Below are 53,174 nucleotides of genomic sequence, written 5' to 3'. Positions count from 1 at the left end.
CTCGCGTCCGCCGGCATCGTCATAGCCGTCGAGGAACGCGCCCTGTTCGGTCATCACGAGCCTGGTCCCCGCGCCCTCGGGCTTTAATTCCATGGTAGCGAGGGACACCGAAATCTTCCGCTCGTCGAGCTGCATCTCATAGGCATAGACCAGCCGCCGATTCGGAACGACATCGAAATAACTCGCGTCGAAGGTCGCGACCACGCCGCTCGCCCAGCGTCCCTTCACGCGCTCGCGCCCGCCGGGACGCACATCCATGTCGCACTCCAGCACCGTATAGCCGTCGACGCCCGTGAACCAGCGCGCCTTGACCGCCTGGTCCGACAACGCATGAAACACCCGCGCCGGCGAGGCATCGTAGATGCGCTCGATCGAGAAGGTCGCGTGAACCACGCTGCCTTCGGCCTGGATGCGCGCCACTTCCCGCTCCAACTTGTCGAGCGTGGTGCGCCAGCCCTCCGAAGCGCCCTCGACGGCGAACAGGAAGGCCTCATCGAAAATCTCATAGGCTTGATGCACGCTCATGCGGGTTCCGGCGCCGTCATCCTCGAAGGTAACGGTGGTGCGGGTGCTGAATTTCGGCGAGCCGCCGACCGCGACGGTGCCGGAAAACACCAGCCGGTCCGGCGGCGCGATCTCGATATATTCGCCCCTGGACCAGAAATCCTGCCCCTCGGGCGAGCGCATGCAGATGGCGCAGACGCCCCCCGGCCGGAAATCGATCTCGGCCTCAGGAACGGTATAGCATTCCGGGCAGAACCATCGCTTCATGTGCTCGGCACTGCTCCATGCCTTGAACACCAGGGCGCGGGGTGCGGCGAAATTGCGGGTGATCACCAGGGGTTCCGGTTTGATGCCGGTCTTGTCGTCATGTGCCTGAAGCATTGTCGTCTCCATTGTTTTTCAGCTCCTCGAGATAATCGCCCAGCCGGTCGAGCCTGCGTTCCCACGCGGTGCGCCGGGCGTTGATCCAGTCTTCCGCGAGGCTCAGCGCGCGTGGCTCGATCCGGCAGGTCCTGACCCGGCCGATCTTTTCCGAGACCACCAGCCCCGAGCCTTCCAGCAAGGCCAGATGCTGCATCACCGCCGGCAGGGACATGGCGAACGGACGTGCGAGTTCGCTGACCGAAGCCGGGCCGCGCGACAGGCGTTCGACCATCGCCCGCCGGGTCGGGTCGGCGAGCGCATGAAACGCGAAATCAAGCGGCGATAATTGGTTAAGCATATACTTTAGTGTCATGGCCCAAATAGATAAGCAATAGCTTAAGTGATATCGCCCGTCCCCGCCGGCGTGCCGATTGAGAGCTCCCTGCCCGCGCCGCTTGCCTCCGCCGCCATTGCCGGGCAAGAGGCGGCGGAATCGGAGCATCGTCATGCGCGCTGGCATCATCCTGTTTCCCGGCATCAACCGCGAACGCGACATCGCAATCGCGCTTGAGCAAAGCCTCGGCCACAAACCGCGCCTGATCTGGCATCGCGAGACCGAGCTTGCCGGCATCGACCTCGCGGTGATTCCCGGCGGCTTTTCCTATGGCGATTATTTGCGGGCAGGCGCGATGGCCGCGCAATCGCCGGTGATGCGCGCGGTCGCCGACCACGCCGCGCGCGGCGGCTACGTGCTCGGCGTGTGCAACGGATTCCAGATTCTCACCGAAACCGGCCTGCTGCCCGGCGCGCTGCTGCGCAATGCCGGGCTGCGCTTCCTGTCGATGGATTGCCACCTGCGCGTCGAACGCAGCGACACGGTGTTCACCGGCCACTATCAGCGCGGCCAGGTTTTCCGCGCGCCGATGGCCCATGGCGACGGCAACTACTTCGCCGACGCCGCCACGCTGGACCGGCTAGAGGGCGAAAACCTGGTCGCCTTGCGCTACGCCGAGCCGGACGGCGCGATCACCGCCCGCGCCAATCTCAATGGCTCGGCGCGCAACATCGCCGGCATTCTCAGCCCCAATCTGCGCGTGCTCGGACTGATGCCGCACCCGGAAAACCTGGTGGACAAGCTGATGGGCGGCGCCGACGGCAAGCCTTTGTTCGACAGCCTCGCGGATATCGGGAAGGCCGCCTGACATGGATCAAGCCATCGACGCCACCCTTGCACGCAGCTTCGGCCTGTCCCACGAAGAATATGGCCGCGTACTGTCGATCATGGGCCGCACGCCGAGCCTCACCGAACTCGGTATTTTCTCGGTCATGTGGTCCGAGCATTGCTCCTACAAATCCTCTCGTGTCTGGCTGAAAACCCTGCCGACCAAGGCGCCCTGGGTGATCCATGGCCCCGGCGAGAACGCCGGCGTGGTCGATATCGGCGACGGTCTCGCCGCCATTTTCAAAATGGAAAGCCACAACCACCCGAGCTTTATCGAGCCCTACCAGGGGGCGGCGACCGGCGTGGGCGGCATATTGCGCGACGTGTTCACCATGGGCGCGCGGCCGATCGCCAATCTCAACGCGCTGCGCTTCGGCGATCCATCCCTCCCCGTCACCAAACGCGTGGTGGACGGCGTGGTGCGCGGCATTGGCGGCTACGGCAATTGCGTCGGCGTGCCCACGGTGGGCGGCGAAACCAATTTCCACTCTTCTTATAGTGGCAATCCGCTGGTGAATGCCATGACGGTTGGCATTGCAAGACAAGACAAGATTTTCCTCTCCGCGGCCGCCGGTATCGGCAATCCGGTGGTCTATGTCGGCTCGAAAACCGGGCGCGACGGCATCCACGGCGCCACCATGGCCTCCACCGAATTCGCCGCGGATTCCGAGGAAAAACGCCCCACCGTTCAGGTCGGCGATCCGTTCATCGAAAAACTGCTGATCGAAGCCTGCCTCGAACTGATGACAACCGACGCGATCGTCGCGATCCAGGACATGGGCGCCGCCGGCCTCACCTCATCCTCGGTCGAAATGGCCGGCAAGGGCGGCGTCGGCATCGAGCTCGACCTCGATTCGGTGCCCCAGCGCGAGGCGGGCATGTCCGCCTACGAGATGATGCTCTCGGAGTCCCAGGAGCGGATGCTCATGGTGCTCGACCCGGCGCGCGAAGCCATGGCCCGCGCGATTTTCGAGAAATGGGAGCTGGATTTCGCGGTCATCGGCCGCATCACAGATACCGGGCGCATCGTCGTCCGTCATCGGGGCCGCATCGAGGCGGATATCCCGCTCCACCCGCTGGCCGAACAGGCGCCCTTATACGAGCGGCCTTATAGCGAGCCGCTGAAGCCTGCTTCGCTCGGCCCGGTCGAGGACCCTTCCGGCCTCGAAGCCGCCCTCCTCGCTTTGCTCGCCTGCCCCGATCTCGCCTCGAAGCGCTGGATCTGGGACCAGTATGACGCAACGGTCGGCGGCCAGACGGTCAAGCGTCCCGGTCAGGCCGATGCGGCGATCGTCAAAATCGATGGGAGCAGAACCGCCCTCGCCCTGACCACCGACTGCACGCCGCGCTACTGCGCCGCCGACCCCGAGACCGGCGGTGCCCAGGCGGTGGCCGAGGCATGGCGCAACATCACCGCGACCGGCGCCACCCCGCTCGCCGTCACCGACAATCTGAATTTCGGCAATCCGGAAAAACCCGCGATCATGGGACAGATTGTCGCGGCGATTCGCGGCATGGGCAACGCCTGCTCGGCACTCGACTTCCCCGTCGTCTCCGGCAACGTCTCGCTCTACAACGAGACCGAAGGACGCCCGATCCTGCCCACCCCGGCGATCGGCGGGCTCGGCGTCATCGAAGATGCCGCGAAGGCCGTGGGCATCGCCCTCAAACCTGGCCTCGACCTCGTGCTGATCGGCGAAACGCGCGGCGAACTCGGCCAATCGCTCTGGCTGCGCGAGATCCTGCACCGCGAGGACGGCGCGCCGCCGGCAATCGACCTCGACGCCGAGCGCCGCAACGGCGATTTCGTGCGCCGCCTGATCCTGGACGGCAGAATCGCCGCCTGCCACGACATCGCCGATGGCGGGCTGCTCGTCGCCGTCGCGGAAATGGCGCTGGCCGGCAATACCGGCGCGACGCTCCATCCCATCCAATCCGCTCTCGCGCCGCACGCCTTCTGGTTCGGCGAGGATCAGGCCCGCTACGTGCTCGCCGCCGCCGATTCCGCCGCCATTCTGCGCGACGCTCAGGCCCGCTCCATACCGGCGAGGCTGCTCGGCTCTGCGGCCGGCGCCGAATTGACACTGCCCGACGGCACCGCCATATCCTTGACCGACATACGGGCGGCGAACGAGCGGTTCTTCGCCGCCTGGTTTGCCTGACACCGAGGATCAAGCCATGGCCATGTCGGCCGCCGATATCGAAGCCCTGATCAAGACCGCCCTGCCGGACGCCAAGATCACCGTCGAAGACCTCGCCGGCGACGGCGACCACTATGCCGCGACGGTGGTGAGCGAGCGGTTTCGCGGCCTGCCCCGCGTGCGCCAGCACCAGTTGGTCTACAGCGCCCTGCAGGGCCGCATGGGCGGCGCGCTGCACGCGCTCGCCCTGCAAACCTCCGCACCCGAATAGGCCTGACGGCTTTCCCCAGGAGACCTCATGATATGACCACCCAGACCACCGACAATCCCGCGATCGACACCATCAAGGCCAGCGTGGCGGAAAATCCCGTCATGCTGTTCATGAAGGGCACCGCGATGTTTCCGCAATGCGGCTTCTCCGCCCGCGTGGTGCAGATCCTCACCCATATGGGCGTGCCCTTCAAGACCGCGAACGTGCTGGAAGATGCCGAATTGCGCGAAGGGATCAAGCAGTTCTCCAACTGGCCGACCATCCCGCAGCTCTATGTGAAGGGCGAATTCGTCGGCGGCTGCGACATCGTGACCGAAATGTTCCAGTCCGGCGAATTGCAGACGCTGTTCGAAAAGAACGGCATCGCCAAAACCCCTGCGGCCTAGGCCCAGAGCAAGATAGGTTTTGATTGAGCCGTTTCGTTCAATCAAAACCGGCCAGCTTGCTCGCCAAACAATGAGTAGAGTGTGATGAGCTTGAAATCATCACACTCTAAACGTCTCAGTTTCGTCACCGACGAATTGCCGAGACCCGGCGCCGCCGGGCATCTTGCCTACAACCACGCGCTGATCGCCCATCTGGCGGCGCGCGGCCATGCGGTCACCCTGTATCTGACCCGCCCGCGCCTGCCGTGCCCGATCCTGCGCAAGCCCGATTTCGCGCCCGGCGGCACGGTCGCCGGCCCCCGGCTGATCCAGGCGGGCGGCTGGCTGATCGCCGCCGAACCCCGCGCCGCCGCCGCCTCGATGGCGCGGATGGTGCTGCCCGGCAGTACCCTGCACCTGCTGCGCAGCCGGGCCCGGCGCAAAACCCGCGCCGCCGATGTGGTCCTCGGCAACCTCATCGACACGGCGGATGCCGCCTGGATCGCGGCGCACATCGCCTCCGCCTTGCCCGATACGAAGCCGCCGGATGCGATCCTGATCGACACGATTTTCCGTGCGCCCCTGCTGGATCAGCCGCTTCTAGCGGGCATCCCGTCGGTGCTCGTCACCCATGACGTGTTCCATCGCCGTCACGCCGCCCTCAGCCTCGCCGGCTACCGGATCGCACCGCCGGCGCTGAGCCGCGAGGATGAAGCGGCCCTGCTGCGCCGGGCGGCAACGATCGTCGCGATCCAGCCCGACGAAGCCAGGCTGCTGCGGGAACTCTGCCCCGACCGAACCGTGATCGCGGTGCCGATGCCCGCGCCGGCGGCGCCGCGCCCGGCCGCGGTCCGGCGCAACCCGGACCGTCTGGTCTTCGTCGGCAGCGACGCTCTGCCCAATCTCGACGGGCTGCGCTGGTTCTTCGGCGCGATCTGGCCGGGGCTGCGCGGAGCACGGCCGGCGATCCGGCTCGATCTGGTCGGCGATTGCGCGGCAGCCCTCGGCCGCCTGCCGGCCGGCGTGCGGCGCCTCGGCCGGCTGGCCGATCTCGCCCCCGCCCTGCACAACGCCGCCCTGGCGATCGCCCCGCTGCGCACCGGCTCGGGACTCAAGGTCAAGCTGCTCGACTATGCGCGCCACGGTCTATGGACGGTGGCGACGCACGCGGCGCGGACGGGATTGGCCGAGGATGTGCGGCCGCCGGTCTTCGTCGCGGATTCGCCCTCGTCCTTCGGCGCCACGATCCTCGCCGCCCTCGCCCAGCAGCCCGACGATTCCGATGCGATCGCCTATATCGGCCGGCACTACGCCGCCGATCACGTCTTCGCGTCGCTGACCGATCTGCTGGAGACGTGAGAGATCGTCATCGCGAGCCGAAGGCGAAGCGATCCATCCATGTATTGCCCCCTACCGATTGAGCGATGCCATCTGCGCGGCGGCATAGCGGGTGCCGGAGGCCGAGCCGGGCGGCATGGCGCGGTTCAGCTTGCCGAGATCGGCGGCCGAGAGCGGCACCGCGAGCGCCGCGAGATTCTCGTCGAGATGCGCGCGCCGGCTGGTGCCGGGAATCGGCACGATATCGCTGCCCTGGGCGAGCACGAAGGCCAGCGCCAACTGGCCGGGCGTGCATTTCAGCCGCCGCGCCATTTCCTCCAGAATGCCCACCAGGGTCAGATTGCGCGCGAAATTCTCGCCCTGAAACCGGGGCTGGCTGCGCCGCGAATCGCCTTCGGGAATGTCGTCGGGCGATTTGAACGCGCCGGTGAGAAACCCCCGTCCGAGCGGCGAATAGGCCACGAACCCGATGCCGAGTTCGCGCAGGGTCGGCAGCACCGCGGCCTCCACGTCGCGGGTCCAGAGCGAATATTCGCTCTGCACCGCCGCGATCGGATGAACCGCATGGGCGCGCCGGATCGTCGCGGGCGCCGCTTCGGACAGGCCCAGATAGCGAATTTTGCCCTGGCGCACCAATTCCGCCATCGCGCCCACCGTCTCCTCGATCGGAACATCGGGGTCGACCCGCTGCTGGTAATACAAATCGATCGTCCCGACCCCGAGCCGCTTCAGGCTCGCCTCGCAACTGCGCCGCACATAGTCGGGACGGCCGCACACGCCGCGAAACGTGCCGTCGGGGTCGCGCACATTGCCGAACTTGGTCGCGATCGCCACCCGGTCGCGAAACGGCGCCAGGGCGCGGCCGACCAGCTCCTCGTTCGCCCCGATGCCGGAGCTGTCGGCGGTATCGAACAGGGTGATGCCGCGCTCGGCCGCGTGGCGGATCGTCGCTGCCGCCTCGCCGGCGTTTCGCGCCGCATAGAAATCCGACATGCCCATGCAGCCAAGCCCAATGGCCGAAACGACGAGCGACCTGCCCAGCCTGCGTTCGTTCATCGACACTCTCCACCGGAATGGATCGGATCGCCGAGGCGACCCGCCCTTCATGTGGCCGATCAGGCGGCCTTGGCAAGCGACATCGAGCAAAGTTTAGGATACGCTCCCCGCAAGAGGCCGGTTTCACCGCCGATTCCTGCCCGGAAAGCGACGGGCCGATGCCGCCGCCCAAGGTCGCTCCCGTGTCCCCGCAAGGGCCGCCGCCGGACACAGCCACCTTGCCGGAAGAGCCGGACCTGCCGATCATCGACGATATTCTTCCCTTACCGTGAGCGCCATGACCGATCTATCGCCTGACCGCCCAGCGAAGCACTATACGGCCAAGCAATTCACCGCGTGGCGCAATCTGTGATCAGGACAAGACGTCGGGGGTGAGCGCCGCCAGGAAGTTCCGGGCGTCGAAAAGCGCGCCCGGAGCGAAGACGCCGCCCTGAACCCTCGCGTCGTTCAGGATTCTCTCGACGGCTTCGACCACCAGAGGCCCGGTGATCGCATATATGTCTCGTCCGCGGGCCGACGCCCGACGCACCATGCTTCCTTGGCGGACCTCGACCTCAACGAGGAATGTTTGCGCCGAGCGTCCGGACGCGTCAGCCGCGACCGGCGGAGGGGTGGTGGTGTCCCGAAGATCGCGCAGCGGCGCAGTGTTCAAGTAGGTGTGGAGTTCGGACACCTGGAGATGGCGCCCGATCAGGATCGCCTCTGTGAAGGGCAGTTCGACCATCTCCTGCGCGCCGAAGGGTTCCGCGAACGGCCAGACGGCGTTCGGTGCCGGATCGGCCAGCGGCCGCAGCTTCCCCTCGGAGAGCATCAGGCGGCGGGCCGTGTTGCGCCGCCCTGTGACGCGCGTCCCCTCGGTCGGCTTCCAACTGTCCAGAGCGATCCCGATGCGGGCCTCGTCGGCGCGGGTCCAGTCGCCTATGGCGGCCGTCGCCAGCAGGTCGCCCAGTCCGCCGTAGAAGCCCATGGCGGGGATGACCGTGACGCCGGCCTCTTCCGCGGCCGCGGAATATCGCTCGAAAATCCCCTGAGCGCTGGCTTGCTCGGCCGTCACGTCGAAATAATGGATGCCCGCCCGCAACGCCGCCGAGACCAGGGGTTCGGCCGTGTCGAGGAATGGCCCCGCGCAGTTTACGACCGCGTCGGCGCCGGTGAGGGCGCGGGCAACCGAGGCGGGATCATCGAGGGCGGCGACCTCCCGTCTGACGCCGGCCGGGAAGTCGGCCGCCGCCAGGTTCGCCGCGTTGCGGCCGATCGCGATGGCCGTGAAGCCGCGCCGCGACAGCTCTCTGATCACGAAGCGGCCGGTATGTCCGGCCGCTCCGTAGACCGCGACCACTTGCCGGCGACCACCGGCCTTTGAAAGACGTTCGTTCATGACTTTCCTATCGCTACAGACCTGTCTGTTCATGTTTGATACAGACTGGTCTGTAGCGCGTCAAGCGAAAATCTGTTATCGTTCCTCCGGTTCGAGGAGCGCAACCTATGAGCATGGAGCAGGCGGGCGGCCGACGTGGTGAAGAATCAGGCCAAGTGGATGTGCGCGAGCGCATCCTCGAGACCGCCTCCGACCTTTTCTACCGCCGGGGCGTGCGCGCTGTCGGCGTCGATGTCGTCGTTGAGGCGGCGGGCGTCGCGAAGACGAGCCTCTACCGGTACTTTCGAACCAAGGACGACCTCATCGCCGCGTTTCTGCAGCGGGAGGACAAGGATTTCTGGGCCTGCTGGGATCGTGTGGCGGCGCGCCACGCGCAGGACGGCGAAGCCGAACTCGAGGCGCATCTGGCCTGGATCGGCGAGCGGGTCGGGCGGCCCAACTATCGCGGCTGCCCACAACTCAACGTCGCCGCCGAGTTTCCAGAGGAGGATCACCCCGCGCGAGTCGTGGCCCGGTCGCACAAGCAGGAACTGCGCCGCCGGCTGCGGGACATCGCCGTGCGGCTGCGGGTCGACCGGCCCGACGATCTTGCGGCCCAGTTGTCGGTTGTCATCAATGGAGCGTTCGTCAGCTCCCAGGTTCTGGCCGACGACGACGCTACGTCGATCCTCCTCCAGATGACGCGCGCCCTGATCGCGGCGGCTCGGAACGATCATCCGAGGTCGGCGCGGCCATAGCGATCATATTTTGGCGAGCAAGTTGGCCGGTTTTGATCGAACCCTATGGTTCAATCAAAACCTACCTTGCTCCAGCGACGAGATGACGCTGAGCAACGTCCGCTTCCACCATAGCCGACAAGGCGACGCGAAAATCACGAAATACGCGCCGCCTTCGTCCTATAGCGCGGTGCGCATTTTTCCGGCGCGGAACTCCGGTACATGGTCCGGGCATGGTCCATGGGGTATATGACCGGCGGCCAGAGCGTCACGTCTGGCCCTCCGGGGCCGAGGGTGCGAGCGGCGCAAGCCGGGTGACGGTGCCGCGCAGAATCCGCACCGTCTCGCCCGGATGCAACACGGTCGGCGCGGGCTGGATCACCGAAACGATGCGCCCGCCGGCCTCGCGGACGATGAATTCGATCGCCGGAGCCAGGGTTTCGTCCGCATCGCGCGGCGCGCCGAGCGCACCGAGCACGCCGCCTTCGGCACCGGCGACCTGCAGCATGACCGGCCGGGCGGAAACGATCGTTCCGGTCAGCGCCGGCAGCCGGCCATCGGTCACGGCGGCCGGCGGCGGCGTTGCCGCACAGCCGGCGAGACCGGCGATCACCCCCAACACGGCAAGAGCGCGAAACGTCCAGGCTCCGATCATGGTCGCGGTCCTCCGATGCCAGCCATCATACCAGAACCCGTCATCGCGAGCCGAAGGCGAAGCGATCCAGCATGCGGACAGGGGCAACGATTCTGGATAACTTTGCTCGTCATGACGTTCGCCGGGACGGATTTTCATAGGCGGTGATTTGGTCTCAACGCATGACATAACCCGAATCATCCGCCTGTCCATCCATTAGGGTGCGTACCCACATGGCGGTGGTCTGAAGTTCTCACCCCCGCGCGGCTACCACATTAAAATTCCGTCCCTGATAATTCGCACCGCAGGATCACGAATATAGTTGCCTTGGAATCGCCATTAAGTTAGGGGGTTATACGATAAAGTTCATTCGCCGCCCGAGGCTTGCGGCGAAACCCCCTCTGGCACCGTCAACGGCGCCCGGATCGGGAGCACGGGATGCGATTGGGAGACCTGCCAGTGGAAGATGGGCCAGCGATGACACCGGCGCCGCGCGAAACGTCAGCGCGCCGATCCTTGCCCCGAATACCGCACTGGCTCGGAAAAGCATCCGGTATCGCGACACTGGCCCTGCTCTCCGCCTGCGCCTCGCACCAATCGAACCTGCCGCCGAGCCAGCAAGCCGCCTATTACGCGGCCCATTCGCCGGGCAATTATGCTCCGCCCGGCCCGCCGAGCGATCCGTGGGGTCCCTATATCAAGCAGGCCTCGGCCCGGTTCGACGTGCCACAGCGCTGGATTCGCCAGGTCATGCGCGTCGAATCCGGCGGCCAGGAATACATGAACGGGCATCTCACCGTCTCCTATGCCGGGGCGATGGGGCTGATGCAGCTCGAGCCGGAAACCTACCGGGAAATGGCCGCGCGCTACGGGCTCGGGAAGGACCCGTTCAACCCTTATAACAACATCATGGCCGGCACCGCCTATATCCACGAAATGTATGAAATCTACGGCTCGCCCGGTTTTCTCGCCGCCTACAACGCCGGGCCGGGCCGGCTCGACGACTATCTCGACTACAAGGAGCCGCTGCCCAACCAGACCCGCCAGTATGTCGCGATGATCGCGCCCAACATCGCCGGCGTCTATCCGTCCGGCCAATCTGGTGGGGTTCAGTCGGGCGCGGTCCAGGTCGCGATGAACACGCTGCCCGATAATATCGCGCCGGGGCTTCGGCCCGGCTACGACCAGTCCACCACGGAATCGCTGAACAAAGGCCAGCTTGCCGCCGACACGCCGCCCGGATCGCCGGCGCCGCAGCCGGCACCGATTCCCCCTTCCGCGCCGATCCAGATGGCGGCACTCACCCCGCCGCCGGTGGTCGAGCGGCCGCGCTATACCCCGCCGATCACCCGCTCGATGCCGCCGGTCCAACGCAATACCGGCTTCGCCCTGATGCCCACCGCCGAGGCCGCGGCACCGCCGCCCATGCCGCCGGCACCGTCAGCCGAGACGCCGTCCGCCGGGTCGTCAGGCACCGGGTCGCGCTGGGGCATCCAGGTCGGCGCCTATGACAGTCCGGCCCACGCCAAGGCCGCCCTCGGCATCGCCGAGCTTTCGGCGGTCGCGATGCTGATCAAGGGCCAGCCGGTGGTCCAGTCGGTCTCGACCGCGCATGGCCTGTTCTACCGCGCGCGCTTCGTGAACCTGCCGCATGAACAGGCGGTGCAGGCCTGCCAGCGACTCAATCGCGGCCCTACCGGCTGCGCGGTGATTTCCCCCGCGGCCGAATAATCCATTGAGGCTTAACAGCGAAACGCGCTGCACTACGTTTCGCTGTTTTCAGATTCAGCCCCGCCGTGCGGCGGCGGCGATCAGCGTATTCTCCAGCAGGCACGCGATGGTCATCGGCCCCACCCCGCCCGGCACCGGGGTGATCGCGCCGGCCACGCCCAGCGCCGCCTGGTAATCCACATCGCCCACCAGCGCGCCGTCCGCGCCGCGATTGATCCCGACATCGATCACCGTCGCGCCCGGTGCGATCCAGTCGCCCTTCACCATCGCGGGCCGGCCGACGGCGGCGATCAGGATTTCCGCGCGCCGGCATTCGGCGGCAAGATCGCGGGTGCGCGAATGCGCGATCGTCACGGTCGCGTCGCCGGCGAGCAGCAAGGCCGCCATCGGCCGGCCGACGATGTTCGACCGGCCGAGCACCAGCGCCCGCGCGCCGCGCGGCTCGACCCCCGCCGCGCGAAGCAGGAGGAAAATCCCGCGCGGTGTGCAGGGCGCGAGGCGCGGCGCGCCCAGCGCGAGTGCCGCGACGTTTTCGGGGTGAAACCCGTCGACATCCTTCGCCGGATCGATCGCGCGGATGATCGCTCCTGTGCGGATCTGCGCGGGTAATGGCAACTGCACCAGAATCCCGTCCACCGCATCGTCCGCGTTCAGCCCGGCGATGACTGACAGCAGCTCGGCCTCGCCGGTCTCCGCCGGCAGGCGGATGGTGCGCGACTCGAACCCGGCCGCCCGCGCCGCCCGTTCCTTATTGCGGACATAGAGGGTGCTGGCCGCATCCTCGCCGACCAGAACCACCACAAGGCCAGGTCGGTAGGGCAACGCCGCCGCCCGCGCCGCGACCTCGGCGCGCAGTGCGGCGGCGAGGGCTTTGCCGTCGATCGGTCGCGCGGTCATTACAGCCCCGCCATCACCAGATGGGCGAACAGGTCGGGCACCAGGAAATTATGCAAGACCTCCAGAAGCAGAAACGCGATGATGAAACTGATATCGATGCCGCCGAGCATAGGGATGAACCGGCGAAGCGGAGCAAGCACCGGCTCGGTCGCACGGATCAGAAAATCCTCGATCCGGTAGACGATCCGGTTGCGGGTATCCAGCACGCCGAAAGCGAGCAGCCAACTGAACACGGCCGCCGCGATCATGACATAGATATAGAGTTGGATCAGTTCTTCGACGAACCAGAAAATCGCTGCGAGCATCGTCACCTCCAAGGATCGCCTTGGGGTTAGCGAAGCCCGCGCGATCGCGCAATGTCGCCGCCCGGCTTGACTTCTCATCCCGGTTGCGCGATGCGGCGCGTCGGGATGGGGCTGTAGCTCAGTTGGGAGAGCGCCTCGTTCGCAATGAGGAGGTCAGGGGTTCGATTCCCCTCAGCTCCACCATCCCCTTTCGCGGTGATCATGAAACCCCAGACCAGCGACCCGACCCGTGAAGCCGCGTTCGCGCTGCTCAGCGCCGTGTTCGACCGGCACGCCCCGCTCGATACGGCACTCGACAGCCTTCGGGCGATCCCGGCGCGCGACCGCGCCGCCGCCCACCGGATCGCCGCCGCCGTGCTGCGCCGCACCGGCAGTCTCGATGCGGTGCTCGATGCCTATCTGACCAAGGCGCCGCCGATCCCGGTGCGCCACGCGCTGCGGATCGGCACGGCGCAGCTTCTGTTGCTCGGCGCACCCGCCCATGCCGCGGTGAGCACCGCCGTCGGCCTCGCCCATGCGCGCGGCCTCGGCAAATTCGCCGGGCTGGTGAACGCGGTGCTGCGCCGTGTCGCGACCGAAGGGAAGGCGGCGCTCGATGCGCTCGATGCGCCGCGGCTCGACACACCCCAATGGCTCTGGGCCTCGTGGGGTGCCGATGGCCGCGCCATCGCCACCGCGCATCAGAACGAAGCCCCGCTCGATCTGTCGCTCAAACCTGGCGCCAAACCACCTGAAGGCGCCGTTCTGCTGCCGACCGGCTCGGCGCGCCTGCCCGCCGGCACCGATGTCACCACCCTTGCCGGCTTCGCGGATGGCGATTTCTGGGTGCAGGACGCCGCCGCCGCCCTGCCCGCGCGCCTGCTCGGCGACGTTGCCGGCCAGCGCGTGCTCGATCTCTGCGCCGCCCCCGGCGGCAAGACCGCGCAGCTCGCCGCTGCCGGCGCCATCGTCACCGCGCTCGATCGCGACCCGGCGCGGCTGGAGCGGCTGCGCGGCAATCTGGCGCGGCTCGATCTCACCGCCGAAACCATCGCCGCCGACGCGCTGGAGTGGCGGCCCGAGCCAAAATTCGACGCAATCCTGCTCGACGCGCCCTGTTCGGCGACCGGGACGATCCGCCGCCACCCGGAAATTCTTCACCTCCGCCGCAAGCACGACATCGCCGCCTGTGCCGCGATTCAGGACCGCCTGCTCGACGCCGCGGCATCAATGCTCACCCCCGGCGGGCGGCTCGTCTATGCGGTCTGCTCACTGCAAAACGACGAAGGCGCCGAACGCATCGACGCCGCCTGCGCCCGGCTCGGGCTCAGGCGCGACCCGCTCGAACCGGGCGAGGTTCCGGGCCTGACCGAGGCGATCACGGCTTCGGGCGATCTTGCCACCCATCCCGGACTATGGCCCGATCGCGGCGGGATGGACGGATTTTTCGCCGCGCGGCTGATTAGGTCATAGATGCTGTCTTTTGTTTCACGTGAAACAAAGGGCCGTTATTATACCTAACTCATGCTTAAGCAGTCCTGCGGCTCCGCCATAATCTGGCGAAATACCAGGCCAGAAGCAGAAACAGGCCGGCGATAGTGGCAAGGGTGAAATCGTGCATCGTGGCCTGCAGGCGCGGGCTGGTCTGCCAGGCCCGGCCGAGCCGAAACCCGGCATAGGCGAGGGCAAAGCACCAGGGCAGCGAGCCGATGAAGGTGTAGAGCTGGAATTTCCAGAAATTCATCCGCGCGATGCCGGCTGGCAGGGCGATATAGGTGCGGATCACCGGCAGCACCCGGCTGACCAGAACGGTGACGCTGCCGAAGCGCGCGAAGAAGTGATCCACCCGGTCGAGTTCCGCGCGGTCGAGCAGAATGTAGCGGCCCCAGCGCTCGACCAGCGGCCTGCCGCCCGCGTAGCCGACGCCATAGGCGATCGTCGAGCCGATATTGCAGCCGATCGCGCCGACCAGCGCCACCAGCCAGAGGTCGAACCTTCCGGTGGACACCAGATAGCCCGCGAAGGGCAGGATGACTTCGGACGGAATCGGGACGCAGGCGGATTCCAGCGCCATCAGGGCGGCGATTCCGGCGTAGCCGAGAGCCGAAATCGTCGCGATGACGAAATGCGCGAGCGCTGGAATCAATCGGTCAGGCCGGCGAACAGTGGCGTCGAAAGGTAGCGCTCGCCATAGGAGGGGATGATGGCGACGATCATCTTGCCCTCGCTGTCGGGGCGCCTGGCGACCTCGATCGCCGCCCAGAGCGCCGCGCCCGAGGAAATGCCGACCATCAGCCCTTCCTCGCGCGCGGCACGGCGCGCCATCGCGAAGGAATCCTCGTTGGTGACGCGGATCACCTCGTCATAGATCGCGGTGTTCAGAATCTCGGGCACGAAGCCGGCGCCGAGCCCCTGGATCTGGTGCGGGCCTTTGGGGCCGCCCGACAGAACCGGCGAGGAATCGGGTTCGACGGCAATGCAGCGGAACGAGGGCTTGCGCGCCTTGATCACCTCGCCCACCCCGGTGATGGTGCCGCCGGTGCCAACGCCGGAGATCAGGATATCGGCGCGGCCGTCGGTGTCGGCCCAGATTTCCTCGGCGGTGGTGCGCCGGTGCACCGCCGGGTTGGCGACATTCTTGAACTGCTGGGGCATGAAGTAGTTCGGTCCCGAGGCGACGATTTCCTCGGCCTTCTTGATCGAGCCGGCGATGCCCTCCGGCCCCGGCGTGAGCACGAGTTCCGCGCCATAGGCGCGCAGCACGGCGCGGCGCTCGCGGCTCATGGTTTCGGGCATGGTCAGGATGCAGCGATAGCCGCGGGCCGCGCAGACCATGGCGATGGCGATGCCGGTATTGCCCGAAGTGGGTTCGACGATGATGCTGTCCCGATCGATCATCCCCTCGCGCTCGGCGGCCTCGATCATCGCGACACCGATACGGTCCTTCACCGAATTGGCCGGGCTGAAAAACTCCAGTTTCGCGACGATCTCGCCGGGCAGGCCGGCGGCAAGCCGGTTGATCCGCACGAGCGGCGTGTTGCCGACCAGTTCGGTCGCGTCCTTGGCGATTTTCATGGGTTTGCTCCTCCTGGCGTTATGCCCGGACTATCGGTTCAGTTGCGCGCCTTGTCCACCAGGGCGCGTTCCTTGATCCAGGGCATCATGGCGCGGAGCTTTTCGCCGACCTGTTCGATCGGATGAGCCGCATTGGCCCGGCGCATCGCCTTGAAATTGGTCTGGTTGACCCGGTTCTCCAGCATCCAGTCGCGGGTGAAGCGGCCGCGCTGGATATCGTCGAGCACGCGTTTCATTTCCGTTTTGGTTTCGGCGGTCACGATGCGCGGGCCGGTGACGTATTCGCCGTATTCGGCGGTGTTGCTGATCGAGTAGTTCATGTTGGCGATGCCGCCTTCATAGATCAGGTCGACGATCAGCTTCACCTCGTGCAGGCACTCGAAATAGGCCATCTCGGGCGCGTAGCCGGCATCCACCAGGGTCTCGAACCCGGCCTTGATCAGCTCGACCAGGCCGCCGCACAAAACGGTCTGTTCGCCGAACAGATCGGTCTCGCATTCCTCGCGGAAGCTGGTCTCGATGATGCCGGCGCGGCCACCGCCGATCGCCGAGGCGTAGGACAGCGCGATGTCGAGCGCGTTGCCGGACGGGTTCTGCGCCACCGCGACGAGACAGGGCACGCCGCCGCCGCGCTGATATTCGCTGCGCACCGTGTGGCCGGGGCCTTTCGGCGCGATCATGAACACGTCGATATCGGCGCGCGGCTCGATCAGGTTGAAATGGATGTTCAAGCCATGAGCGAAAGCGATCGCCGCGCCCGGCTTGAGATTCGCGGCGAGATGGTCGCGATAGAGATCGCCCTGGCCTTCGTCCGGCGTGAGGATCATCACCACGTCGGCCCAGCGCGCGGCCTCGGACGGGTCCATCACCTTGAGCCCGGCGGCTTCCGCCTTGGCGACGGCCGAGGAACCCTTGCGCAGGGCGACGACCAGTTCCTTGAGGCCGGACTCCTTGAGGTTGAGCGCATGGGCGTGGCCCTGGCTGCCATAGCCGACGACGGCGACCTTCTTGGCCTTGATCAGGTTCACATCGGCATCGCGATCGTAATAGACGCGCATTTCTGGGCTCCCTGGGGTTCGGAACGAATTCTGGGCGGTTCGAATGGGGGAAATTCCGCCGGTTTGCAACCTATGCACGGCAATGACGAGCCATGCGGAGGCCGGGACGCGGAATTTTATGTCGCGATCGGGTCGCGATTATGGTTCCGGCTGATCGCGCTCGCCAGGCTCGATGCCGGGGGCGTCGGAATCGGGGAGGTTGCGCTACCCGATTTCGATTTCGCCATCGATCTCATGCCGAACGTCTATGGCGCTGATCTCAAGCGTCATCTTTGCCCTGAGTTTCTCGTTGCCTTTGAGGCGGCCAGCCTTCACCGCCTCGCGGACGGCGTTGTCGATCTCGCGTTGCGAGGTAACACCGACCACCTTGAGAAATTTGCGGACGTCCATGTTGAACTTGTCTTCGTCCATGTGCGCTCACTCCCATGACCTTGCGGCTGCACGAATTCGCGTGACGCGGGTTCGCAACGACGGATTTGATATCATGTCGCGGCGGGGCTCAGCCAGTCTTCGGAGCGCAAGCCGTCGACGCGGCTGAATTCTCCGAGATTGCCGGTGACGACGATCAGGCCACGGCTGCGGGCATGGCCGGCGATCAGCACATCATAGCCGCCGATCGGAAAACCTCGGCGACCCAGAGTCATCCGAATTTCAGCCGCGTGTGCCGCCGCAGCTTCATCGAAAGCCAGGATTTCGAGGCGTGCGGCGAATCGCTCGACCTCGTGGCGGTTTTCGACAGAGCGAGCGGATTTTTCAGCGCCATAAAGCAATTCGGATAGAATAACCGTCGAGATGCACAATGAAGCGACCTCGGCATTGAACCGCTCGCGCAATCCTTTCGGGCGATCGCGCAGCACCCGGATGCACAGATTGGTATCGAGCATGTAGCGCAGCATGTTAGAACGACTCGCGGGCCTGCGGTTCGGGCTGATCGCGACTGCCGAGATCGATGCCGGGCGCGTCGAAGAAATCGTCCCACACCGAATTCGCCGGCACGATCACCCGGCGCGCGCCGTCCCGCAGGATCACGACTTCGCGGACACCTGGCGGGAAGGCCACATTTTTCGGCAGACGGACGGCTTGCGACCGATTGGTTTGAAACAGGGTGGTTTGGGTCATCGGAGTTCGTACCTTCAGGATATCAGGAATGTATACCCATCGGGGCGGGATATGTCAATCGGATATACGATTAACCCAGGGGCTATGCCCCGCGATGAATTGCTTCACGGGGAGCCGACACGAAAGCATCTTCGCTGTACACCAGACATGAACGCCGCAAGAACGTTTGTCCGTTTTCCCGCCCGAAAACGGCCTTGTCCATGTTCTCATTGGCTGGCGAGGTTCTCGGACATTCTTGAAACCGTCCGATAAATTCTCGATTCCCGGACAAGCGTACGTAAACGATACTTTCGTGTCGGGACCCCGGATAGGAGCGGAGCATGGCAACCCGGTTCACGCAACCGCGCTTCGATCTGAACGGACGCTCGCCATCTGAGCTGATCGAACCGGCGCGTGATCGGGTCGCCACTGCACAAGGCTCCTAAATCACAACCGACCAGCTTTCCACGCCCATCAAGTCGTCACCGCCATGCTGCAGCCCGCTCAACTTGATGGTGCCGTTTCAACAGATTCTGGAACCGACATCGAAATAAAAGATGACAGATAAGCTCCAATGCAGCTAAGATAAGGCCATCAAGCCTTGAAATGGCGACTCTCTTGGCAAAAGAGGATGGCCTTGCGCATTCGAAGTGTTTCGGTCGGCGGGCTGGCAGCATGTCTTATGCTTCCAATTTTGCTCTGCGGTGCTGGACCCGCGAAGTCGCAGCTCCTAACCCACGCTGTGCCGGGAGAGCGGCCCGCAGCCGAAATCATGAAATCGAAGGATTTTGTCGTTTTCGTAAGCGTGCCCAATGTGCCGCCCAGCCAGAAATCCAAAATTGAAGAACATATGCTAGCGATCCAAAAACAAACTAAAAATCAATCCCTAAAATACTACATGATTCAAAATAAACTAATTGCGATAAACGTAAATGAAAACAAAATTTTGAACAAAATCAAAAATATAAGTTCCAGCTTGCTCAGCTCTCTAGATAATATAAACAATGGAGTGAAGGAACCGCACCGTTTTGAATTAAAGCAATTTTCCGTCGAATTGGCAGTCAATGGCTCGGGGAAAGTGGGATTTTTGGGAACTGGCGCCGAGGTGGGCGGTTCGGCCAGCTTCCGGCTGGTTTTTGTAAAGAGAAATACCCGATGAAAAGGCGGTGCGTCGGTCGTCAAATATATGCCTTTGCAGTCTGATTTAATACCAGCCCGATATCGTAAAAAAATCAACTGCAGTCTGGCAAAGCACAACACTTTTCGCAGATCAACAGGAGGATTGGCTATGTTAGAAATACGCGCACATCGTACTCAGGACTATGCTGAACTTCCTCACATCGACAACGCAGGTGTCGGCGATTTTTTGGCAGATGACCAAGGCTGTCTCGATGACATTGGATGTCATCTGTTATCGAAACACGCGCATAACCGATTTGGCGTAATATTGTTGCATAAGCACTTTACCATTGACGCAGATGAGATCTGCGTTGAAACCGCTAATTATTCTACCCGACGCCTCATTTCACGTCCTACCTCTGACGCTCCTGCTGGCCTTGCAGTCACAAGGCTTATGTTCGACTCAGATGGCCCCAGCGCGGTGAACATCGGGGGCATCGGTCTGGAATTTGCAGATAGTGGCTTACTCGCAGGCGTGATTCCAATCGGAGAATCGGACACGGAGACCTTAATGGGCGTCGCCAAAATTCTAGCACACCGAAACAAACTGCGTCGCTTCGGTATCCATCTCCTGCACAACCCGCTTGAGTTGCGAAACGAGATCCTAGTCGAGACGTGCGATCCAAGTGCTCGCGTACTGGTAAGCACTCCTTTGCCAGAAGACAATGCTAGCGAAGCGGGTGCGATAGTAACTGCTTTCCGCTGGCTTGGAACAAGCGTAAAAGATGGGCAGGTTGTTAGCCAAGCGTGCGTTCCAACTCAATACTGCAGCGATGATAATGGAACACATCAAATAGTCCGGTGGCATGCACAGCTAGACGATCCACCCCCGGATAACCCAGATCCATAGCATTTACGTACGTTTGTCCAAAAATCGAGGATTATCGGACCGCTTCGAAAGCGTCCGAGAATCATGCGAGCCGACGAGATCGCGGACAAGCCAGTTTCCGCACCGATGCGGACGGTGGGCCAGTTTTCGGACGGGAAAACGGACAAACGTTCTTGCGGCGTTCATGTCTGGCGTACAGCGAAGATACTTTCGTGTCGGCTCCCCTTCACCCGCTTACGCGGGTTCGCAATGACGGTCCTGGACTTAAGACGGCCTTTGGATCAGCCCAGCAGGTGCGACACCCAGTGGATCAGGCCGATATGGCCGAGATCGTGCCAGGTGACGAAGATGATCAGGGTCGCGAGGATGGCGGCGCCGATCTGGATGGCGAGTTCCTGCGCGCGGCGCGGCAAAGCGCGGCCATACAGCGCCTCGGCGGCGTAGAACAGCAGATGCCCGCCATCGAGGATCGGGATCGGGATCAGGTTGATCAGGCCGAGATTGACCGACAGCAGCGCGATGAACGAGACGAAATCGGCGATGCCGAGTGCGGCGGCCTGGCCGGAGATTTGCGCGATGCGCACCGGCCCCCCAAGGTTTTTCACGCCTTTTTGATAGACCACGAGATTCCACAGCCCGCCGAGCGTGGCGGCGGCGGCGGCATAGGTTTCGCGGGCACCCGCGACAATTGTCGCGACAGGACCAAGACGTCGATAGACGACATCCGCGCCGACGATGCCGAGTTCGCCGACCTGCCGGCCATCGACCATGCGGGATCTGGTGGTGAGGTTGGCGCCGTGGGTCGCGCCGTCATGGGTGAAGGTGATCGCGATCCGGTCGTCCGGTCTGGTCAGGATGATGTTCTGGATGTCGCGGAAGGTCTTGATCGTTCGTCCGTCGATGCTGGCGATGCGGTCGCCCTTGACGATGCCCACAGCAGCGGCCGGTGAGTTGGGTAGCACCGAACTCACCACGGGCCGGACCACCGGGGCGCCGGCGGTCGCGAACACCAGGGTGAACAGCACGAAGGCGAGCACCATGTTGGCGGCCGGGCCGGCGGCGACGACCAGCGCACGGGAGCCGAGCGATTTGGTGCGGAAACTGCCGGGATCGGTCTCGCCCCTGGTCGCTCCGCCGAGTTCGGCCCAGCCCTTCATGCGGACATAGCCGCCGAGCGGGATGGCGGAGAGTTTCCAGACCGTGCCGTGGCGGTCGGTACGGCTCAGCAGCGCCGGGCCGAAGCCGATCGAGAAAGCCTCGACCGCGACGCCGCGCCAGCGCGCGACCAGATAATGGCCAAGCTCGTGCACGGTGACGAGAATGCCGAGCACCACGACGAAGGCGGCGAGCGAGCGGATGAAGTCGATCATGACTTCAGCATATAGCGCGCAATTACGCGGCGCGGGAGGCGCTGGCGATCCGCAATTCCGACTCTGTGATGACACGGGCCTCGGCGTCGAGCGCGAGCACGGCTTCGAGATCGGGTAGAGGCGGCGCGCCGAGCCGCTGCATGGTGCGTTCGACGACGATGGCGATGTCGAGAAAGCCGATGCGCCTTGCGAGGAAGGCGGCCACCGTGACCTCGTTCGCCGCGTTCAGCACGGTCGAGGCGCCCTGCCCGGCGACGAGCGCTTCGCGGGCGAGGCGCAGCGCCGGGAAACGCACGGGATCGGGTGCGAAAAATTCGAGTTTCGCGGCGGCGGCGAGGTCGAGCCGGGGCGAACGGGTTTCCAGGCGCTCCGGCCAGGCCAGGGTATGGGCGATCGGGATGCGCATGTCCGGCGCGCCCATCTGGGCGAGAACGCTGCCGTCGCGATAGCAGACCATGCCGTGGACGATCGATTGCGGATGGACCAGAACCTCGATTTCGTGCGGGGCCAGCGCGAAGATGCGGGCGGCTTCGATCACCTCCAGCCCCTTGTTGAACAAGGTGGCGGAATCGATCGAGATTTTCGCGCCCATCGACCAGACCGGGTGTTTCAGCGCGCGTTCCGGCGTGGCCTCGCGCATGTCGGCGAGGCTCGCCTCGCGGAACGGCCCGCCCGAGGCGGTAAGGATGATTTTTTCGAGCGATCGGCGATTGCCGTCGGCAAGCGCCTGAAAAATCGCGTTGTGCTCGGAATCGACCGGCAGCAGGGTGGCGCCGGCGGCGTCGATCGCGCGGAGAAACACATCGCCGGCGGAGACCAGTGCCTCCTTGTTGGCGAGCGCGATGGCGCCGCCGTTGCGGATCGCCGCCAGGGTGGGTTCCAGCCCGGCGGTGCCGGTGATCGCCGCCATGGTCCAGTCCGCTTTCATACCGGCGGCGCCGATCGCGGCCTGGCGGCCGGCTTCGGCGCGGATGCCGGTTCCCGCGAGGGCATCGCGCAGGGCGGGATAGGCTGATTCTTCCGCAATGACCGCGATTTCGGGGCGGTGCAGGCGCGCCTGTTCGGCGAGGCGCGCCACATTGTTCCCGGCGATCAAGGCGCGCACCCGGAACCGCTCGGGCGACGCCGCGAGAAGGTCGAGCGTCTGGGTACCGACGCTGCCGGTCGAGCCGAGAACCGTGACTGTCTTCACCGCCATAGCGGAACTCCTCCCTGGGCGAGCAACGCGAGACCGGCGGCAATGGGTGCGGCGGCGAGAACCCCGTCCAGCCGGTCGAACAGCCCGCCATGGCCGGGGATGGTCCGGCCGGAATCTTTGACGCCGAGCCGGCGTTTCAAAGCGCTTTCCGCGAGATCGCCAGCCTGGGACACCGCGCTGAGCAATGCGGCGGGCAGGATGCCGGATGGACCGCGCGCAATGATGACGCCGGCAAGAATGCCGATGGCGAGGCCGCCGATCGCCCCGCTGATGGTTTTGCCCGGCGAGACGGCGGGGGCAAGCTTCGCGCCGCCGATCAGCCTTCCGGCGGCATAGGCGCCGATATCGGTCGCCCAGACCACGACGAGAAGGAACAGGATGTCGGCGGGGCCATGGGGCAGGAAGCGCAGCCAGAGCAGCGCGATCGCCGGAAGCCCGGCATAGGCGAGGCCGGCAACGGCGAACGCTTTGCGGTTCGGGGCCGCGACATGCCGGCTCAGCGCGCGCCATTCCCATAACAGCCCGGCGAGGAATGCCAGGATCAGCAGTCTCCAGGCCCAGCCGCCGAGAATCAGGGCGGCGACGGCAAGCGGGATCAGCACGGCGGCGGAGGCGGTGCGGATGCCGAGATCGTGGAACCGATTGGTCGAGCGGGGGGGTGATTCGGCCAATTGCGCGCTCATCGTGACGCTTCGGGCCGGGCGGCGCCGGTATGCGCGGGACGGGCCCCGAAGCGCCGCTCGCGCCTTGTATATTCGGCGATCGCACCAGCCAGATTGGCTGCGCCGAAATCGGGCCAGAGCACATCGTCGAAAATCAGCTCGGCATAGGCGGCCTGCCAGAGCAGGAAATTCGACAGCCGCTGCTCGCCGCTGGTGCGGATGACCAGATCGGGGTCCGGCATCCCGGCGGTGGCGAGATGGGCGGCGAAGCCGGCCTCGTCGATTGACGCAGGCTCCAGGCGGCCTGCCTTGGCCGCTTCCGCGATGCGCCGTGCGGCGGCTGCGATTTCGGCGCGCGCGCCATAGGACAGGGCGATGACGAGATTGAGCGTCGTATTGGCTTCGGTGCGGACCTCGGCATCCGCCAGTTCCTGCTGCACCGCCGGGCCGAACCGGTCGCGCTCGCCGATCACGCGCAGGCGCACGCCGGCCTCCGCCAGTTCGTTCAGCTCCGAGCGGAGATAGTGCCGCAGCAAGCCGGTGAGGTCGGTCACTTCCTCGGCCGGGCGGCGCCAGTTTTCCGACGAAAAGGCGAACAGGGTCAGCCAGCCGATTCCTTGTTCGATCGCCGCTTCCACCGTGCGGCGCACCGCGCGCGCGCCTTCGCGATGGCCCGCCACGCGCGGCAGGCCCCGGCGGGTCGCCCAGCGGCCATTGCCATCCATGATGATGGCGATATGGCGCGGGGCGCTGGATGGCGCGGCGCGGTGGGCCATTGCGTGGGTCAGACCTGCCTGATGTCCTTTTCCTTCTCGGCGAGAAGCTCGTCGATCCGCTTGATCATCGCGTCGGTCAGTTTCTGCACGTCATCGGACCAGTCACGGCTCTGGTCCTCGCCGATTTCGTGCTTCTTCTCCAGCGCCTTGATGGTTTCCATGCCGTCGCGCCGCACGCCGCGCACCGCGATCCGCGCCCCCTCGGCGTATTTGCCGGCGGCCCTGGCGAGTTCGTTGCGCCGCTCCTCGGTCAGGATCGGCAAGGGCACGCGGATCAACTGGCCGTCCGGCTGCGGGTTGAGGCCGAGGCCGCAATCGCGGATCGCGGCGACGGTGGCGTTGACCATCGAGCGGTCCCAGACCTGGACCGTGAGCATGCGCGATTCCGGCACCGCGACGGTGGCGACCTGGTTGAGCGGCATCATCGTGCCATAGGCCTCGACCTTCACCGGGTCGAGCAAAGCGGGATTGGCGCGGCCGGTGCGCAGCCCGCTGAATTCGCGCTTCAGCGTGTCCATCGCGCCATCCATCCGGCGCGACAAATCTTGTTTGATACTGTCGAGATCGGCTGGCATTGGATGCTCCTAACGCTGTTCCACGATGCGGGTGAATCGCCCCTCGCCGCGCATGACGGCGGCGAAAGCACCCGGCGCGCGAATGTTGAAGACGATGATCGGCAGGTCGTTTTCGCGGGCGAGGCTGATGGCGGCGGCATCCATCACCGAAAGGTCGCGCGCGAGGACATCGAGATAGGTCAGTTCCTGATAACGCTCGGCGCCGGCGAATTTGCGCGGATCGGCGGAATAGACGCCGTCGACCTGGGTGCCCTTGAGCAGGGCGTCGCACTTCATTTCGGTGGCGCGCAGGGCGGCGGCGGTGTCGGTGGTGAAGAACGGATTGCCGGTGCCGGCGGCAAAAATCACCACCCTGCCCTTTTCCATGTGGCGCTCGGCGCGGCGGCGGATATAGGGCTCGCACACCGCCGACATCGGGATCGCCGATTGCACGCGGGTCGGCACGCCGCATTTCTCCAGAGCCGATTGCATGGCGAGCGCGTTCATCACGGTCGCCAGCATGCCGATGTAGTCGGCCTGGGCGCGATCCATCCCCCCTGCCGCACCCGACACGCCGCGAAAGATGTTGCCGCCGCCGATCACCAGACAGACCTGGACGCCGAGGGCGACAACATCCTTGATATCCTGGGCGATGGCGGCGACGGTTTCGGTATCGAGCCCGTAATCGCACCGCCCCATCAGCGCCTCGCCGGAGACCTTCAGCAGAACCCGGCGGTAGTGACCGTTGGAATTGGTTGTCCTGTCGTTCATCGGTGCGGTTTCATCCCATTCGCGGGTGCTGTGCAAGCGGACAGTGAATTATGGGCATCGCCATCGGCGTGGCGGGCGAACAGGGCGAACAGGCGGCGCGCGACCGGGCCGGGTTTGCCGTCGCCCACCGTGGCGCCGTCCAGCGTCACGATGGGCTTGACGAAGGAGGTGGCGCTGGTGAGGAAAACCTCGCGCGCGGCGCGGAATTCGGTTTCGCTGAGGCCGCGTTCCTCGAATGCGACGGCGTTTTCCGCGAGGATCGCGGCGAGGGCGGCGCGGGTGCAGCCGGGGAGAATGTGATCGTCGAGCTGCCGCGTGCGCAGCACGCCGTTCGCATCGACCGCCCAGACCGTGGTGGACGACCCCTCGGTGACATTGCCCGAGGCGTCGATCAGGATCGCCTCGTAAACCCCGGCCTCGCGCGCCTTCTGCTTGGCCAGCACGTTGGGCAGCAGATTGACCGATTTGATGTCGCAGCGGCCCCAGCGGATATCCGTCACGGTGATCGCGCCGGCGGCCCAGGCATCGATATCGCGCGGGAAGGCATTGCCGTGGCGCGCGGTGACCACCAGGGCGGGCGCGGTTCCGGCGCGCGGGAAGGCATGGTCGCGCCGGGCGACGCCGCGGGTGATCTGCATATAGACGATGCCTTCGGTCACCCGGTTGCGGCGCGCCACCTCGCGCAGCACGGCGAGCAAGGCGGCATCGCTCATCGGACGGGCGAGCGCCATTTCGCGCAGGGAGCGGGCGAGGCGGGCGAGATGCAGGTCGGTATCGACGAAATGCCCGTCATGGATATGGAGGACTTCGTAGATGCCGTCGCCGAACTGATAGCCGCGATCCTCGATGTTCACGCAGGCGTCGCGCTGGGGCAGGTAGCGTCCGTTGACATAGGCGATTCGGCTCATGGCGTTTCTCGTCCGGGTTCAGGGTCGGGGGCCGGTGGTGATGGTCCTTGTGGGTTTCGCGTCACGGATACCGAGCAGGGCGACGCCGAACAAGCCGGCGACCACGCCGATGACGATCACCATCAGGCGCAGCCGGTATGCGACGAGGCGGCTGGCCTCGGCGGTTTCGGCCGAGAGCACGGTCGCTGCCTCGCCCAGGCCGGCGCGATCGGGCGCGAGCGATGCGAGGGTTTGCTGGCCGCGCCGGCCGAGCAGGGGTTTGGCTGCCGCGAGCGCCGCGCGGATCGCCGCCGGATCGCCCGAGGCGGCGGCGCGGGCGATCGCGGTCTCGGCGATCACCCCGCGCATCGCCGGGATCGGGGCGGCATAGGTCGCAAAGACGCCGATCAGCGCGAGCATCAGAAACCCGGTCAGCATCATGCCGATCCGCTGGACCGAAACCCGTTCCCGCTCCGCCATCGTCCCCGTTCCTTATGCGATCGGCGTTCCATGCGGCCCGCCGGCCCGCGCGTCAATCGGGCCGTGGCAGGGTTGGCCGAGGTTGACAGGAGGCGGCTTGCTTTCCATAAGCCGCGCAACCCGAACGGCCAACCCGAGATCATGTCATGAAAATCCGCAACTCCCTCCGCTCCGCCAAGACCCGCGACAAGAATTGCCGCGTCGTGCGCCGCCATGGCCGCGTCTATGTGATCAACAAGAAGAACCCAAGGATGAAGGCCCGCCAGGGCTGAATCGAGCGCGCCGCCGCGCGGGCCGGCCACGGCGGACGGCCGAATCTGGATTTTTTATAATTCATTCGACGGCGAATTAGTTTGAGCGGCTCGCGCTTTGCGAGAGCCGCTGGCGGTGTTATATTCCCTCATAACGATTGGGGGAGCCAGTCTTGATCGACCTGCCCGCACCAAAACAGGACGTGCTGGACCGGCGCGATGCCGTGTATGAGGGGCTGCGCGCGATTCTGCCGGCGCGCGGCGTGATCACCGATCCCGCCAGGCTGAAACCCTACGAGACCGATGGGCTGTCCTCCTATCGGCAGATGCCGTTTGCCGTGGTGCTGCCCGAGACGACCGAACAGGTGGCCGCGGTGCTGCGCTTCTGCCACCAGAACGGCGTGCGCGTGGTGCCGCGCGGCGCGGGCACCTCGCTGTCGGGCGGGGCGCTGCCGCTCGCCGATGCCGTGGTGGTCGGCATGATGCGGATGAACCGCATTCTGGAGGCGAATTACGGCGACCGATATGCCGTGGTGCAGGCCGGGGTGACCAATCTCGGCATCACCAAGGCGGTGGAAGCGGACGGATTTTTCTATGCGCCCGATCCGTCGAGCCAGCTCGCCTGCATGATCGGCGGCAATATCGGGATGAATTCGGGCGGCGCGCACTGCCTGAAATACGGCGTGACCGCGAACAACGTGCTCGGCATCACCCTGGTGACCATCGAGGGCGAGATCGTCAAGCTCGGCGGCACCCATCTGGATACCGCCGGCTATGACTGGCTCGGCCTCGCGATCGGCAGCGAAGGCCAGCTCGGCATCGCCACCGAAATCATCGTGCGGATTCTGCGCGCGCCGGAAGGCACGCGCGCGATGCTCGCCGCGTTCCGCGCCAACGAGGTCGCGGGCGCCTGCGTCGATGCGATCATCGGCTCGGGGATCATTCCGGTGGCGCTGGAATTCATGGACCGGCCGGCGATTCATGCCTGCGAGGCCTTCGCCCATGCCGGCTATCCGCTCGATGCCGAGGCGATGCTGATCATCGAGGTGGAGGGGTCGGTTGCCGAGCAGGACGCGCTGCTGGGCCGGATCAAGGAGATTTGCGCGCAATTCGACCCGATCAGCCTGAAAGTGTCGCAATCGGACGAGGAATCGGCGGCGATCTGGAAGGGGCGCAAGGGCGCGTTCGGCGCGATCGGGCGGATCAGCCCGGATTATCTGTGCATGGACGGCACCATCCCCACCAGCACCCTGCCGCGCGTGTTGCACCGGATCGGCGAGATGAGCGCGCAATACGGATTGCAGGTCGCCAATATTTTCCATGCCGGCGACGGCAATCTGCACCCGCTGATCATGTTCGACGCCAATAACGCGGACAGCATGCACAAAGCCGAGGCGTTCGGCGCGGATATCCTGCGTCTCTGCGTCGAGGTGGGCGGGTGCCTGACCGGCGAGCACGGCGTCGGCGTGGAAAAGCGCGACCTGATGGGCGTCCAGTTCACCGACACCGAGCTTGACCAGCAGCGCCGGATCAAGACCGCGTTCGACCCGGACTGGCTGCTCAATACCGCGAAAGTGTTTCCGCTCTCCGATACGATCCCTCGGGCCGCATGATCGCGCCCGACGAGGAGGAGGGATTTGCCGTGGCGATCCGCGCGGCGGCGGCCGCACGCGAACCGCTCGCGATCGAGGGCCTCGGCTCGAAATCCGGTTTTCTGCGCCCGATCCAGGTCGCCGACACGCTGAGTACGCGGAATTTTTCCGGCATTCCGCTCCATGCACCGAAGGAGCTGATCGTGACGGTGCGCGCGGGGACGACGCTCGCGGCGCTCGAAGCGAAGCTCGCCGAGGCCGGGCAGCATCTGATCGCCGAGCCGCCGCATTACGGCTTTCTCGATGCCAGGGCGCAGACGGTGGGCGGCATCGTCGCGACCAATCTGTCCGGGCCGCGCCGCGTCGCCTGGGGGGCGATGCGCGACCACGTGCTGGGGATACGCGCGGTGACCGGGCGCGGCGAACTCATCCGTTCGGGTGGCCGGGTGCTGAAGAATGTGACCGGGCTCGATCTGTGCAAGCTGTTCGCCGGTTCCTACGGCACGCTCGGGGTGATGACCGAGGTGACGCTGAAAGTGCTGCCCGCGCCGGAAGCCACCGGCACCGTGCTGCTGCGGGGACTGGACCCGCACGACGCGGTCGAGGCGCTCTCGGCGGCGCTGGGGTCGCCCTATTCGGTTTCGGGCGCGGCCTATCTGCCGCAGGAGGCGGCGATGGCGCTGGGATTCGAGCGCCCGGTGACAATCGCCAGGATCGAGGATTTCGCCGAGTCGGTGACCTATCGGCTCGACCGGCTGTGCGCGTTGCTGCACCGGTTCGGCATTGTCGAGAAACTGGCCACCGAAGCGAGCCGCACGCTGTGGCGCGCGGTGCGCGACGGCGAGGCGCTGCCGGTGCAGCCGGCGGACGCGATCTGGCGGGTTTCGGTACAGCCTTCCTACGGCCCGTCGGTTCTGCGGAAGGCGCAGGACGCGGGGATGTTCGGCTATCTCGACTGGGGCGGCGGGCTGGTGTTTCTGACCGGGCCGGCGACGGTGGAGGCCCACGCGGCCGTGATGGCCGCCGCGCGGCGCGCCAAGGGCACCTGGTGGCTGATGCGCGCGCCGGAGCCGTTGCGCCGCAGTGTGGACGTGGCACCGCCGGAGCCCGAGGCGCTCGCGGCGATCCGAAGGCGCGTGGTCGCTTCGTTCGACCCCGCCGGGATTCTTAACCCCGGCCGGCTGTTCGCCGCCTGAAGAGAAGATTTAGGTTCTCATGCAAACCAGTTTCACCGCCGAACAGCTCGCCGCCCCGGACATCGCCATTGCCGACCGGATTCTGCGCTCCTGCGTGCATTGCGGCTTCTGCACCGCGACCTGCCCGAGTTTCGTGGTCGTCGGCGACGAGGACGACAGCCCGCGCGGGCGGATTTATCTCATCAAGGACATGCTGGAGACCGGAGCGCCGGCGAGCGAGCCGGTGGCGTTCCATCTCGACCGCTGCCTCTCCTGCCTTGCCTGCATGACCACCTGCCCGTCCGGCGTCGATTACATGCATCTGATCGATTATGCGCGGGTCAGGGTGGAGGAAACCTATCAGCGGCCGCGCCACGACCGGGCGCTGCGCGCGCTGCTGGCGGCGATTCTGCCCTATCCCGCGCGGCTGCGGGCGGCGCTGCGCGGCGCACGGCTGGCCCGCTTCGCCGGCGGGTTGATCGGCGGCGAAACGCTGTTCGCGCAACGGCTGCGCGCGATGCTCGATCTGGCTCCCGGCGCGCTGCCGGGGCGGGGCGCGACCGAGCGGCAAGGCGTGTTTCCCCCGCAGGGCACGCGGCGCGCACGGGTGGCGCTGCTCGCCGGCTGCGCGCAACAGGTGCTCGACCCCGGCATTCATGACGCCACGATCCGTCTGCTGACCCGCATGGGGGTCGAGGTGGTGGTCGCCAGGGGCGCGGGATGTTGCGGCGCGCTGACCCACCATCTTGGCAAGCACGCGGCGGCGCTCGATTTCGCGCGGGCGAACGTGGCGGCCTGGAGCCGGGAAATCGACACGGACGGGCTGGACGCGATCGTCACCGACACCTCGGGCTGCGGCACGGTGCTGAAGGATTACGGATTTCTGCTTCGCGACACGCCGGAGGCGGAGCGCGCGGCGCGGATCGCTTCGCTCGCGGTGGATATTTCGGAGCTTCTGCTCCGGCTCGACTATCAGCCGAGCCGGCCGCCGGAACAGCCGATCACCCTCGCCTATCATGCCGCCTGCTCGCTCCAGCACGGCCAGAAAATCACCGATGCGCCGAAAATTCTGCTCAAGCGCGCTGGCTTCACCGTGGCCGAACCGCGCGATGCGCATCTGTGCTGCGGGTCGGCGGGCACCTACAACATCCTGCAGCCGGACATCGCGGGGCAGTTGCGCGCGCGCAAGCTGGAGACGATCAAGCCCTTGAAGCCGCATGCGATCGCCGCCGGCAATATTGGCTGCCTCACGCAGCTTGGCGGAGCTGGTCTTTCGACCATCCATACCGTTGAGTTGCTGGACTGGATGGCCGGCGGGCCAAGACCGGCGCAACTGCCCGCCGAGGCGGCGATCGCCGCGACTCAGCCGCACCCCGAGCTGGAAACGGACGGTGAACCGGGCTGGGTCTGACCGTCATTCGAACCTGAATATTTACTCAACCGAAAGAATTCGGCGGTAAATTCCGTCCATGGTGGCGACGGGTCCGCTGAAGCGTCATCGGCCGAAGGATTCGCTGTGGTCGACGCTGAATGCGCGCCGGACGCCGCCATGGCTGACGCTGATCGGGCGGGAAGTGGCTGAATCATCCGGCGCGGCGATCGGGAAACGGAATCGCGTGGCCGCAAAAGAAGATGAAAAGTGAAACGGGAGTGAAATTGCGCCGCAGCACATTGGAAAAGTTTCAGTCGCGGGCAAGCTTGACATTCCGTTCTCGAGCCAAAGGCGTCGCTTGGCCGGCTGGGCCAGACCGACCCATCATGACCCAAAGCTGTCGGTAACGCGTGCATCTATTCGTCTCTGGTTGCTTTTGAAGTATTGTCGGCAACGGGCAACACAGCGGGCCGATGTATAGAAATTGCTATTATACATTGAATATTAATGACGCTGATGTAATACTCTCATTCTGAGAGCCCATATATTGCTTGACATCTGCGGTTTTTGGAGGACTGTTATTCAAACATTGGAGTTTGACCATGATGCCGCGTTTCATCTCAGCCACGGTGCTGAGTGCTGGACTGCTGATCGCCGGCCTGTCTCCTGCTTTCGCGCAGAGTACGCAGAGTACAGCGCCCGCTGCATCGTCAGCCGCCACAACCAGCCCTGCGTCGGAAATCAAGGCGCATATCAACAAATTGCGGACTGAACTTAAAATTACCTCCGCACAGCGCTCGCAATGGGACGCGCTTGCCTCAGTCATGCGTCAGAATGCGACGCAGATGGAAACGCTTTATAAACAGCGTTCACGGAATGCCGAAACCATGACCGCGGTTGAAATCCTAAAATCTTACCGCGAGTTCACGCGGGCGCATCTGGCTGCCCTCAACAAGTTGATCCCGGCTTTCACGAAACTCTACGGAGTGTTATCCCACACACAGAAAAAAACCGCCGATGAGTTGTTCGAAAATCGGGTCGCCGTTGCTAGCGGCGCCAGAAAGACTCAGTGATGAAAAACTGGATCACACTCGGCCCGGCAATCGGGATCGTTCTCGTGCTGGCCATGAACCCGGCAGCAGCCGATCAACACGGGCGGCGGCAACCCTGGGGTCAGCCGGGTTATTATCATCCGCCGGAGCGCTTTCGGCATTTTCGGCGACCCCGGCCAATGGCGGGATATTATGGACAATATGGACAAAACGGCTATTACGCGCAGCCGCCAGTCGTGTATGGGCCACCTCAACCGCCGCCTGGGATCAGTTTCTATCTAGGCGTTCCCTGATCAAACCTGCGATGTACGCAACCGACTGATCCATCATGGCCTACGACGAAAAGTCGACGCGGACGATTGATGTTACGCCCAGCGCGTACATTGCCCCAGCACAACGTCCGTACGGACAGCTTTTTGGTCCGGGCGCCGTGTAGCCCGGAGATCGCTCCCATATACATCGAGGCGCATCGTATAATCCACACCGAGAGGCCGGTTAGAGCGTGGCCGCGACGGGCGCGCAAGTCGGACGGCCAGTCCAGCATCCTCGCCGATGCCTTGCTCAAGGCAGGTCGCAACAAGTGGCAGCCTAATCACGCTTGACCACAACGGATACTCTAACCGGCGACCGGACTCGGCTCCAGCACCATCTTGCCGGTCGGCGCATCCAGGATATAGGCGGGCAGGGCGGTTCCCGAAATCGTCCCGCGCAGCGCCGCGAGCAGCGCGCGGCCTTCGGCGATCGGCACATGGAACCGCGCCGTCCCCGGCGCCGGGTCGAGCTGGTGCAGATAATACGGCTTCACCCGCGCCGCCAACATCGCCTCGAACAGGTCCCGCAGCGCCGGAACGGAATCGTTCACCCCGCGCAGCAGCACCGACTGGCCGAGCAGCGGCACCCCGCCGCGCCGCAGCAGGTCGAGTGCCGCCCGCGACGCATCGGTGAATTCGCGCGCATGATTGGCATGGATCACCACGAACAGCGGCGTCGCCACATCCAGCGCGTCGGCCAGCGCCTGGGTGACGAATTCGGGTGCGGCCACCGGCACGCGGGTATGGATGCGCAGCCGCTTCACATGCGGAATCGCCGAAAGCCGGTCCAGGACCGAACGCACCCGCCTTGCGGAGAGAATAAGCGGGTCGCCGCCGGTCAAAATCACCTCGCTGATCCCCGTATGATCCGCGATCCAGCCGATCGCCGCATCCAGTTCCGCCGCGGTCAACACCCCGCCATCCGGCCCGACATGCTCGCGGCGAAAGCAGAATCGGCAATAGACCGGGCAGGCGAGGGTGGGCTTCAGCAACGCCCGGTCGGGATAGCGATGCACCACCCCCTTGATCGGCGACAGCGCATCGTCGCCGATCGGATCGGCGCTCTCATGAGCCGCGACCACCAGTTCCGCCGGATCGGGGATGAATTGCCGTCCGACCGGATCGTCCGGCCGCTCGATCAAGGCGGCGAGGGCAGGGGGGATCGACGTCGCATAGCGCGCCGCGACCCGTTCCAGCCCGGCACGCGCCGCTTCCGGCGCGAAACCGGCCGCGATCAACTCATCCGGGGTGCGAAGGGTGCGCGCTGTCATGGCCTAGTGTTCCGTTTCGGAAATTCGTTTGCATTGCCCATAGCGTTCTACGAATTCCCGAAACGATAGAACACTAGGAAAATCAAAACTTTCCAGTGTGGTCTTTGATTCTGAAATTCCTAAAAATTGCCGCAGCAATCGGGTAGGAATTTCAGAATCGTCCCACTGAGTGCTATCCAAACCGGCATGACCGCACAAGCATGGGCGCCCGACCGCCTCGCCGCCCGCCTGCCGCATCTCCGCCGCCGCGCGCTGCTCAGGGAGGCGACCCGCGCCTTTTTCACCGCGCGCGACTATCTGGAAGTCGAAACCCCCTACGCGGTCCCGGCGCCCGGCGAGGAAGTTCATCTTTCCGCTTTCGAAACCACCCGCATCTTCCCCGACGGCACCGGAGAAAAACTCTGGCTGCACACCTCACCCGAATTCGCGATGAAGAAGCTCCTCGCCGGCGGCACCGGCAACATCTTCCAGCTCGCCCGCGTCTGGCGCAACGGCGAGGGGTCGGACACCCACGCCGCCGAATTTTCGCTCCTCGAATGGTATCGAATTGGCGCCACGCTCCCTGACCTGATCGATGAAACCATCGCTTTCCTCCGCGCCGTACTGCCGCCCGAAGTCACCTGTCGCGGCATCACCACCAGCCTCGCCGACATCGAAATCCTCACCGTCGCCGAAGCCTTCCGTCGCCATCTCGGCATCGACGTGCTCGCCAGCATCGGCGATGCCGAAACCCTCGCCGCCGAGTCCCGTACCCCGCTCCGTGCCGGCGAAACCTGGGAGGATCTGTTCTTCCGCCTCATGCTCGGCCGGATCGAGCCGCATCTCGGGCGAAAAAATCCCACCTTCATCACACATTGGCCGGCGCCTCTGGCGGCGCTCGCGCGCAGGAATGCCAGCGATCCGCGCGTCGCCGAGCGCTTCGAGCTCTATGTCTGCGGCATCGAACTCGCCAACGCCTTCGCCGAACTCACCGATCCGGCCGAACAGCGCGCCCGGTTCGAGGCTGATCGCGCCCGCCGCCATGCAATGAACACCCGCGAGGACTGGCCGCTCGACGAGGATTTTCTTGCCGCCGTCGCCGATCTCCCGCCTTGCGCCGGCATCGCACTCGGCTTCGACCGCCTCGCCATGATCGCCGGCTCTGCCAACCGGATCACGGATGTGTTATGGCTCTGACACACGGGGGATACAGTCCCATAATACAATACGGCAACGGTCGAAAGACCAGAACTCGGGAGCCGATCATGCGTAAGCTGATCCTGACAGCCCCGCTCGCCGCCGCGGCGCTTGCCGGGTGTGCGACCGGGCCGAGCCTGTCCGAACGGATGTCCGCCTATGTCGGGCGGCCGGAATCCGCCCTGGTCGCCGGGCTCGGCGTGCCGAACCGGCGCATCGACGTCGCCGGCGTCACCTATTTCGCCTATGTTCACCGGCATTTCCACTATTCGTCCGGCTCGTACGGCATGGGCCCGTTCTTCTATCCGGTCGGCGGATTCTACGGCCCGTTCTATGGCGATGGCGGTTTCCCCGCCACGGCCTATACCAGCAGCTGCACCACCACCTTCGCGCTGAAGAACAACATCGTGCAGTCCTTCATGCTGCGCGGCAACGACTGCTGATCCTGCCCCCCAGGCCGTCATTGCGAACCGAAGGCGAAGCAATCCAGTGATCGGAAAGACTGGTTTGCTTCCTCCTCGCATTGGCGGGAGAACCGCCCCTGATTGGGAATCCTAATGCCGGGGGATGGCCGCGGGCTGGCCGTCACAGTTCGGAAGTTCTGAATCGACAAAGCCCCAGGAAGGCGAAGATGCCGTCCAGATAAAATTCTCCGGCCGCCCGATCTCCGGGTCGTCCAACGCACCGACTCGGACCACGATCAGGTTCGGCCGGGATAGCGACTCGCTGAACAATGGCGTCCCGCATCTGGGGCAAAAACGCCGGCGCATGACATTGCCGCTATCTGCCCTGCTGACGTATTCGCTGACCTCGCCGGTGATTTCGAAGGCCTCGGTTTTGAATATCGCGTTGATCGACGCATTGCCCGAGGACAGGTATTGGCAATCCCTGCACCAACAGGCGCGCACGGCGACTGGCCTTTTTTCGGATTGGAACCGGACCGCTCCGCAGAAGCATCGCCCGGTAACGAATGTCGCCATTTTGCCCCGCCTTCATGTATTTCCGCGCAAATTAAAGAGGATATCGGCCGGCGCAGCAACCTTATCGCGCATAGGGTCACTGTCGGTTTGAAAGCAGCGACCGGAACCTGCGTGGTCCTGGATCGGCAGAAGCCGTGTTGTTCGAAGGCGCTGGCATAGCGGTCGAACTTCGCATCGCTTTCGGTGCGGTTCAAAGGGCCGCCAAAATCCTCCATTACGTCGGGATCGGCGCTCATCGCCGCGAACGCTTCCCGATCCGAGTCCCGCCAGTCGCGCAAGATCAGACGGCCGGTGTGGAGAACGTGGCCGCTTTTGCTCATCCCGTCCCCCAATCACGGAAAACCCGGCATAGCCGCGACATCAGATCGTTTCCTTCGCGACCGCGGTTGCCGCATCGCCGGTGTTCGGCGTCCCGGCCGGCTCGATCAGCAACAGATGAACCTCATCCCTGGCGACCGGACAATGCTCGACCCCTTTCGGCACGACATAAAGATCGCCAGGCCCAAGATGCACATCGTCATCCCGGAGCCTGATGGTCAGATTTCCCTTCAGGACCAGGAAGAAATCATCGGTATCCGGGTGGGAATGCCAGACGAACTCGCCCTTGAGCTTGACCACCATGACGTCATGGCCGTTGAACGAGTTGACGATCTTCGGCGACCAAAGCTCGGAAAACAGAGCCAGTTTTGCTTCCAGGTTGATGGCTGCCATTGCTCCGGTTCCCCGCACCCGCATTCGGCGGCATTCGGAAAATCATACGAACAAGGCTGCCGATCCGCAACATGTCCGAACGTCACCGCCCGAAACCGGCATAACTCCCGGCCCGATGCTTGACGCAAACGGCAATCGGTCCGAGCATCGGATAAAATAGGAGGACCGGACCATGAACGTCACCACCAAAATCGCCCCGCCGCCGGGCATCGATGCCGCCGAATGGCAGATCCGCTGCGACCTCGCCGCCCTCTACCGGCTGGTCGCGCATTTCCGCATGACCGATTTCATCTACACCCATATCAGCGCGCGCCTGCCCGGCCCGGACCACCATTTCCTGATCAACGATTACGGCGTGATGTTCCACGAAATGCGCGCCTCCGACCTGGTGAAAATCGACCTCGCCGGCAATCGCGTCGAAACCCCAGCGCAGACCGGCAAAACCGTCAATCAGGCCGGCTTCACCATCCATTCGGCGATCCACATGGCCCGCCCCGACCTGATGTGCGTCGTCCACACCCACACCTCGGCCGGCATCGCCGTCGCGGCGCAGGAACAGGGGCTGCTGCCGATCAGCCAGCACGCGATGAAATTCTACGGCTGCCTGTCCTATCACGGCTATGAGGGCATCGCGCTCGATCTCGACGAACGCGAACGCATCGTGTCCGATCTCGGCCAGAACAAGGCGATGATCCTGCGCAACCATGGGCTGCTGGTCGGCGGGCGGACAATCCAGGAAGCGTTCCACGAGATTTATTTCCTCGAACGCGCCTGCCAGGCCCAGGTCGCGGCGCTGTCGGGCGGCGCCAAATTGGTCATCCCGCCGCGCGAGGTCTGCGAACACACCGCCGCCCAGTTCCGCATGGACGAGGCGATGCGCATGGCGCATTACGAAATGGCGTGGCAATCCGCGCTTCGCCTGGTCGAGGACGGCCCCACCGACTACCGAAGCTGACCGATCCTCAACCGTTCGCCGATCCGCGCCGCGAGTTCGGCGGGGTCGGCGGCGGTAATCTGACCATCGACGATCAGGCAGGCCAGCCCATGAACGATCGACCATGCCGCCAGCGTCACCGTCTCCGCATCCGCCTCACCGGCCAGCGCCGCAACCCGTGACGCCAGAATGCCGAACGCCGCCCTGGCCGCCTCGCTCAGCGTGTCGTCCCCGCATGGCTTCGCCGCGCCGAACATCAGCCGGAACAAGGCCGGCTCGGCGACCGCGAATTCCACATAAGCCACACCCTGCGCCCGCAGCGCCGCAACCCCCTCACCGGCTTGGTCCGCCGCCGCGAGGGCGGCGCCAAACCGGCTGAAACCCTCCGCCGCGATCGCGGCCAGCAGCGCCTCCTTATCGGCGAAATGCCGATAGGTCGCCGTCGCCGACACCCCCGCCGCGCGCGCGGCCCCCCGCAAGGTCAGCGCCGCGACCCCGCCGCCGCGCAGCAGCGACATCCCTGCCTCGATCAGGGAATTGCGCAAATCACCATGATGATACGGCATGAGCGCTTTTGATGTTGACATTGTTAACTTTGGCCCTATGTTTACGTCGTCAACATGGAGATGCCACCATGCCGCCCAGCATGCAACCCGTCGCCGTCGATCTCACCGCCTATCCCGATCTCACCGTGGTCTATCTCGGCATGAAGATCACCCGGCTCGCCGGCATCCGCACCCTGCTCGGCTTCGGCCGGCCGCTCGCTGCCCTCGCCCGCGACAAGCCGGACGGCCTGCTTCACCACGAAAATTTCCTCTGGCAGATCGACCATGTCGGCATCCGCCAGTACTGGCGCGATTTCGAATCGCTGGAGCGCTTCACCCGTGCCGATCCGCATAAAACCTGGTGGTCGGATTTCCTCGGCAATCCGCGCGGCACCGCCTTCTGGCACGAAACCTACCGCAAATCCGGCGGCATGGAGGCGATCTATCTCGGCGTGCCGAAGCCGATCGGCTTCGCCACCTTCGCCCCGCATCGCGACCGCGCGGGCGGCTTCGCCACCGCGCGCAAACGGCTCGACGCCGATATCACACCCGCATCGCCTCGTGCGGCCGATTGAACCGCGCGGCGGTCTCGTCCGAGGTGGTCAGCGCCAGATAGACCACGCCGGCCACCACCGCCGAGATGAGGAACGAAATATCGCCGAAGCCGGGATGGGTCGCGGCGAAGGCGCCGACGAACAGCGGATACTGGTTGAAGAACGGCACGCTCGCCGCGATCCCGACGATCCAGGCGACGAACCCGGCACTCACCGCGCCGAGCCGCGAATGGCGCCGCGTGGCATGGCCGAGCAGCATCACCACCACCCAGGGCGCGGTCCAGTAGCCGAGGAAAAACAAAAAATCCTCGTAATTCTTGATGAAATTGGTGGCCGCCAGCACCGAGATCACCGTGCCGATCCCGCCGCAGATCAGCGCTGCCTGCGACTGTTTCAGCCTGATCCCCAGTGCCAGCGACGACAAGGTCGCCGAATAGATGTTCAGGATATTCGCGCTCACCGTGCCGATCACGATGGCGATGATCAGCGGCGCATGAAACCAGTGCGGCATCCAGGCGGTGAACAGGTCGGACGGCTTGCTCAACGTCACGGTCGCGCCGATGACAGCACCCAGCACCTCCATCCAGATGCAGGAAATCAGCGTGCCCCAGAACGCGTTGGCGAACACCGCGCGCTTGGTCGCCGCCGCCTCGCCCTGATGGTTGAGATAGCGCGTGTAATCCGACGAATAGGGAATCCAGCCCAGCACATAGGCCACCACGATCGAGGTGGTCAGGATGAACGCACCCGACCTGCCGCCGACATTTTTCAAAAGCTTGGGGTTCGCCGCCGGCAGATGGCCGATATGGCCGGCGGCGATCACGCTGAGCACCAGGAAAATCGCGACCAGGAGATAGAAGAAATATCGCTCCGCCGCATGGATCAGGTCGTGCCCGACCGTGGCGATCGCGACCTGAACCACGCACAGCACCACGATATTGCCGATCAGGCTGGTGCCGAGCATGTATTGCAGGGCATAGCCACCGATGATGGTGTTCACCCCGAACCAGGAAAACCCGCCGAAAAAATTCAGGAACGACGGCAGCTTGTTGCCGCGCCGGCCGAACCAGGCCGCACCCTGGATCATCTGCGGCAAGCCGTATTCCACCCCAAGCGTCGAGAACACCGCGAGCAGCACGGCACCGATCACGTTGCCCAGAATGATCGCCGCGATCGCATCGCTCGCCGAAAGGCCGAACGCGCCGGTCGCCAGCGCGCCGGTGGTGATCGTCGCGAATTCGACATTCGCCGCCATCCACAACCCGAACAGGGCGCGTGGCCTGCCATGCGACTCCGCCACCGTCACCGGGGCGATCCCCTTGGTCTCGATTGTCAGAGGCGCGGCTTCGGCCATTGTTTTGCTCCAGGGTTCACGACACGGACACCGATTCGGCTCAGCAAGACTCATGCCGGAATCAGGCCCGCGACTCAAACGAAATCGCTTCCGAAACCATCATCCTCCGCCCGCGAAAGCGGCAGGCATGACGCTCTCGCCCGCTCTACCCGTTTGCCAATTTGCGCGGCCGGCCACCCTTGCGGCCGTTTTCCCGCGCAGCGGCACCCTTGGCATGCGACCGTGACCTTCCGCCCGTACCGCCAAGCTGGCGCGCCATCCAACTCCTGGACCCCAACATGCCCTGTAGCAGGGCCGGCACATACAAGTCGGCGTCGATAGCCGGCCAGTGCAGACCATCCCCGGCGGGGCTGATCTCGATATTGCCCAGCTCCTCCGGCGTCGCCTGCTCCAGCCCCTGTGCGAGACGCGGCGGAAACGTCAGCTCCAAACCATTATCCAACCCGATCACTACCCGCGACACACGCCGGTCAAACCGCGCCCGCACCGCGCGAGGCTGGTCTTTCATCTCTGCTTCAGCCACAACCCGGTCACGATCAGTAATCGTCATGAATCCGCTCCCATTCACCACAAAGCGCTGCCAGACTGGCAGCAAGCGCCGAAGCGATGCGGTTCAGTTCGGCCGTGGAAAACCCGAAACTCCCGCGCAGGCTCGGCGGTCCATTCGGACAGTTCAAAATAAACACCGCCTCGGTTTCCGTACCGATAACATGAACATGCGGCGGCCGATGGTCGTTTGGATACACAACGACCCGCAGCCCACCGATCCGCAGGACCGTTGGCATCTATATCAAAAACCCAAGCACTTGGGAAGGCGCTTAATCAGTCGCCCAGGACCCGCCCCGCCACGGCATCGAGCCGCGCCACCAGATCGGGGTCGCGCGCACCCTCGGCAGTGATGATCGCGTGATCCAGCGCATGGTCGCATCCCGCCGGGCAATCATGCCGCTCGCCGCCATGCGCCTGACCGCCAAGCCTGGGCACCACCGCGCGCACCAGCGCCCGCGCGCGATCGGCATTGCCGTGCAGAACTTTCACCACCTGCTCCACCGTCACCGCGTCGTGGTCGTCGTGCCAGCAATCGTAGTCGGTCACCATGGCGACGGTCGCGTAGCAAAGCTCCGCCTCGCGCGCGAGTTTCGCTTCCGGCATGTTGGTCATGCCGATCACCGAACAGCCCCAGCTCCGGTACAGGTTGCTCTCCGCGCGCGTCGAGAATTGCGGCCCCTCCATCGCGAGATAGGTCCCGCCGCGCGTCACCGGCACATCGAGCCCGCGCGCCGCCGCTTCCAGCGCGTCGCCCAGCCGCGAACACACCGGATCGGCCATCGACACATGAGCGACACAACCCGCGCCGAAGAAGCTCTTCGGCCGCGCGAAGGTTCGGTCGATGAACTGATCGACGATCACGAAATGCCCCGGCGGCAAATCCGCCCGCAGACTGCCCACCGCCGAGAGCGCGAGCACATCGGTCACCCCGACGCGCTTCAGCGCGTCGATATTCGCCCGGTAATTCAAATCGGTCGGCGATATTCTGTGCTCTCGTCCATGACGCGGCAGAAACACCACCGAAACCCCGTCCAGCGTACCGAACAGCAACTCGTCGGACGTCTCGCCCCAGGGCGTCGAAACCCGTTCCCAGCGTTTGTCCTCAAGCCCCGCGATATCGTAGAGGCCCGATCCGCCGATGATGCCGATCAGCGGCTTGCGCCCCGCGTCGCTCATGTCCGCCGTCCCGCCCTGATCGCGAACCCGCCGAGCGCGCCCAGGATCAGCAGAAAAATAATGATCCGCAGCCCCACCGCCTTGCGCTGGTCGAGCGTCGGGTCGGCCGTCCAGGCGAGAAACTCCGCCACGTCATGCGCCATTGCCTGAACGTCCGGCTTCTTGCCGTCGGCCAGGGTGACCGAGCCGGGCTTGAGCGGCGGCGCCATCGCGATCAGCCCGCCCGGATAGGCGACGTTGTAGAAATGATGCGGCGGCATCGTCACGTTCGGCGGTGCGGCCCGATACCCCATCAGGAGAGAAAAAACGAAATCCGCGCCGTCCCGATGGCCCCGCTCGATCAGCGACAGATCGGGCGGGATCGCGCCGTGAAACTTTTTCTCCGCCGCCGCTTCGTCCGGGAACGGCGATTTGAACGCATCGCGCGCCATCGCCGGCGCCAGCACGGGCTTGCCCGCCGGATCGACGCCCTTTTGCACCTTGATGTGCGACACGATGGCCGCGATATCCTGCGGGCTCAGGCCGAGATGCGCGAGATCGCGGTAATGCACCAGGCTCAGCCCGTGGCAGCTCGCGCAATCGGCCTGATAGACGGCAAAACCAACCTGCAGGCTCGCCTTGTTGTAGGTGCCGAACAGCGACTGAAACCGGAAGCTCTGCGGCGTCCGCGTCTCGGCGCGGGCGGATTGCCCAAGGCCGAGCGCGGTCAGCGCAACGGCGGCGGCGAACAACAGGCGGCGCATCAGGCGGTCCTCCTGGCGATGCGCGCCGGCACCGGATGCGCGCGCTCCAGCATGGTCACCAGCGGCGTGATGACGATGAAATGGACGAAAACATAGATCGTGGCGATATCGATCACCGCCGGCCAGATCCCGGTCGCCGGCTGCGCCGCCGCCACCGACAGCACCACCCAGTCGATCGCCAGGACGATCACGAATCCGGCATAGAGCGGCCGGTAGCGCCCGCTCGCCACGATCCCTTGATCCAGCCAGGGCAGCGCGCCCAGCAGCACGAGTGCCGCGACCGTCAGCAGCGTCCCGCCGCCCGCGCTCTGCCCGGCCCGCGCCAAACCGTGAAACCCGAGCAGATACCAGGGCGGCACCGGCTGCACCGGCATCGCCATCGGCGAGGTCAGGCTCATTCCCGCCGGCTGGCCCAGCCCCGGTGCGAAGGCGACGATCACCGCGAAAATCAGCGCGAAAATCATGAAGGCGGTGAACAATTTTCCGGCATAGGCCGATTGCGGCACCATGTCGCGCGGGTCGGGCACGGCGATTCCGTCGGGATTGGCCGGCGGTGCCGCGCGCGATGCCATAAAGCCGAGCAGCGCGATCAGCAGCACCAGAAACCCGATCGCCTCATGTGCCATCGCGAGGCGCGGCGCGGTCGCCGACCCGACCATGAAACCGCCGAGAAACCAGTGCGCCAGCGCCGAACCGAACAGCGGAATCGCGGCGATATGCGCCGCCATGATCGTCACCGCCGCATCGGCCACCGCCCCGCCGGTCATCGCGAACCCGAAAAACCCGACCGCCAGAAACGCGAAGAACCGCACCACCTCGATGATCCAGGCAAGTTCCCGCCTATTGCGGTAGCTGCCGTAATAAATCCCCCGAAACAGCTCGATGAACACCACGCCGAACAGCATGGTCGCCCCGTCGCGGTGCAGATCGCGGATCAGCCAGCCGAAATTCACCGCGCGCGTATAGCGCTCGATCGACAAGGCCGCCCCCTGCGTGGTCGGCACATAGGCAAACCCGAGCCAGATCCCGCTCAGCGTCAGCACCCCCAGCGCCACCGCGACCAGCACGCCGAACGACCAAACCAGGGTCAGGTTGGCAGGCACCAGATGATCGCGCCACTGCGTGCGCCAGACGGCGCAAAGCGGCAGGCGGGTCTCCAGCCAGCCTGGCGCCGCTTCGGATTCGGATTTGTCCATGATCACCTCAACCGAGCCGGATCAGCGTATCGGACACGAACCGATACGGCGGGATCGCCAGATTTTGCCGCGCCGGGCCGCGCCGCACCCGGCCCACCGCGTCGAACGCGGCGCCATGGCACGGGCAGAGCCAGCCATCATACGGCCCGCGCGGGTCGGACGCCTTGTTGCCGACCGGAATACAGCCGCGATGCGGGCAGATGCCGATCACCACCGCATATTGATGGTGCCCCGGCCTGACCCGCTGCTTGACCGGCACCGGATCGAGCAGATCCTTCATCGGCGTCGCCTCGACCGCGCTCACCTGTTCGGCGGTCAGATGCCGGATGAACACCGGCTTGCCGCGCCAGCGGAGCGAAATTCCCGAATTCGGCTCGATCGGCGCCAGATCGACATCGAACACCGACTGGTCGCGCGCCGCTTCGCCGGGCTCCAGCGCCGCGCCGAACGACCACACGATCGCCCCGGCGCCCACGGCGGCGGTCGCACCGAACAGGATTTTCAGGAAATCGCGCCGCTCTTCGCCCTCATGCGCGCCTGAGGTCGCACCGTTCTCAGCCATCCCGCCTCCGGTCTCTCGAAACCCTGGTTTCGCATGACCGGAAAATGAGGAAATTTCAACCCCGCCGCTCATCCCTCTCCGCCGTCATCGCGAACCGCGAAGCGGTGAAACGATCCATCTCGATGCATCCGCGAACGAATCGGCTATAGAACCGCCCATGACCGAACCGACCGCCATCCCCCACGACGCCCTCAAGCCCCGCGCCACGGCGTGGTTCGCCGAATTGCGCGACCGCATCTGCTTGGAATTCGAGAAAATCGAGGACGAGTATCGGGAGACCGACCATCCTCCTTGCCGGTTCGTCCGCACCGAATGGACCCGCGCCGACGATGGCAAGAACCATCTGGAAGGCGGCGGGGCGATGAGCGTGATGCGCGGCCGGGTATTCGAGAAGGTCGGGGTCAACATCTCGGTGGTGAGCGGCACGTTCAGCCCCGAATTCAGCCAAAATATCCACGGCGCGGCGGACGATCCGCGCTTCTGGGCGGCGGGGATCAGCCTGGTCGCGCATCTCCGCAGCCCGCGCGTGCCGGCGGCGCACATGAACACCCGCATGATCGTCACCACCAAGGGCTGGTTCGGCGGCGGCGGCGATCTCACCCCACTGCAACCCGGCACCGAGGCGGCGGCGGAAGACGCGGCCAGTTTCCACGCCGCGTTCAAGCATGCTTGCGACTCGTACGATCCAGATTATTATCTCCGTTTCAAAAAATGGTGCGACGAGTATTTTTATTTACCCCACCGCGACGAAACCCGTGGCGCGGGCGGGATTTTCTACGATCATCTCGACAGCGGCGACCAGGAGGCGGATTTTGCCTTCACCCGCGATGTCGGCCTCGCCTTCCTGGATTGCTACCCCGCGATCGTCCGCCGCCGGATGACCGAGCCCTGGACCGAGGCGGAACGCGAAGCCCAGTTGATCCGCCGCGGCCGCTACGTCGAATTCAACCTGCTGTACGATCGCGGCACCACCTTCGGCCTGAAAACCGGCGGCAATACCGAGGCGATCCTGATGAGTCTGCCCCCCGAAGTGAAATGGCCGTAAAATAGGACAGGATCGGTATGCTTTGTTTCACGTGAAACAAATGGCAGTTGTTCTGATGTAAGGTTATTTATACTCGCGTTTCCGCCTCGCGCAGCATCCCGAGCAGGGCGGCGACCGCGCGCGAGCGATAGCGATCGACATGCTGCACCGCGTAATAGGGCCGGCTCTGCACCGGCAGCTCGACCCTGGCCAGCCGCCCCGAGGCGATGCTATCGGCGCACACGCTCTCCGACAGCACGGTCGCTCCCGCCCCGCCGATCACCGCCGCGAGCACCGCCTCGTTCGATGGCAGTTCGATCGCGATATCGAGCTGCGCATAGGGCACGCCGAGCGCCGCGATCGCGTCGATGAACACCGCGCGGGTGCCTGAGCCGTCCTCGCGCAGCACCCAGCGCCCGGCGGCGAGATCGCGCGCGCCCAGACCGTTCCGCCCGGCCCATGGATGCCCGGAAGCGACCACCAGAACCAGCCGGTCCTGTGCGATCAGCTCGGCGGCGATTAGCGGGTTGTTCAGGCTCTCACCCGGCCCTTCGACGAAGCCGAGCTCGACCGATCCATCGATGATCGCCTGCGCCACCTGCGCCGAATTGCCGACCGACACCGCGAGATTGACCCCCGGATAGGCGCGATGAAACGCGACCAGATGCAGCGGCAGGAAATGATTGGCGATGGTCTGGCTCGCCTTGATCGCGAGCCGCCCGCGCGCGAGGCCGGACAATTCGCGCATCGCCGCCGAAGCCGCCTCGGCGCGCTTGAGGATCGCCCGCGCCTCGCCGAGAAACACCCGCCCGGCCTCGGTCAGGGCGATGCCGCGCCCGACCCGGTGGAACAATTTGGTGCCGAATTCGCGCTCCAGCGCCGCGATCGCGCCGGACGCGGCGGACTGGGTCAGATCAAGCGCCTCGGCCGCGCGGGTCACGTGTTCGCGCTCGGCCACCGCGACGAAAATCCGCAACTGCTCCAGCGTCATGATGTTCCGGTAGAGCCTGTCTCGCGTCCCGGCAAGCATGGAAGCGGGTCGCGTCCGTCACTATTCGTTTTTGCGAATAAATACTGGTCCCGGATGGCGGAACTGGCTAAATGGATGATGCTCGTAACGGGCCGATAATAATAGGAGAACGTCTTGAGAAATTTGCCCCTGCTCCGCCGGATCGCCGGGCGACCCTGACCCATGGCCAAGCCGAACACCCTGCTCAAACGCACGAGCAATGCCCTGCTCGACCATATCGCCACGATGAACGGCACGATACTCGCGTCGGACAGCGCGCTGGCCCGGCAATTCAATGTCAGCCGCACCACCATCCGCAACGCGATCGAGCGTTTCGTCGGCACCGGCATCCTGGCGCGCGGCGAGACCGGCTTCGCCGTGCGGCGAAAACCTCAACAAGGCGACTACTTCGCCGAAACCGAAACCGACGGGCCGCAGGAACTGATCGAGCGGGAATTCATGCAGCGCGTGCTGCTGGGCGACTGGCGCCCCGGCCACGTGTTCTCCGAAGCCGAGCTCGCGCGCGAGAGCAATGCCAGCACCGTCTCGGTGCGGGAATTCCTGATCGGCTTCTCCCGCTTCGGGCTCATCGCGAAACAGCCGCGCGGCGGCTGGACCCTGCGCGAATTCCATGCCGGTTTCGCCGCCGAGGTGGCCGACATGCGCGAACTGATCGAAATGGCGGCGATCGCGCGCATTCCGCGCGCGCCGGACCCGGCCTTCCGCGCGGCGACCGAGGCGCTGATCGAGCGCCATCGCGCGATTGAGGCTGCCCTGACCAGCCGTTATTCCGAATTCCCCGCGCTCGACCGGGATTTTCACCTGTGGATCATCGGCAGGCTGAAGAACCGCTTCGCCCATGATTTCTTCGACATCGTCTCCTTCCTGTTCCACTACCATTACCAGTGGGACAAGCATCAGGAGATCGAGCGCAGCAAGGTCGCGATCGCCGAACATCTCGCGGTGCTGAACGCGCTGCTCGCCGGCCGCGCGGACGCGGCGAAACGCGCTCTCGCCGCCCATCTCGCCACCTCCCGCCGCTCGCTCCAGGCGGGACTGCGCCGCCACGAGGCCGCGTGATTTTTTGCCCCAGCCGCCGGAGAACGCCCTCCCCGCCGATCTCAATCACTCGAACTGTCGAGGAGAATGATCAGCAATACAAAAGCGAGGCAAATCGTCGTGAGAACGACGAACCCTTGATAACATCGCAGATCAACCCACGGCAGGTCGCGCGCTAACGTTCCCGTGCAGAATGACGAGCCGGAAATCGGCTGCGGCATCATGCGTCAGCTTGACGGTTCGCGGTTTCCTGCTTCGATGCGCAGCAAGAATCGTTCGACGTCTTCGGTAAAGCGCTGGACTCTACCGTCACTCGAATGGATTCGGGATCAGGATCATTCCCATAGGTCGTGCTGTCGCCATAGGTGCGAAAGGTCTCCCACCGAAGACCCTGCGGATCGGAAATCCAAGCCTTTTCCGACCGGGCGTAGCAGCAAATCGTCTGCCCTTCTTCGAACACGGGTCTCTCGGCGTGCTGAAGCCGGGCATAGACCTCCTGTAATTCCTCTGGCGTCTCCACCTGGATGCCCAGATGATTGAGGCCGGTTCGGCTGCCGCGTGTTGAAATCGCGAAGTTGGCGCGCGGGTCATCGAGCATCCACTTCGCATAATCGGATTTCACAACCACCGGCTCAGTCGCAAAAACCGCACTGTAGAACCGGATGGATGCGGCAAGATTCTCAACGGACACATGAACGTGCAAGCGCTTCATGGCTTTACCTCTTTTCCGATGTTGGCCGAAGATTCGATGGTCCCGCTCCCTGGCCCGCCCAACGCGCCGTGGCAGCACGCTTCCCGTCCATCCCCCAAACGGCAGCAGTTCTCGGCCAGGTAATCCATCAGGCCGGTCATCGCGGGATAATTGGCTGCATAAATCAGCGAGCGGCTTTTTCGATGAAAGCTGATCAGCCCCGCTTGCTTCAGTTGGGCAAGATGGAAAGACAGAGTAGCCGACGGCAACCCGAGCCGTTCTCCGATCTGCCCGACGGGAAGTCCTCCATGTCCCGCCTGCACCAGAAGGCGGAAGATATCGAGCCGGGTTTCCTGCGCGAGTGCCGCGAGGGTTGCCAAAGCGTGCGTTTTTTCCATATTTCCAATATATTGGAGATATGGAATTTTGTCAAGCGATCTTTGTGCGGCGGTTTTCTTTTTCACCCCACCAAATAACGCGCCGCCAGATGCGCCTCGAAATCGGCGGGGTCGAGCATCTTGCCGGTCGCTTGCCGGAGCAGCTCGTTGAAGCCGAACCGCGCACCATGGGCGTGGACATTCGCGCGCAGCCAACCCAGCAGCGGCGAGAAATCGCCCCGCGCCAGTGCCAAGTCCAAATCCGGCACCGCACGCCGCGCCGCCGCCATCAGTTGCGCCGCCGCCATCGCGCCAAGCGTATAGCTCGGGAAATAGCCGAATGTCCCGCAATACCAGTGGATGTCCTGCAGGCAGCCGCGCGCATCGTCCGGCGGGGTGATGCCGAGCAGGTCGCGCATCCCTTGGTTCCACGCCTCGGGCAGATCGGCCACCGCGAGATCGCCGGCGATCATCGCCGCCTCCAGCCGGAACCGCAGAATGACATGGGCCGGATAGGTCAGTTCGTCGGCCTCGACGCGGATGCAACTGCGCGTCACATGGCGCAGCCGCGCACTCAACCGGGGCAGCGAAAAATCCGCCGCATCCTGGCCGAACGCCTCGGCGAGCATCGGGCCGAGAAAACCGAGATACGCATCCGACCGCGCCGCCTGCATCTCGACGATCAGCGACTGGCTTTCATGCGCCGCCATACCGGCGGCGAACCCCACCGGCTGGCGCGCGAACCCGCGCGGCAGGCCCGCTTCATACAAGGCGTGACCGGTTTCGTGCAGAACACCCATCAGGGCGGAGCAAAAATCGGCTTCGTCATAGCGGGTGGTGATGCGGATATCGCTCGGCGTGCCGCCGCAGAACGGATGGGTCGAGCGGTCGAGTCTTGCCTGCGCGAAATCGAGCCCGGCCTCGGCCGCGAGCCGGCGGCACAGCGCCTCCTGCACCGATTCGGCAAAGGGCGCCGCACCCGGCAGCGCGGCGTCGCGCTTTGCCTGCAACGCCTCGGCGCGTGGCAGCGCCTCGCGCAGAAACGCCTCGTAGCGCGCGAAAACCGGCGCGATCTCGCCGGCGAGCACGCCTTGCTGATGCTGGTCGATCAGCGCGTCATACGGCGCCAGCCCGAACGCCGCGCCGAGCGCCGAAGCCTGCACGCGCACCAGCGCGAGCAGCTCGCCGAGCGGCCCTGCCACCATCGCGAAATCGCCCGCCTTGCGCGCCGCGCGCCAGATTTTCTCGCAAGTCGAGGATTGCCGCGCCAGCGCCTCGACCAGCTCGCCCGGTACCGCCGTCGCCTGGCGATGCGCGCGGCGCATCAGCGCGAGGTTGCGCCGCGCCGCATCATCCGCGGGAGGCGCGGCTTCGGCGACGGCGAGATCGGCGGCGACCTCCGGTTCCACCAGCATTCCGTGCGCGATGCCGGACAATGTGGCGAGCTGATCCGCCCGCGCCTCGGCGCCGCCATCCGGCATCACCGCCGCCTCGTCCCAGCCGAGCATCGCAACGGCCTCCTCGACCGTCGCCATCCGGGCGAAGCGCCGGGTCAGGCGGTCATAGGCGTCGGTCATGAACTCTCTCCAAGCTGTTTGCGGGCGTAGAAGAAAAACTCGAACACCACGACCATGGCAAGCCCGAACCAGGTCAGTGCGTATTGCTCGGAATTGTTGGGCGGGTGCGGCAGGCTCGGCGCCGGCACCGGTCCGCCGGCAAGCGGCTTGGGCCCCACCACGATCAGGGTGAAATCGGCCACGCGATTCAAACCGAGCCCGGCGCCGATCCGCCTCGGGTCGAGCGTGTAGAAAATGCGTCCCGCCACGTTATCCTGTGCGCTGAACAGGCCGGGCTTCTGTGCCGCCTGCACGTAGCCCGAAACCTGGGTCGGTCCGGCCGGCACCGGCACCGGCTTGGGCGCCGTGCCCGGAACCCAGCCGAGATCGACCATCACCACATCGCCATTGTCGCGCCGGAACGGCATGACGAGCTGCGCGCCCCGCACCGGCCCGGCCACCGAGTTGCGCACCTGATCGCCGAAGAACGCCGCGCGACCGGCGATCCAGTGCCCGGCGATCGCGACCTTCTGATAGGGCGTGGGATGCGATGGCAGCGGCACCGGCGGGGCCAGTTGCGCCGCGTCGATCCGCCGCTGCACCCGGTCCTTGTGGTGCCAGCGATGCACCTGCCAGACCCCGAGCGCGATCAGCAGCCAGAACGAGACGAAACTGAACATCCCCATCCCGATCAGGCGCCGCCGGGGCGCGCGCGGCAGCCCCCGACCGATCACGGGACTAGTGTCCCGATTCGGAAGTTCGCTATCGTCAAACCCGCACCATACGAACTTCCGAATCGAAAGGACACTAGCAAGTATATGATTCTAGTGTGGTTTTTGGTTCTGAAGTTCCTAAAAAGCGCCGCCGCATATGCGCAAGAACTTCAGAACCACCACACTAGGCGGCGGTGATCGCGCTGCGGCCGAAATAATAGATGCAGACGAACAGGAACAGCCACACCACGTCGACGAAGTGCCAGTACCAGGCCGCCGCCTCGAAGCCGAAATGCCGCTTGACGCTGAACTGCCCCTTCACCGCACGGAAGAAATTCACGATCAGGAACGAGGTGCCGACGATCACGTGAAACCCGTGAAACCCGGTCGCGATGAAAAACACCGAGGGGAAAATCCCGCCATGATAGAAGTTGAACGGCGAGTGGGTGTATTCGTAGGTCTGTCCGGCGAGGAAGGTCAGCCCGAGCAGCACGGTGCAGGCGAGCCCCATGATGAGCCCGCGCCGGTCGTCCTCGATCAGTGCGTGATGCGCCCAGGTGATCGTGGTGCCCGACAGCAGCAGCACCATGGTGTTGAACAGCGGCACCGCGAACGGATCGATGGTGGTGATGTGCTGCGGCGGCCAGACCGCGACATGCATGTAGCCCATATGGGCCGGGAAGAAGAAGAAGTTGAAATAGGCCCAGAAGAACGAGACGAAGAACATCACCTCCGAGGTGATGAACAGCGCCATGCCGTAGCGCAGCCCGATCTGGGTGATCAGCTTGTGCAGGCCGGGGGTGCGGGTTTCCGCGATCACGTCGCGCCACCAGACATACATGGTGGTAAAGGCGCCGATCATACCCGCGATCAGGAACCAGTAATCGTTGTAGTGGGCGACGAAAATGATCCCGGTGGCGATCAGGATCGCGGAGACGGCGCCGCATACCGGCCAGATGCTGGGCTCGACCAGATGATACGGGTGCGGCACGCGCCCCGCGATCTGCCCTTCCGCCGTATGAAGTTCACCGCTCATTCCTCGATCCTCCCAGAACCGCCCAGATTTCGTTTCACCACATATGCCCGCTATGCAACAGCTTCACCACCGCGATCGCATAGATCAGCAGGCACAGCGCCACCAGCGTGCCGAGCAGCGCCCAGTTGCGTCCGCGCCGCCGGCGCACGAATTCGGCCTTCTGCTCCGGTGTCCAATGCCTGTCGACGATCGGGTCGGTCATACCAGCCGGTCCAGCACCAGGGCGCCGAAAATCAGGAACAGGTACAGGATCGAGTATTTGAACGCCGCCCTGGCCGGCGCGTCGCGCGTCAGGCTGACGCCGGTGGCATCCTGTGCGTCGCGCATCACCCGCCACGCATACCAGACGAAGGCGAGGCCGAGCATCATGGCGCTCGCGCCATAGACCGGCCCGGCCAGATGCAGCACGAAAGGCAGCAGCGAAATGGGTACCAGCCACAGCGTATAGCGCATCACCGCGAGCCGGGTTTTTCGCGCCCCGGCCACCACCGGCAGCATCGGCACCCCGGCGCGCTCGTAATCGGCCGAGGCGAACAGCGAAAGCGACCAGAAATGCGGCGGCGTCCAGAAGAAAATGATCGCGAACAGCAGAACCGGCAGCAGGCCGACATGCCCGGTCACCGCCGCCCAGCCGATCACCGGCGGAAACGCGCCCGCCGCCCCGCCGATCACGATATTCTGTGGCGTCCGGCGCTTCAGCCCCATGGTGTAGACGAACACGTAAAACCCGATCGACCCCGCCAGCAGCGCCGCCGCCAGAAGGTTGGTCGCGAGCCACATCACCAGCACCGAGAAGAACGACAGCGCCACCCCGAAGCTCAGCGCGCCGCCCGGCGCGATCCGCCCGGCCGGAATCGGCCGTTTGGCGGTGCGCCGCATGATCGCGTCGATATCGCGGTCGTACCACATATTGATCGCCCCCGCCGCACCCGCCGCCACCGCGATGCACAGAATCGCGGCGAAGCCGAGCACCGGATTGATCCCGCCCGGCGCCAGCAGCAGCCCGACGATCCCGGTGAACACCACCAGAACCATCACGCGCGGCTTGAGCAGCGCGATCCAATCCGCCGTCGTCGCGCCCAGCAGCACCGAATCCGCGAGAACGGACTCGCCCGCGACAGCGCCCTGACGGAAGATGGCTGCTGGCGACGACCTCATCGGATCACCGGCACATCCTCGAAGGTGTGGTGCGGCGCGGGGGACGGCACGGTCCATTCCAGGGTCGTCGCCCCATCGCCCCAGTAATTGTCGGCCAGAGCCTGCTTGCCGGTGAAAATACGGAACAGCACGTAGAAAAAGATCAGCGTGCTGATCCCGGAGATGATCGTTCCCACCGACGAGACGTAGTTCCAGCCTGCGAACGCGGTC

General features: G+C 65.0%; 61 protein-coding genes, 1 tRNA gene and 2 pseudogenes (1 of these 64 running past the window's edge). 22 read left to right on the top strand and 42 right to left on the bottom strand.

The window, feature by feature from the left end; translation table 11 throughout:
* Both AiwAL_RS11515 and AiwAL_RS11510 read right to left on the bottom strand, forming a co-directional pair.
* On the bottom strand, positions 1-885 hold the 5' portion of the coding sequence (locus tag AiwAL_RS11515; RefSeq protein WP_262312721.1) for an SRPBCC family protein. It extends 51 nt beyond the left edge of the window; only the first 885 of its 936 coding nucleotides appear in the window; the start codon lies at positions 883-885; the stop codon falls past the left edge of the window.
* Positions 869-1,225, bottom strand: a complete 357-nt coding sequence (locus AiwAL_RS11510) for a helix-turn-helix transcriptional regulator (RefSeq protein ID WP_262312720.1) — start codon at positions 1,223-1,225, stop codon at positions 869-871. The genes AiwAL_RS11515 and AiwAL_RS11510 overlap by 17 nt, the downstream gene beginning before the upstream one ends.
* Positions 1,226-1,373: 148 nt before the next feature.
* Here AiwAL_RS11510 and purQ point away from each other — a divergent pair, with 148 nt between their 5' ends.
* The 5 genes from purQ (at position 1,374) to AiwAL_RS11485 (ending at position 6,225) form a co-directional block, all read left to right on the top strand.
* Complete coding sequence (gene purQ, locus AiwAL_RS11505) at positions 1,374-2,069, top strand: phosphoribosylformylglycinamidine synthase subunit PurQ (protein WP_235704722.1); 696 nt, start codon at positions 1,374-1,376, stop codon at positions 2,067-2,069.
* Between the two features lies 1 nt (position 2,070).
* Positions 2,071-4,251, top strand: a complete 2,181-nt coding sequence (gene purL, locus AiwAL_RS11500) for a phosphoribosylformylglycinamidine synthase subunit PurL (RefSeq protein WP_235704720.1) — start codon at positions 2,071-2,073, stop codon at positions 4,249-4,251.
* Positions 4,252-4,267: 16 nt separating this feature from the next.
* Positions 4,268-4,501 (top strand): BolA family protein, encoded by a 234-nt coding sequence (locus tag AiwAL_RS11495; RefSeq protein ID WP_235704719.1) that lies wholly within the window; start codon positions 4,268-4,270, stop codon positions 4,499-4,501.
* A gap of 32 nt (positions 4,502-4,533) precedes the next feature.
* Positions 4,534-4,887, top strand: a complete 354-nt coding sequence (gene grxD / locus AiwAL_RS11490) for a Grx4 family monothiol glutaredoxin (protein ID WP_235704718.1) — start codon at positions 4,534-4,536, stop codon at positions 4,885-4,887.
* Between the two features lie 84 nt (positions 4,888-4,971).
* The gene (locus AiwAL_RS11485; protein WP_235704717.1) at positions 4,972-6,225 is read left to right on the top strand and encodes a glycosyltransferase; all 1,254 of its coding nucleotides are present in this window, start codon (positions 4,972-4,974) and stop codon (positions 6,223-6,225) included.
* A gap of 51 nt (positions 6,226-6,276) precedes the next feature.
* On the opposite strand, the gene AiwAL_RS11480 is transcribed toward AiwAL_RS11485, so the two are convergent.
* Together AiwAL_RS11480 and AiwAL_RS11475 are read right to left on the bottom strand one after the other, a co-directional pair.
* On the bottom strand, positions 6,277-7,260 hold the full coding sequence (locus AiwAL_RS11480; RefSeq protein ID WP_235704716.1) for an aldo/keto reductase: 984 nt from the start codon (positions 7,258-7,260) through the stop codon (positions 6,277-6,279).
* Positions 7,261-7,612: 352 nt separating this feature from the next.
* Positions 7,613-8,638 carry a trans-acting enoyl reductase family protein gene (locus AiwAL_RS11475; protein ID WP_235704714.1) on the bottom strand — a complete coding sequence of 342 codons (1,026 nt, stop codon included), beginning with the start codon at positions 8,636-8,638 and terminating at the stop codon, positions 7,613-7,615.
* A 107-nt stretch (positions 8,639-8,745) separates the two neighbouring features.
* Here AiwAL_RS11475 and AiwAL_RS11470 point away from each other — a divergent pair, with 107 nt between their 5' ends.
* Positions 8,746-9,375, top strand: a complete 630-nt coding sequence (locus AiwAL_RS11470; protein WP_235704713.1) for a TetR/AcrR family transcriptional regulator — start codon at positions 8,746-8,748, stop codon at positions 9,373-9,375.
* 247 nt (positions 9,376-9,622) lie between these two features.
* On the opposite strand, the gene AiwAL_RS11465 is transcribed toward AiwAL_RS11470, so the two are convergent.
* Entirely contained in the window at positions 9,623-10,009 is a 387-nt protein-coding gene (locus tag AiwAL_RS11465) for a hypothetical protein (protein WP_235704712.1), read from the bottom strand.
* Positions 10,010-10,447: 438 nt separating this feature from the next.
* On the opposite strand from AiwAL_RS11465, the gene AiwAL_RS11460 reads away from it, so the two are divergent.
* The gene (locus AiwAL_RS11460; protein ID WP_262312719.1) at positions 10,448-11,719 is read left to right on the top strand and encodes a lytic transglycosylase domain-containing protein; all 1,272 of its coding nucleotides are present in this window, start codon (positions 10,448-10,450) and stop codon (positions 11,717-11,719) included.
* A 54-nt stretch (positions 11,720-11,773) separates the two neighbouring features.
* Here AiwAL_RS11460 and folD read toward each other — a convergent pair whose 3' ends face one another.
* Together folD and AiwAL_RS11450 are read right to left on the bottom strand one after the other, a co-directional pair.
* Positions 11,774-12,616, bottom strand: a complete 843-nt coding sequence (gene folD / locus AiwAL_RS11455) for a bifunctional methylenetetrahydrofolate dehydrogenase/methenyltetrahydrofolate cyclohydrolase FolD (protein ID WP_235704710.1) — start codon at positions 12,614-12,616, stop codon at positions 11,774-11,776.
* The gene (locus tag AiwAL_RS11450) at positions 12,616-12,921 is read right to left on the bottom strand and encodes a YggT family protein (RefSeq protein ID WP_235704709.1); all 306 of its coding nucleotides are present in this window, start codon (positions 12,919-12,921) and stop codon (positions 12,616-12,618) included. The genes folD and AiwAL_RS11450 overlap by 1 nt, the downstream gene beginning before the upstream one ends.
* A gap of 107 nt (positions 12,922-13,028) precedes the next feature.
* Here AiwAL_RS11450 and AiwAL_RS11445 point away from each other — a divergent pair.
* Together AiwAL_RS11445 and AiwAL_RS11440 are read left to right on the top strand one after the other, a co-directional pair.
* Positions 13,029-13,104 (top strand) — tRNA-Ala (locus AiwAL_RS11445).
* Positions 13,105-13,122: 18 nt separating this feature from the next.
* Positions 13,123-14,373: a transcription antitermination factor NusB gene (locus tag AiwAL_RS11440; RefSeq protein ID WP_235704708.1), complete on the top strand. Its 1,251-nt coding sequence runs from the start codon at positions 13,123-13,125 to the stop codon at positions 14,371-14,373.
* A 55-nt stretch (positions 14,374-14,428) separates the two neighbouring features.
* Here AiwAL_RS11440 and AiwAL_RS11435 read toward each other — a convergent pair whose 3' ends face one another.
* The 6 genes from AiwAL_RS11435 to vapB form a co-directional block, all read right to left on the bottom strand.
* Positions 14,429-15,046: a DedA family protein gene (locus AiwAL_RS11435; protein WP_235704707.1), complete on the bottom strand. Its 618-nt coding sequence runs from the start codon at positions 15,044-15,046 to the stop codon at positions 14,429-14,431.
* The gene (cysK, locus tag AiwAL_RS11430; protein WP_235704706.1) at positions 15,043-15,975 is read right to left on the bottom strand and encodes a cysteine synthase A; all 933 of its coding nucleotides are present in this window, start codon (positions 15,973-15,975) and stop codon (positions 15,043-15,045) included. The genes AiwAL_RS11435 and cysK overlap by 4 nt, the downstream gene beginning before the upstream one ends.
* 38 nt (positions 15,976-16,013) lie before the next feature.
* The gene (ilvC, locus tag AiwAL_RS11425; protein ID WP_235704704.1) at positions 16,014-17,033 is read right to left on the bottom strand and encodes a ketol-acid reductoisomerase; all 1,020 of its coding nucleotides are present in this window, start codon (positions 17,031-17,033) and stop codon (positions 16,014-16,016) included.
* A gap of 204 nt (positions 17,034-17,237) precedes the next feature.
* Positions 17,238-17,444: a DUF6494 family protein gene (locus AiwAL_RS11420; protein ID WP_235704702.1), complete on the bottom strand. Its 207-nt coding sequence runs from the start codon at positions 17,442-17,444 to the stop codon at positions 17,238-17,240.
* 71 nt (positions 17,445-17,515) lie between these two features.
* Entirely contained in the window at positions 17,516-17,929 is a 414-nt protein-coding gene (gene vapC, locus AiwAL_RS11415) for a tRNA(fMet)-specific endonuclease VapC (protein ID WP_235704700.1), read from the bottom strand.
* A gap of 1 nt (position 17,930) precedes the next feature.
* Complete coding sequence (gene vapB / locus AiwAL_RS11410) at positions 17,931-18,152, bottom strand: type II toxin-antitoxin system VapB family antitoxin (protein ID WP_235704699.1); 222 nt, start codon at positions 18,150-18,152, stop codon at positions 17,931-17,933.
* 610 nt (positions 18,153-18,762) lie between these two features.
* Here vapB and AiwAL_RS11405 point away from each other — a divergent pair.
* Positions 18,763-19,290: a hypothetical protein gene (locus AiwAL_RS11405; protein ID WP_235704698.1), complete on the top strand. Its 528-nt coding sequence runs from the start codon at positions 18,763-18,765 to the stop codon at positions 19,288-19,290.
* A 1,130-nt stretch (positions 19,291-20,420) separates the two neighbouring features.
* On the opposite strand, the gene rseP is transcribed toward AiwAL_RS11405, so the two are convergent.
* From rseP to AiwAL_RS11365, 8 genes are read right to left on the bottom strand one after another with little or no spacing between them, the layout of a single operon-like run.
* Complete coding sequence (gene rseP / locus AiwAL_RS11400) at positions 20,421-21,509, bottom strand: RIP metalloprotease RseP (RefSeq protein WP_235704696.1); 1,089 nt, start codon at positions 21,507-21,509, stop codon at positions 20,421-20,423.
* Positions 21,510-21,531: 22 nt separating this feature from the next.
* Entirely contained in the window at positions 21,532-22,707 is a 1,176-nt protein-coding gene (gene dxr, locus AiwAL_RS11395) for a 1-deoxy-D-xylulose-5-phosphate reductoisomerase (RefSeq protein WP_262312718.1), read from the bottom strand.
* Positions 22,698-23,390, bottom strand: a complete 693-nt coding sequence (locus tag AiwAL_RS11390; RefSeq protein WP_235704692.1) for a phosphatidate cytidylyltransferase — start codon at positions 23,388-23,390, stop codon at positions 22,698-22,700. The genes dxr and AiwAL_RS11390 overlap by 10 nt, the downstream gene beginning before the upstream one ends.
* Positions 23,387-24,145, bottom strand: a complete 759-nt coding sequence (locus AiwAL_RS11385) for an isoprenyl transferase (protein WP_262312717.1) — start codon at positions 24,143-24,145, stop codon at positions 23,387-23,389. Before AiwAL_RS11385 ends, AiwAL_RS11390 begins: the two co-directional genes overlap by 4 nt.
* An 8-nt stretch (positions 24,146-24,153) precedes the next feature.
* A complete protein-coding gene (frr, locus tag AiwAL_RS11380; RefSeq protein ID WP_235704690.1) occupies positions 24,154-24,720 on the bottom strand; it encodes a ribosome recycling factor in 567 nt (188 codons plus the stop codon).
* A gap of 9 nt (positions 24,721-24,729) precedes the next feature.
* Positions 24,730-25,470 carry a UMP kinase gene (pyrH, locus tag AiwAL_RS11375; RefSeq protein WP_235704689.1) on the bottom strand — a complete coding sequence of 247 codons (741 nt, stop codon included), beginning with the start codon at positions 25,468-25,470 and terminating at the stop codon, positions 24,730-24,732.
* Positions 25,467-26,378 carry a D-amino-acid transaminase gene (locus AiwAL_RS11370; RefSeq protein WP_235704688.1) on the bottom strand — a complete coding sequence of 304 codons (912 nt, stop codon included), beginning with the start codon at positions 26,376-26,378 and terminating at the stop codon, positions 25,467-25,469. Before AiwAL_RS11370 ends, pyrH begins: the two co-directional genes overlap by 4 nt.
* Positions 26,379-26,396: 18 nt before the next feature.
* Complete coding sequence (locus AiwAL_RS11365; RefSeq protein ID WP_262312716.1) at positions 26,397-26,837, bottom strand: hypothetical protein; 441 nt, start codon at positions 26,835-26,837, stop codon at positions 26,397-26,399.
* A 146-nt stretch (positions 26,838-26,983) separates the two neighbouring features.
* Here AiwAL_RS11365 and ykgO point away from each other — a divergent pair, with 146 nt between their 5' ends.
* The 6 genes from ykgO (at position 26,984) to AiwAL_RS11335 (ending at position 32,300) form a co-directional block, all read left to right on the top strand.
* Positions 26,984-27,109 carry a type B 50S ribosomal protein L36 gene (gene ykgO / locus AiwAL_RS11360; RefSeq protein WP_235704685.1) on the top strand — a complete coding sequence of 42 codons (126 nt, stop codon included), beginning with the start codon at positions 26,984-26,986 and terminating at the stop codon, positions 27,107-27,109.
* A gap of 152 nt (positions 27,110-27,261) precedes the next feature.
* On the top strand, positions 27,262-28,701 hold the full coding sequence (locus AiwAL_RS11355; protein WP_235704683.1) for an FAD-linked oxidase C-terminal domain-containing protein: 1,440 nt from the start codon (positions 27,262-27,264) through the stop codon (positions 28,699-28,701).
* Complete coding sequence (locus AiwAL_RS11350; RefSeq protein WP_235704682.1) at positions 28,698-29,876, top strand: FAD-binding protein; 1,179 nt, start codon at positions 28,698-28,700, stop codon at positions 29,874-29,876. The genes AiwAL_RS11355 and AiwAL_RS11350 overlap by 4 nt, the downstream gene beginning before the upstream one ends.
* 19 nt (positions 29,877-29,895) lie before the next feature.
* Positions 29,896-31,266, top strand: a complete 1,371-nt coding sequence (glcF, locus tag AiwAL_RS11345; protein ID WP_235704681.1) for a glycolate oxidase subunit GlcF — start codon at positions 29,896-29,898, stop codon at positions 31,264-31,266.
* A 58-nt stretch (positions 31,267-31,324) separates the two neighbouring features.
* Positions 31,325-31,498, top strand: a complete 174-nt coding sequence (locus AiwAL_RS11340) for a hypothetical protein (protein WP_235704679.1) — start codon at positions 31,325-31,327, stop codon at positions 31,496-31,498.
* 331 nt (positions 31,499-31,829) lie between these two features.
* Positions 31,830-32,300 carry a Spy/CpxP family protein refolding chaperone gene (locus AiwAL_RS11335; protein ID WP_262312715.1) on the top strand — a complete coding sequence of 157 codons (471 nt, stop codon included), beginning with the start codon at positions 31,830-31,832 and terminating at the stop codon, positions 32,298-32,300.
* A gap of 595 nt (positions 32,301-32,895) precedes the next feature.
* On the opposite strand, the gene AiwAL_RS11330 is transcribed toward AiwAL_RS11335, so the two are convergent.
* On the bottom strand, positions 32,896-33,861 hold the full coding sequence (locus AiwAL_RS11330; RefSeq protein WP_235704676.1) for a lysine-2,3-aminomutase-like protein: 966 nt from the start codon (positions 33,859-33,861) through the stop codon (positions 32,896-32,898).
* 186 nt (positions 33,862-34,047) lie between these two features.
* On the opposite strand from AiwAL_RS11330, the gene epmA reads away from it, so the two are divergent.
* Together epmA and AiwAL_RS11320 are read left to right on the top strand one after the other, a co-directional pair.
* Entirely contained in the window at positions 34,048-35,037 is a 990-nt protein-coding gene (gene epmA / locus AiwAL_RS11325; RefSeq protein WP_262312714.1) for an EF-P lysine aminoacylase EpmA, read from the top strand.
* A gap of 68 nt (positions 35,038-35,105) precedes the next feature.
* On the top strand, positions 35,106-35,480 hold the full coding sequence (locus tag AiwAL_RS11320) for a hypothetical protein (protein WP_235704674.1): 375 nt from the start codon (positions 35,106-35,108) through the stop codon (positions 35,478-35,480).
* Between the two features lie 111 nt (positions 35,481-35,591).
* Here the strand turns inward: AiwAL_RS11320 and AiwAL_RS20395 are convergent, their stop codons facing one another.
* The 3 genes and pseudogenes from AiwAL_RS20395 to AiwAL_RS11310 all read right to left on the bottom strand — a co-directional run bounded on the left by AiwAL_RS20395 (position 35,592) and on the right by AiwAL_RS11310 (position 36,728).
* The gene (locus AiwAL_RS20395) at positions 35,592-36,017 is read right to left on the bottom strand and encodes a GFA family protein (protein ID WP_408851563.1); all 426 of its coding nucleotides are present in this window, start codon (positions 36,015-36,017) and stop codon (positions 35,592-35,594) included.
* Between the two features lie 140 nt (positions 36,018-36,157).
* Positions 36,158-36,337, bottom strand: a pseudogene (locus AiwAL_RS20390) (GNAT family N-acetyltransferase; N-acetyltransferase); the annotation flags it as partial.
* 40 nt (positions 36,338-36,377) lie between these two features.
* Positions 36,378-36,728: a cupin domain-containing protein gene (locus tag AiwAL_RS11310; protein ID WP_235704672.1), complete on the bottom strand. Its 351-nt coding sequence runs from the start codon at positions 36,726-36,728 to the stop codon at positions 36,378-36,380.
* A 172-nt stretch (positions 36,729-36,900) separates the two neighbouring features.
* Here AiwAL_RS11310 and AiwAL_RS11305 point away from each other — a divergent pair, with 172 nt between their 5' ends.
* The gene (locus tag AiwAL_RS11305; protein ID WP_235704671.1) at positions 36,901-37,683 is read left to right on the top strand and encodes a class II aldolase/adducin family protein; all 783 of its coding nucleotides are present in this window, start codon (positions 36,901-36,903) and stop codon (positions 37,681-37,683) included.
* Here the strand turns inward: AiwAL_RS11305 and AiwAL_RS11300 are convergent.
* Complete coding sequence (locus AiwAL_RS11300; RefSeq protein ID WP_262312712.1) at positions 37,671-38,228, bottom strand: TetR/AcrR family transcriptional regulator; 558 nt, start codon at positions 38,226-38,228, stop codon at positions 37,671-37,673. The genes AiwAL_RS11305 and AiwAL_RS11300 overlap by 13 nt on opposite strands.
* A 68-nt stretch (positions 38,229-38,296) precedes the next feature.
* On the opposite strand from AiwAL_RS11300, the gene AiwAL_RS11295 reads away from it, so the two are divergent.
* Positions 38,297-38,782, top strand: a complete 486-nt coding sequence (locus tag AiwAL_RS11295) for a DUF4188 domain-containing protein (protein WP_235704668.1) — start codon at positions 38,297-38,299, stop codon at positions 38,780-38,782.
* Here the strand turns inward: AiwAL_RS11295 and AiwAL_RS11290 are convergent.
* The 7 genes from AiwAL_RS11290 to petA form a co-directional block, all read right to left on the bottom strand.
* Positions 38,751-40,115 (bottom strand): cytosine permease, encoded by a 1,365-nt coding sequence (locus AiwAL_RS11290; protein ID WP_235704667.1) that lies wholly within the window; start codon positions 40,113-40,115, stop codon positions 38,751-38,753. The genes AiwAL_RS11295 and AiwAL_RS11290 overlap by 32 nt on opposite strands.
* A gap of 145 nt (positions 40,116-40,260) precedes the next feature.
* Positions 40,261-40,665 (bottom strand): DUF2442 domain-containing protein, encoded by a 405-nt coding sequence (locus AiwAL_RS11285; RefSeq protein WP_262312711.1) that lies wholly within the window; start codon positions 40,663-40,665, stop codon positions 40,261-40,263.
* Positions 40,652-40,900: a DUF4160 domain-containing protein gene (locus AiwAL_RS11280; RefSeq protein ID WP_262312710.1), complete on the bottom strand. Its 249-nt coding sequence runs from the start codon at positions 40,898-40,900 to the stop codon at positions 40,652-40,654. Before AiwAL_RS11280 ends, AiwAL_RS11285 begins: the two co-directional genes overlap by 14 nt.
* Positions 40,901-40,937: 37 nt before the next feature.
* Complete coding sequence (locus tag AiwAL_RS11275; RefSeq protein WP_262312709.1) at positions 40,938-41,840, bottom strand: S-methyl-5'-thioadenosine phosphorylase; 903 nt, start codon at positions 41,838-41,840, stop codon at positions 40,938-40,940.
* Positions 41,837-42,583 carry a cytochrome c1 gene (locus AiwAL_RS11270; protein ID WP_262312708.1) on the bottom strand — a complete coding sequence of 249 codons (747 nt, stop codon included), beginning with the start codon at positions 42,581-42,583 and terminating at the stop codon, positions 41,837-41,839. The genes AiwAL_RS11275 and AiwAL_RS11270 overlap by 4 nt, the downstream gene beginning before the upstream one ends.
* On the bottom strand, positions 42,583-43,779 hold the full coding sequence (locus AiwAL_RS11265) for a cytochrome bc complex cytochrome b subunit (RefSeq protein WP_262312707.1): 1,197 nt from the start codon (positions 43,777-43,779) through the stop codon (positions 42,583-42,585). The genes AiwAL_RS11270 and AiwAL_RS11265 overlap by 1 nt, the downstream gene beginning before the upstream one ends.
* A gap of 7 nt (positions 43,780-43,786) precedes the next feature.
* The gene (gene petA / locus AiwAL_RS11260) at positions 43,787-44,341 is read right to left on the bottom strand and encodes a ubiquinol-cytochrome c reductase iron-sulfur subunit (RefSeq protein WP_235704662.1); all 555 of its coding nucleotides are present in this window, start codon (positions 44,339-44,341) and stop codon (positions 43,787-43,789) included.
* 157 nt (positions 44,342-44,498) lie between these two features.
* On the opposite strand from petA, the gene hemF reads away from it, so the two are divergent.
* Positions 44,499-45,386: an oxygen-dependent coproporphyrinogen oxidase gene (gene hemF, locus AiwAL_RS11255; RefSeq protein WP_235704660.1), complete on the top strand. Its 888-nt coding sequence runs from the start codon at positions 44,499-44,501 to the stop codon at positions 45,384-45,386.
* A 67-nt stretch (positions 45,387-45,453) separates the two neighbouring features.
* On the opposite strand, the gene AiwAL_RS11250 is transcribed toward hemF, so the two are convergent.
* A complete protein-coding gene (locus tag AiwAL_RS11250) occupies positions 45,454-46,356 on the bottom strand; it encodes a LysR family transcriptional regulator (protein ID WP_262312728.1) in 903 nt (300 codons plus the stop codon).
* A gap of 201 nt (positions 46,357-46,557) precedes the next feature.
* Here AiwAL_RS11250 and AiwAL_RS11245 point away from each other — a divergent pair, with 201 nt between their 5' ends.
* Entirely contained in the window at positions 46,558-47,454 is an 897-nt protein-coding gene (locus AiwAL_RS11245; protein ID WP_235704659.1) for a GntR family transcriptional regulator, read from the top strand.
* 199 nt (positions 47,455-47,653) lie between these two features.
* Here AiwAL_RS11245 and AiwAL_RS11240 read toward each other — a convergent pair whose 3' ends face one another.
* From AiwAL_RS11240 to AiwAL_RS11205, 8 genes and pseudogenes are all read right to left on the bottom strand, one after another.
* On the bottom strand, positions 47,654-48,145 hold the full coding sequence (locus AiwAL_RS11240) for an ArsI/CadI family heavy metal resistance metalloenzyme (RefSeq protein WP_262312706.1): 492 nt from the start codon (positions 48,143-48,145) through the stop codon (positions 47,654-47,656).
* On the bottom strand, positions 48,142-48,588 hold the full coding sequence (locus AiwAL_RS11235; protein ID WP_262312705.1) for a helix-turn-helix transcriptional regulator: 447 nt from the start codon (positions 48,586-48,588) through the stop codon (positions 48,142-48,144). The genes AiwAL_RS11240 and AiwAL_RS11235 overlap by 4 nt, the downstream gene beginning before the upstream one ends.
* Positions 48,585-50,078: a carboxypeptidase M32 gene (locus AiwAL_RS11230; RefSeq protein WP_235704656.1), complete on the bottom strand. Its 1,494-nt coding sequence runs from the start codon at positions 50,076-50,078 to the stop codon at positions 48,585-48,587. Before AiwAL_RS11230 ends, AiwAL_RS11235 begins: the two co-directional genes overlap by 4 nt.
* On the bottom strand, positions 50,075-50,791 hold the full coding sequence (locus AiwAL_RS11225) for an SURF1 family protein (RefSeq protein WP_262312704.1): 717 nt from the start codon (positions 50,789-50,791) through the stop codon (positions 50,075-50,077). Before AiwAL_RS11225 ends, AiwAL_RS11230 begins: the two co-directional genes overlap by 4 nt.
* Positions 50,792-50,954: 163 nt before the next feature.
* Entirely contained in the window at positions 50,955-51,806 is an 852-nt protein-coding gene (locus tag AiwAL_RS11220) for a cytochrome c oxidase subunit 3 (protein WP_235704653.1), read from the bottom strand.
* A 34-nt stretch (positions 51,807-51,840) separates the two neighbouring features.
* On the bottom strand, positions 51,841-52,008 hold the full coding sequence (locus AiwAL_RS11215) for a hypothetical protein (RefSeq protein ID WP_262312703.1): 168 nt from the start codon (positions 52,006-52,008) through the stop codon (positions 51,841-51,843).
* Positions 52,005-52,964: a heme o synthase gene (locus AiwAL_RS11210; protein ID WP_235704650.1), complete on the bottom strand. Its 960-nt coding sequence runs from the start codon at positions 52,962-52,964 to the stop codon at positions 52,005-52,007. The genes AiwAL_RS11215 and AiwAL_RS11210 overlap by 4 nt, the downstream gene beginning before the upstream one ends.
* A pseudogene (locus AiwAL_RS11205) lies at positions 52,961-53,174 on the bottom strand (cytochrome c oxidase subunit I); the annotation flags it as partial. The pseudogene AiwAL_RS11205 and the gene AiwAL_RS11210, both read right to left, overlap by 4 nt.

The sequence above is a fragment of the Acidiphilium sp. AL genome, assembly GCF_025499445.1.
Classification (GTDB): domain Bacteria; phylum Pseudomonadota; class Alphaproteobacteria; order Acetobacterales; family Acetobacteraceae; genus Acidiphilium; species Acidiphilium iwatense.
The sequence above is the reverse complement of the archived record's forward strand: the minus strand, read 5'-3'. Positions and strand labels throughout refer to the sequence as shown.

Excerpts from the sequence above, each read along its gene's own strand:
- AiwAL_RS11510 (WP_262312720.1), bottom strand. The coding sequence starts at position 1,225 with ATGCTTAACCAATTATCGCCGCTTGATTTCGCGTTTCATGCGCTCGCC.
- purQ (WP_235704722.1), top strand. The coding sequence starts at position 1,374 with ATGCGCGCTGGCATCATCCTGTTTCCCGGCATCAACCGCGAACGCGAC.
- purL (WP_235704720.1), top strand. The coding sequence starts at position 2,071 with ATGGATCAAGCCATCGACGCCACCCTTGCACGCAGCTTCGGCCTGTCC.
- AiwAL_RS11495 (WP_235704719.1), top strand. The coding sequence starts at position 4,268 with ATGGCCATGTCGGCCGCCGATATCGAAGCCCTGATCAAGACCGCCCTG.
- grxD (WP_235704718.1), top strand. The coding sequence starts at position 4,534 with ATGACCACCCAGACCACCGACAATCCCGCGATCGACACCATCAAGGCC.
- AiwAL_RS11485 (WP_235704717.1), top strand. The coding sequence starts at position 4,972 with ATGAGCTTGAAATCATCACACTCTAAACGTCTCAGTTTCGTCACCGAC.
- AiwAL_RS11480 (WP_235704716.1), bottom strand. The coding sequence starts at position 7,260 with ATGAACGAACGCAGGCTGGGCAGGTCGCTCGTCGTTTCGGCCATTGGG.
- AiwAL_RS11475 (WP_235704714.1), bottom strand. The coding sequence starts at position 8,638 with ATGAACGAACGTCTTTCAAAGGCCGGTGGTCGCCGGCAAGTGGTCGCG.
- AiwAL_RS11470 (WP_235704713.1), top strand. The coding sequence starts at position 8,746 with ATGAGCATGGAGCAGGCGGGCGGCCGACGTGGTGAAGAATCAGGCCAA.
- AiwAL_RS11465 (WP_235704712.1), bottom strand. The coding sequence starts at position 10,009 with ATGATCGGAGCCTGGACGTTTCGCGCTCTTGCCGTGTTGGGGGTGATC.
- folD (WP_235704710.1), bottom strand. The coding sequence starts at position 12,616 with ATGACCGCGCGACCGATCGACGGCAAAGCCCTCGCCGCCGCACTGCGC.
- AiwAL_RS11450 (WP_235704709.1), bottom strand. The coding sequence starts at position 12,921 with ATGCTCGCAGCGATTTTCTGGTTCGTCGAAGAACTGATCCAACTCTAT.
- AiwAL_RS11440 (WP_235704708.1), top strand. The coding sequence starts at position 13,123 with ATGAAACCCCAGACCAGCGACCCGACCCGTGAAGCCGCGTTCGCGCTG.
- cysK (WP_235704706.1), bottom strand. The coding sequence starts at position 15,975 with ATGAAAATCGCCAAGGACGCGACCGAACTGGTCGGCAACACGCCGCTC.
- ilvC (WP_235704704.1), bottom strand. The coding sequence starts at position 17,033 with ATGCGCGTCTATTACGATCGCGATGCCGATGTGAACCTGATCAAGGCC.
- AiwAL_RS11420 (WP_235704702.1), bottom strand. The coding sequence starts at position 17,444 with ATGGACGAAGACAAGTTCAACATGGACGTCCGCAAATTTCTCAAGGTG.
- vapC (WP_235704700.1), bottom strand. The coding sequence starts at position 17,929 with ATGCTGCGCTACATGCTCGATACCAATCTGTGCATCCGGGTGCTGCGC.
- vapB (WP_235704699.1), bottom strand. The coding sequence starts at position 18,152 with ATGACCCAAACCACCCTGTTTCAAACCAATCGGTCGCAAGCCGTCCGT.
- AiwAL_RS11405 (WP_235704698.1), top strand. The coding sequence starts at position 18,763 with ATGGCCTTGCGCATTCGAAGTGTTTCGGTCGGCGGGCTGGCAGCATGT.
- rseP (WP_235704696.1), bottom strand. The coding sequence starts at position 21,509 with ATGATCGACTTCATCCGCTCGCTCGCCGCCTTCGTCGTGGTGCTCGGC.
- dxr (WP_262312718.1), bottom strand. The coding sequence starts at position 22,707 with ATGGCGGTGAAGACAGTCACGGTTCTCGGCTCGACCGGCAGCGTCGGT.
- AiwAL_RS11390 (WP_235704692.1), bottom strand. The coding sequence starts at position 23,390 with ATGAGCGCGCAATTGGCCGAATCACCCCCCCGCTCGACCAATCGGTTC.
- AiwAL_RS11385 (WP_262312717.1), bottom strand. The coding sequence starts at position 24,145 with ATGGCCCACCGCGCCGCGCCATCCAGCGCCCCGCGCCATATCGCCATC.
- frr (WP_235704690.1), bottom strand. The coding sequence starts at position 24,720 with ATGCCAGCCGATCTCGACAGTATCAAACAAGATTTGTCGCGCCGGATG.
- pyrH (WP_235704689.1), bottom strand. The coding sequence starts at position 25,470 with ATGAACGACAGGACAACCAATTCCAACGGTCACTACCGCCGGGTTCTG.
- AiwAL_RS11370 (WP_235704688.1), bottom strand. The coding sequence starts at position 26,378 with ATGAGCCGAATCGCCTATGTCAACGGACGCTACCTGCCCCAGCGCGAC.
- AiwAL_RS11365 (WP_262312716.1), bottom strand. The coding sequence starts at position 26,837 with ATGGCGGAGCGGGAACGGGTTTCGGTCCAGCGGATCGGCATGATGCTG.
- ykgO (WP_235704685.1), top strand. The coding sequence starts at position 26,984 with ATGAAAATCCGCAACTCCCTCCGCTCCGCCAAGACCCGCGACAAGAAT.
- AiwAL_RS11350 (WP_235704682.1), top strand. The coding sequence starts at position 28,698 with ATGATCGCGCCCGACGAGGAGGAGGGATTTGCCGTGGCGATCCGCGCG.
- glcF (WP_235704681.1), top strand. The coding sequence starts at position 29,896 with ATGCAAACCAGTTTCACCGCCGAACAGCTCGCCGCCCCGGACATCGCC.
- AiwAL_RS11340 (WP_235704679.1), top strand. The coding sequence starts at position 31,325 with ATGGTGGCGACGGGTCCGCTGAAGCGTCATCGGCCGAAGGATTCGCTG.
- AiwAL_RS11335 (WP_262312715.1), top strand. The coding sequence starts at position 31,830 with ATGATGCCGCGTTTCATCTCAGCCACGGTGCTGAGTGCTGGACTGCTG.
- AiwAL_RS11330 (WP_235704676.1), bottom strand. The coding sequence starts at position 33,861 with ATGACAGCGCGCACCCTTCGCACCCCGGATGAGTTGATCGCGGCCGGT.
- epmA (WP_262312714.1), top strand. The coding sequence starts at position 34,048 with ATGACCGCACAAGCATGGGCGCCCGACCGCCTCGCCGCCCGCCTGCCG.
- AiwAL_RS11320 (WP_235704674.1), top strand. The coding sequence starts at position 35,106 with ATGCGTAAGCTGATCCTGACAGCCCCGCTCGCCGCCGCGGCGCTTGCC.
- AiwAL_RS20395 (WP_408851563.1), bottom strand. The coding sequence starts at position 36,017 with ATGGCGACATTCGTTACCGGGCGATGCTTCTGCGGAGCGGTCCGGTTC.
- AiwAL_RS11310 (WP_235704672.1), bottom strand. The coding sequence starts at position 36,728 with ATGGCAGCCATCAACCTGGAAGCAAAACTGGCTCTGTTTTCCGAGCTT.
- AiwAL_RS11305 (WP_235704671.1), top strand. The coding sequence starts at position 36,901 with ATGAACGTCACCACCAAAATCGCCCCGCCGCCGGGCATCGATGCCGCC.
- AiwAL_RS11300 (WP_262312712.1), bottom strand. The coding sequence starts at position 38,228 with ATGCCGTATCATCATGGTGATTTGCGCAATTCCCTGATCGAGGCAGGG.
- AiwAL_RS11295 (WP_235704668.1), top strand. The coding sequence starts at position 38,297 with ATGCCGCCCAGCATGCAACCCGTCGCCGTCGATCTCACCGCCTATCCC.
- AiwAL_RS11290 (WP_235704667.1), bottom strand. The coding sequence starts at position 40,115 with ATGGCCGAAGCCGCGCCTCTGACAATCGAGACCAAGGGGATCGCCCCG.
- AiwAL_RS11285 (WP_262312711.1), bottom strand. The coding sequence starts at position 40,665 with ATGACGATTACTGATCGTGACCGGGTTGTGGCTGAAGCAGAGATGAAA.
- AiwAL_RS11280 (WP_262312710.1), bottom strand. The coding sequence starts at position 40,900 with ATGCCAACGGTCCTGCGGATCGGTGGGCTGCGGGTCGTTGTGTATCCA.
- AiwAL_RS11275 (WP_262312709.1), bottom strand. The coding sequence starts at position 41,840 with ATGAGCGACGCGGGGCGCAAGCCGCTGATCGGCATCATCGGCGGATCG.
- AiwAL_RS11270 (WP_262312708.1), bottom strand. The coding sequence starts at position 42,583 with ATGCGCCGCCTGTTGTTCGCCGCCGCCGTTGCGCTGACCGCGCTCGGC.
- AiwAL_RS11265 (WP_262312707.1), bottom strand. The coding sequence starts at position 43,779 with ATGGACAAATCCGAATCCGAAGCGGCGCCAGGCTGGCTGGAGACCCGC.
- petA (WP_235704662.1), bottom strand. The coding sequence starts at position 44,341 with ATGGCTGAGAACGGTGCGACCTCAGGCGCGCATGAGGGCGAAGAGCGG.
- hemF (WP_235704660.1), top strand. The coding sequence starts at position 44,499 with ATGACCGAACCGACCGCCATCCCCCACGACGCCCTCAAGCCCCGCGCC.
- AiwAL_RS11250 (WP_262312728.1), bottom strand. The coding sequence starts at position 46,356 with ATGACGCTGGAGCAGTTGCGGATTTTCGTCGCGGTGGCCGAGCGCGAA.
- AiwAL_RS11245 (WP_235704659.1), top strand. The coding sequence starts at position 46,558 with ATGGCCAAGCCGAACACCCTGCTCAAACGCACGAGCAATGCCCTGCTC.
- AiwAL_RS11240 (WP_262312706.1), bottom strand. The coding sequence starts at position 48,145 with ATGAAGCGCTTGCACGTTCATGTGTCCGTTGAGAATCTTGCCGCATCC.
- AiwAL_RS11230 (WP_235704656.1), bottom strand. The coding sequence starts at position 50,078 with ATGACCGACGCCTATGACCGCCTGACCCGGCGCTTCGCCCGGATGGCG.
- AiwAL_RS11220 (WP_235704653.1), bottom strand. The coding sequence starts at position 51,806 with ATGAGCGGTGAACTTCATACGGCGGAAGGGCAGATCGCGGGGCGCGTG.
- AiwAL_RS11215 (WP_262312703.1), bottom strand. The coding sequence starts at position 52,008 with ATGACCGACCCGATCGTCGACAGGCATTGGACACCGGAGCAGAAGGCC.
- AiwAL_RS11210 (WP_235704650.1), bottom strand. The coding sequence starts at position 52,964 with ATGAGGTCGTCGCCAGCAGCCATCTTCCGTCAGGGCGCTGTCGCGGGC.